55 protein-coding genes and 1 pseudogene (2 of these 56 only partly in view) are annotated in these 56,577 nt (G+C 66.6%); 40 read left to right on the forward strand and 16 right to left on the reverse strand.

What is annotated here, in order from left to right; genetic code table 11:
• From AB3X94_RS11835 to AB3X94_RS11845, 3 genes are all read left to right on the forward strand, one after another.
• Positions 1-133: the end of a 2-dehydropantoate 2-reductase gene (locus tag AB3X94_RS11835; RefSeq protein WP_368611608.1), read on the forward strand. Its footprint begins 851 nt before the window's first position; only the last 133 of its 984 coding nucleotides appear in the window; its start codon lies off the left edge, out of view; it ends in the stop codon at positions 131-133.
• Positions 134-336: 203 nt separating this feature from the next.
• Complete coding sequence (locus AB3X94_RS11840; RefSeq protein ID WP_176106015.1) at positions 337-618, forward strand: hypothetical protein; 282 nt, start codon at positions 337-339, stop codon at positions 616-618.
• Positions 619-671: 53 nt separating this feature from the next.
• Positions 672-899, forward strand: a complete 228-nt coding sequence (locus AB3X94_RS11845; RefSeq protein ID WP_176110381.1) for a hypothetical protein — start codon at positions 672-674, stop codon at positions 897-899.
• Positions 900-943: 44 nt separating this feature from the next.
• Here AB3X94_RS11845 and AB3X94_RS11850 read toward each other — a convergent pair whose 3' ends face one another.
• From AB3X94_RS11850 to AB3X94_RS11865, 4 genes are all read right to left on the reverse strand, one after another.
• Positions 944-1,129: a hypothetical protein gene (locus tag AB3X94_RS11850; protein ID WP_013091772.1), complete on the reverse strand. Its 186-nt coding sequence runs from the start codon at positions 1,127-1,129 to the stop codon at positions 944-946.
• 21 nt (positions 1,130-1,150) lie between these two features.
• Positions 1,151-2,887 carry an FAD-dependent oxidoreductase gene (locus tag AB3X94_RS11855; protein WP_368611609.1) on the reverse strand — a complete coding sequence of 579 codons (1,737 nt, stop codon included), beginning with the start codon at positions 2,885-2,887 and terminating at the stop codon, positions 1,151-1,153.
• Positions 2,888-3,286: 399 nt separating this feature from the next.
• Positions 3,287-5,260 carry an AI-2E family transporter gene (locus AB3X94_RS11860; protein ID WP_368589950.1) on the reverse strand — a complete coding sequence of 658 codons (1,974 nt, stop codon included), beginning with the start codon at positions 5,258-5,260 and terminating at the stop codon, positions 3,287-3,289.
• Between the two features lie 143 nt (positions 5,261-5,403).
• Positions 5,404-6,684 (reverse strand): DUF445 domain-containing protein, encoded by a 1,281-nt coding sequence (locus tag AB3X94_RS11865; protein ID WP_368611610.1) that lies wholly within the window; start codon positions 6,682-6,684, stop codon positions 5,404-5,406.
• 209 nt (positions 6,685-6,893) lie between these two features.
• Between AB3X94_RS11865 and AB3X94_RS11870 the strand changes: the two genes are divergently transcribed.
• Together AB3X94_RS11870 and AB3X94_RS11875 are read left to right on the forward strand one after the other, a co-directional pair.
• On the forward strand, positions 6,894-8,096 hold the full coding sequence (locus AB3X94_RS11870) for an exonuclease SbcCD subunit D (RefSeq protein WP_368611611.1): 1,203 nt from the start codon (positions 6,894-6,896) through the stop codon (positions 8,094-8,096).
• Complete coding sequence (locus AB3X94_RS11875; RefSeq protein WP_368611612.1) at positions 8,093-10,714, forward strand: AAA family ATPase; 2,622 nt, start codon at positions 8,093-8,095, stop codon at positions 10,712-10,714. Before AB3X94_RS11870 ends, AB3X94_RS11875 begins: the two co-directional genes overlap by 4 nt.
• Positions 10,715-10,748: 34 nt before the next feature.
• On the opposite strand, the gene cobJ is transcribed toward AB3X94_RS11875, so the two are convergent.
• The 4 genes from cobJ to cobG are packed head-to-tail and all read right to left on the reverse strand — an operon-like array spanning position 10,749 to position 15,332.
• Entirely contained in the window at positions 10,749-12,503 is a 1,755-nt protein-coding gene (cobJ, locus tag AB3X94_RS11880; RefSeq protein WP_368611708.1) for a precorrin-3B C(17)-methyltransferase, read from the reverse strand.
• The gene (locus AB3X94_RS11885) at positions 12,500-13,231 is read right to left on the reverse strand and encodes a precorrin-2 C(20)-methyltransferase (RefSeq protein WP_026229202.1); all 732 of its coding nucleotides are present in this window, start codon (positions 13,229-13,231) and stop codon (positions 12,500-12,502) included. The genes cobJ and AB3X94_RS11885 overlap by 4 nt, the downstream gene beginning before the upstream one ends.
• Positions 13,232-13,243: 12 nt before the next feature.
• Positions 13,244-13,870 carry a precorrin-8X methylmutase gene (locus AB3X94_RS11890; RefSeq protein ID WP_368611613.1) on the reverse strand — a complete coding sequence of 209 codons (627 nt, stop codon included), beginning with the start codon at positions 13,868-13,870 and terminating at the stop codon, positions 13,244-13,246.
• A complete protein-coding gene (cobG, locus tag AB3X94_RS11895) occupies positions 13,863-15,332 on the reverse strand; it encodes a precorrin-3B synthase (RefSeq protein ID WP_368611614.1) in 1,470 nt (489 codons plus the stop codon). Before cobG ends, AB3X94_RS11890 begins: the two co-directional genes overlap by 8 nt.
• 311 nt (positions 15,333-15,643) lie before the next feature.
• On the opposite strand from cobG, the gene cbiE reads away from it, so the two are divergent.
• The 10 genes and pseudogenes from cbiE (at position 15,644) to AB3X94_RS11945 (ending at position 24,998) form a co-directional block, all read left to right on the forward strand.
• Positions 15,644-16,867, forward strand: a complete 1,224-nt coding sequence (cbiE, locus tag AB3X94_RS11900) for a precorrin-6y C5,15-methyltransferase (decarboxylating) subunit CbiE (RefSeq protein WP_368611615.1) — start codon at positions 15,644-15,646, stop codon at positions 16,865-16,867.
• Positions 16,867-17,967, forward strand: coding sequence for a cobalt-precorrin-5B (C(1))-methyltransferase (locus tag AB3X94_RS11905; RefSeq protein WP_368611616.1), 1,101 nt, complete (start codon positions 16,867-16,869; stop codon positions 17,965-17,967). The genes cbiE and AB3X94_RS11905 overlap by 1 nt, the downstream gene beginning before the upstream one ends.
• Complete coding sequence (locus tag AB3X94_RS11910) at positions 17,964-18,710, forward strand: cobalt-precorrin-6A reductase (protein ID WP_368611617.1); 747 nt, start codon at positions 17,964-17,966, stop codon at positions 18,708-18,710. Before AB3X94_RS11905 ends, AB3X94_RS11910 begins: the two co-directional genes overlap by 4 nt.
• Positions 18,711-18,730: 20 nt before the next feature.
• Complete coding sequence (gene cobM / locus AB3X94_RS11915) at positions 18,731-19,459, forward strand: precorrin-4 C(11)-methyltransferase (RefSeq protein WP_368611618.1); 729 nt, start codon at positions 18,731-18,733, stop codon at positions 19,457-19,459.
• 172 nt (positions 19,460-19,631) lie between these two features.
• Entirely contained in the window at positions 19,632-20,648 is a 1,017-nt protein-coding gene (locus AB3X94_RS11920; protein ID WP_368611619.1) for a GyrI-like domain-containing protein, read from the forward strand.
• A 2-nt stretch (positions 20,649-20,650) separates the two neighbouring features.
• Positions 20,651-21,832 carry an alpha/beta hydrolase family protein gene (locus AB3X94_RS11925; RefSeq protein ID WP_368611620.1) on the forward strand — a complete coding sequence of 394 codons (1,182 nt, stop codon included), beginning with the start codon at positions 20,651-20,653 and terminating at the stop codon, positions 21,830-21,832.
• Between the two features lie 219 nt (positions 21,833-22,051).
• Positions 22,052-22,327, forward strand: coding sequence for a DUF1488 domain-containing protein (locus AB3X94_RS11930; RefSeq protein ID WP_013091756.1), 276 nt, complete (start codon positions 22,052-22,054; stop codon positions 22,325-22,327).
• A 321-nt stretch (positions 22,328-22,648) separates the two neighbouring features.
• Entirely contained in the window at positions 22,649-23,284 is a 636-nt protein-coding gene (locus AB3X94_RS11935; protein ID WP_176123793.1) for a carbonic anhydrase, read from the forward strand.
• A 129-nt stretch (positions 23,285-23,413) separates the two neighbouring features.
• Positions 23,414-24,055 (forward strand): annotated as a pseudogene (locus tag AB3X94_RS11940) (DMT family transporter); the annotation flags it as partial.
• A gap of 181 nt (positions 24,056-24,236) precedes the next feature.
• Complete coding sequence (locus AB3X94_RS11945) at positions 24,237-24,998, forward strand: DUF4148 domain-containing protein (RefSeq protein WP_368611621.1); 762 nt, start codon at positions 24,237-24,239, stop codon at positions 24,996-24,998.
• A gap of 31 nt (positions 24,999-25,029) precedes the next feature.
• On the opposite strand, the gene surE is transcribed toward AB3X94_RS11945, so the two are convergent.
• Positions 25,030-25,809: a 5'/3'-nucleotidase SurE gene (gene surE, locus AB3X94_RS11950; protein WP_176123794.1), complete on the reverse strand. Its 780-nt coding sequence runs from the start codon at positions 25,807-25,809 to the stop codon at positions 25,030-25,032.
• Positions 25,810-25,927: 118 nt separating this feature from the next.
• On the opposite strand from surE, the gene AB3X94_RS11955 reads away from it, so the two are divergent.
• The 5 genes from AB3X94_RS11955 (at position 25,928) to AB3X94_RS11975 (ending at position 30,343) form a co-directional block, all read left to right on the forward strand.
• Positions 25,928-27,103: an epoxide hydrolase family protein gene (locus tag AB3X94_RS11955; RefSeq protein WP_368611622.1), complete on the forward strand. Its 1,176-nt coding sequence runs from the start codon at positions 25,928-25,930 to the stop codon at positions 27,101-27,103.
• 66 nt (positions 27,104-27,169) lie between these two features.
• The gene (locus tag AB3X94_RS11960) at positions 27,170-27,784 is read left to right on the forward strand and encodes an HAD family hydrolase (RefSeq protein ID WP_368611623.1); all 615 of its coding nucleotides are present in this window, start codon (positions 27,170-27,172) and stop codon (positions 27,782-27,784) included.
• Between the two features lie 50 nt (positions 27,785-27,834).
• Positions 27,835-28,794, forward strand: coding sequence for an aldo/keto reductase (locus tag AB3X94_RS11965; protein ID WP_368611624.1), 960 nt, complete (start codon positions 27,835-27,837; stop codon positions 28,792-28,794).
• Between the two features lie 172 nt (positions 28,795-28,966).
• Complete coding sequence (locus AB3X94_RS11970) at positions 28,967-29,911, forward strand: metallophosphoesterase (RefSeq protein ID WP_176105995.1); 945 nt, start codon at positions 28,967-28,969, stop codon at positions 29,909-29,911.
• 36 nt (positions 29,912-29,947) lie between these two features.
• A complete protein-coding gene (locus AB3X94_RS11975) occupies positions 29,948-30,343 on the forward strand; it encodes a cupredoxin domain-containing protein (protein WP_368611709.1) in 396 nt (131 codons plus the stop codon).
• A 55-nt stretch (positions 30,344-30,398) separates the two neighbouring features.
• On the opposite strand, the gene AB3X94_RS11980 is transcribed toward AB3X94_RS11975, so the two are convergent.
• Positions 30,399-31,466, reverse strand: a complete 1,068-nt coding sequence (locus AB3X94_RS11980; protein ID WP_368611625.1) for an aromatic acid exporter family protein — start codon at positions 31,464-31,466, stop codon at positions 30,399-30,401.
• A gap of 578 nt (positions 31,467-32,044) precedes the next feature.
• On the opposite strand from AB3X94_RS11980, the gene AB3X94_RS11985 reads away from it, so the two are divergent.
• Together AB3X94_RS11985 and AB3X94_RS11990 are read left to right on the forward strand one after the other, a co-directional pair.
• A complete protein-coding gene (locus tag AB3X94_RS11985) occupies positions 32,045-32,800 on the forward strand; it encodes a hypothetical protein (RefSeq protein ID WP_368611626.1) in 756 nt (251 codons plus the stop codon).
• The gene (locus AB3X94_RS11990) at positions 32,757-33,953 is read left to right on the forward strand and encodes a diguanylate cyclase (protein WP_368611627.1); all 1,197 of its coding nucleotides are present in this window, start codon (positions 32,757-32,759) and stop codon (positions 33,951-33,953) included. The genes AB3X94_RS11985 and AB3X94_RS11990 overlap by 44 nt, the downstream gene beginning before the upstream one ends.
• Before the next feature lie 12 nt (positions 33,954-33,965).
• On the opposite strand, the gene AB3X94_RS11995 is transcribed toward AB3X94_RS11990, so the two are convergent.
• The 3 genes from AB3X94_RS11995 to AB3X94_RS12005 form a co-directional block, all read right to left on the reverse strand.
• Positions 33,966-34,616 (reverse strand): glutathione S-transferase family protein, encoded by a 651-nt coding sequence (locus AB3X94_RS11995; RefSeq protein WP_368611628.1) that lies wholly within the window; start codon positions 34,614-34,616, stop codon positions 33,966-33,968.
• Positions 34,617-34,725: 109 nt separating this feature from the next.
• Positions 34,726-36,201, reverse strand: coding sequence for a sodium:solute symporter (locus AB3X94_RS12000; RefSeq protein ID WP_176105991.1), 1,476 nt, complete (start codon positions 36,199-36,201; stop codon positions 34,726-34,728).
• A complete protein-coding gene (locus tag AB3X94_RS12005; RefSeq protein WP_176105990.1) occupies positions 36,198-36,413 on the reverse strand; it encodes a DUF3311 domain-containing protein in 216 nt (71 codons plus the stop codon). The genes AB3X94_RS12000 and AB3X94_RS12005 overlap by 4 nt, the downstream gene beginning before the upstream one ends.
• Positions 36,414-36,764: 351 nt before the next feature.
• Between AB3X94_RS12005 and AB3X94_RS12010 the strand changes: the two genes are divergently transcribed.
• On the forward strand, positions 36,765-37,439 hold the full coding sequence (locus AB3X94_RS12010) for a MarC family protein (protein WP_176105989.1): 675 nt from the start codon (positions 36,765-36,767) through the stop codon (positions 37,437-37,439).
• A gap of 131 nt (positions 37,440-37,570) precedes the next feature.
• On the opposite strand, the gene AB3X94_RS12015 is transcribed toward AB3X94_RS12010, so the two are convergent.
• Positions 37,571-37,870, reverse strand: coding sequence for a hypothetical protein (locus AB3X94_RS12015; RefSeq protein ID WP_368611629.1), 300 nt, complete (start codon positions 37,868-37,870; stop codon positions 37,571-37,573).
• Between the two features lie 173 nt (positions 37,871-38,043).
• On the opposite strand from AB3X94_RS12015, the gene AB3X94_RS12020 reads away from it, so the two are divergent.
• On the forward strand, positions 38,044-38,289 hold the full coding sequence (locus AB3X94_RS12020) for a DUF6723 family protein (protein WP_176105987.1): 246 nt from the start codon (positions 38,044-38,046) through the stop codon (positions 38,287-38,289).
• 46 nt (positions 38,290-38,335) lie between these two features.
• Here AB3X94_RS12020 and AB3X94_RS12025 read toward each other — a convergent pair whose 3' ends face one another.
• Positions 38,336-38,572, reverse strand: coding sequence for a hypothetical protein (locus AB3X94_RS12025; protein ID WP_368611630.1), 237 nt, complete (start codon positions 38,570-38,572; stop codon positions 38,336-38,338).
• Positions 38,573-38,754: 182 nt separating this feature from the next.
• Here AB3X94_RS12025 and AB3X94_RS12030 point away from each other — a divergent pair, with 182 nt between their 5' ends.
• The 6 genes from AB3X94_RS12030 (at position 38,755) to AB3X94_RS12055 (ending at position 43,883) form a co-directional block, all read left to right on the forward strand.
• Positions 38,755-39,087, forward strand: coding sequence for a hypothetical protein (locus AB3X94_RS12030; protein ID WP_176105985.1), 333 nt, complete (start codon positions 38,755-38,757; stop codon positions 39,085-39,087).
• Between the two features lie 61 nt (positions 39,088-39,148).
• Positions 39,149-39,325, forward strand: a complete 177-nt coding sequence (locus AB3X94_RS12035; RefSeq protein ID WP_176105984.1) for a hypothetical protein — start codon at positions 39,149-39,151, stop codon at positions 39,323-39,325.
• A 52-nt stretch (positions 39,326-39,377) separates the two neighbouring features.
• The gene (locus AB3X94_RS12040; RefSeq protein WP_176105983.1) at positions 39,378-39,923 is read left to right on the forward strand and encodes a cupin; all 546 of its coding nucleotides are present in this window, start codon (positions 39,378-39,380) and stop codon (positions 39,921-39,923) included.
• A 278-nt stretch (positions 39,924-40,201) separates the two neighbouring features.
• Positions 40,202-42,283, forward strand: coding sequence for a transketolase (gene tkt / locus AB3X94_RS12045; RefSeq protein ID WP_368611631.1), 2,082 nt, complete (start codon positions 40,202-40,204; stop codon positions 42,281-42,283).
• A 36-nt stretch (positions 42,284-42,319) separates the two neighbouring features.
• Complete coding sequence (locus tag AB3X94_RS12050; protein WP_013091733.1) at positions 42,320-42,793, forward strand: bacterioferritin; 474 nt, start codon at positions 42,320-42,322, stop codon at positions 42,791-42,793.
• Between the two features lie 127 nt (positions 42,794-42,920).
• Entirely contained in the window at positions 42,921-43,883 is a 963-nt protein-coding gene (locus AB3X94_RS12055; protein ID WP_368611632.1) for a universal stress protein, read from the forward strand.
• A gap of 25 nt (positions 43,884-43,908) precedes the next feature.
• Here AB3X94_RS12055 and AB3X94_RS12060 read toward each other — a convergent pair whose 3' ends face one another.
• Entirely contained in the window at positions 43,909-44,871 is a 963-nt protein-coding gene (locus tag AB3X94_RS12060; RefSeq protein WP_176105980.1) for a LysR family transcriptional regulator, read from the reverse strand.
• An 88-nt stretch (positions 44,872-44,959) separates the two neighbouring features.
• On the opposite strand from AB3X94_RS12060, the gene AB3X94_RS12065 reads away from it, so the two are divergent.
• The 10 genes from AB3X94_RS12065 to AB3X94_RS12110 form a co-directional block, all read left to right on the forward strand.
• Entirely contained in the window at positions 44,960-46,675 is a 1,716-nt protein-coding gene (locus AB3X94_RS12065; RefSeq protein WP_368611633.1) for a dihydroxy-acid dehydratase, read from the forward strand.
• Between the two features lies 1 nt (position 46,676).
• Positions 46,677-48,059: an MFS transporter gene (locus tag AB3X94_RS12070; protein ID WP_368611634.1), complete on the forward strand. Its 1,383-nt coding sequence runs from the start codon at positions 46,677-46,679 to the stop codon at positions 48,057-48,059.
• Positions 48,049-48,966, forward strand: coding sequence for a TauD/TfdA family dioxygenase (locus AB3X94_RS12075; RefSeq protein WP_176105977.1), 918 nt, complete (start codon positions 48,049-48,051; stop codon positions 48,964-48,966). Before AB3X94_RS12070 ends, AB3X94_RS12075 begins: the two co-directional genes overlap by 11 nt.
• Positions 48,967-50,253, forward strand: coding sequence for an aconitase X catalytic domain-containing protein (locus AB3X94_RS12080; RefSeq protein WP_176105976.1), 1,287 nt, complete (start codon positions 48,967-48,969; stop codon positions 50,251-50,253). It abuts the gene before it with no gap.
• Entirely contained in the window at positions 50,250-50,720 is a 471-nt protein-coding gene (locus AB3X94_RS12085) for a DUF126 domain-containing protein (RefSeq protein WP_368611635.1), read from the forward strand. Before AB3X94_RS12080 ends, AB3X94_RS12085 begins: the two co-directional genes overlap by 4 nt.
• 34 nt (positions 50,721-50,754) lie before the next feature.
• Positions 50,755-52,080 (forward strand): FAD-dependent oxidoreductase, encoded by a 1,326-nt coding sequence (locus tag AB3X94_RS12090; RefSeq protein ID WP_176105974.1) that lies wholly within the window; start codon positions 50,755-50,757, stop codon positions 52,078-52,080.
• A gap of 166 nt (positions 52,081-52,246) precedes the next feature.
• Positions 52,247-53,653, forward strand: coding sequence for an MFS transporter (locus AB3X94_RS12095; protein WP_368611636.1), 1,407 nt, complete (start codon positions 52,247-52,249; stop codon positions 53,651-53,653).
• A 111-nt stretch (positions 53,654-53,764) separates the two neighbouring features.
• A complete protein-coding gene (locus AB3X94_RS12100) occupies positions 53,765-54,955 on the forward strand; it encodes a porin (RefSeq protein WP_176105972.1) in 1,191 nt (396 codons plus the stop codon).
• A 408-nt stretch (positions 54,956-55,363) separates the two neighbouring features.
• Entirely contained in the window at positions 55,364-55,651 is a 288-nt protein-coding gene (locus AB3X94_RS12105) for a hypothetical protein (RefSeq protein ID WP_368611637.1), read from the forward strand.
• A protein-coding gene (locus tag AB3X94_RS12110; RefSeq protein ID WP_368611638.1) for a tetratricopeptide repeat protein crosses the window boundary here: on the forward strand, positions 55,648-56,577 show its beginning. The gene runs 2,874 nt beyond the window's last position; only the first 930 of its 3,804 coding nucleotides appear in the window; it begins with the start codon at positions 55,648-55,650; its stop codon lies beyond the right edge, outside the window. The genes AB3X94_RS12105 and AB3X94_RS12110 overlap by 4 nt, the downstream gene beginning before the upstream one ends.

Below are 56,577 nucleotides of genomic sequence, written 5' to 3' on the forward strand. Positions count from 1 at the left end.
CGAACTCGATGCGCTGGTCGGCGCGGTGCGCGAACTCGGGCAGCTGACGCATGTGCCGACGCCTTATACGGATGCGTTGCTCGGGCTCGCGCGGCTGCATGCCAGTACGTTGGGCTTGTATCCGAAGCAGTGAGGTTGTTGTCGTAACGCCTTCGCTTCGAAGAAGGAAGAAATGCCGCGCGTTGATCGCGCGGCTTTTTTGTGGGCATTCGCAGAATAGCAGGGTGCCTTCAAAACGCATCGAACGTCGCCGTTCTTTAGTCAGCGGTGTAACGACCGCCACGGGCACACGGGCAATTACGCGTCGCTGTGGCCGTCTGCAACTGGGAGACAGCGATGGGTATCAATGTAAATGGCCAACTGCTCGGCAGCGGAGTCGATCTGAATGCGGGCGACTCCGCGTTCTGGTGGGTGGGTCCGATGAACTACGGCGAAATCCTGTGGGCGGCAGCGATCCCCCTGTCGGGACCGCCGTGGGACAAGAACGTCGAAGTCCGCAACCTTTCCAACGATTGCGACGCCGAAGGCAATCGCGTGGTGCTGCTGGAAGTGCATAACAAGAGCGCAACCGACTATGCTTCCTACGGACTCTTCATTGCATGGACCGACGCAATATGAACCTGGCCGCTGTGCATCCGCTCAATTCCATCGAACATGACGAGGAGTCCTCCATGAAGGTCCATATCGAATACGATCAGCAAGGCAATATCAAAGCGATCGCCGTGCTGGCCAGCGGCGGCCAAAAGCGCGGGATGCTCAAGGCGAGCGCTGGCCACAGCATCGCCGAAGTCGATTTTCCCGACGGCAAGCATCCCGGCGATCTCGATCATTTGAAGGAGATTCGCCAGCGCTATCGCGTCGAGCCGCATGCCGGCGGTCATCGGCTCGCGGAAAAATAGTCGGCTCGTTACCGCCTCCAGGGAGGCGGTTTTTTTTGCCTGCGCTAGGCCGCGACGGCAGCTGGCAGCTTCGCCGCTTCGATCAACGACAACGCGCGCCGCGGGTCGTCGAGTTCGGTCAGGCACAACAGCGCGAGGCGCGCCAGATACAGCGACGCCTGCGCTTCGCCTTCGTGGGTCAGCGTGTTGCACAGCGTCGTATAGACGAGGTCGAGATCGGAATCGGTCATGGTGTCGAGGGTCCTTGCGCGTTAGTTCTGCGGCGTCAGCGTGGCATCGAGCGCGTGCCGCACGGCGGCCGCGCTGCCGTTGCGCCAGCGCGCCAGCACGTGGCCGTCGGGGCGGATCAGATAGACGGTGCCGGGCTGTGCGTCGAGCATGTCGTGCAGGCGGCCGGTTGGATCGATCGCTGAAGGACCGTTCGCCGATTGCGCATCGGCCGTGACGATATTGATCAGGTTGAACGGAATGCCCTGGCTGGCTAGCATGCTTTGCAGTTGCTGCCACGACTCAGCGTCGTTCGCGTGGTCTGCGTCGAAGCACAGCGCCGTGAAGCACGGTCCGAGCAGGTCGGTTAGGTGAATGCCGAGCCGTGCGCCATCCTGCGATTGTTTCAGCAGCCTGCACTCGGGCAGCACGGTGCCCGGCGCGGGGCCGCGATCGAATGCATCGGCCTTGTCGCCCACGAAGTTCAGCGGCGATTGCCGATACGCGATCGCATGCGTCTGGCGCGGATTGATCAGCGGCCGCACCGCCGCATGCCGTTCGGCGAGTCCGAGCACGGCCGTGCGCAGCAGATCGAACGCGAAGGTCGGCGGCGCCATGAATTCGGTGCTTTTCATGCCGTAGCTCAGATTCTCGCGCGCCGCGTACACACGTTCGTCGCTATAGCTATCGAGCAGCGCTGGCGACGCGCTCCCGTTGATCACGCAGCCGAGCTTCCAGCCGAGATTGTCGGCGTCGTCGATGCCGGAGTTCGCGCCGCGCACGCCGAAGATCGGCACCAGATGCGCGGCGTCGCCCGCGAACAGCACGTTGCCGTGCCGATAGCGTTCGAGCGTCAGCGCATTGGCCTTGTAGATCGTGATCCAGATCGGCGACCACGCGCCGGTTTCGCCCATCGAGTCGAGCAGGTTTTGCACGCGCGGCATCACGTTCTCGGGCAGCACGGCGGCGTCGGGGTCTTCGTCGTCGCGCAACTGATAGTCGATACGCCACACGTTGTCGGGCTGCTTGTGCACCAGCACCGTCGAACCAGGATTCGACGGCGGATCGAAATAAGCGAGCCGTTCTGTCGCGCGCGTGCTGTCGAGTTCGATATCGACGATCACGTAGCGGCCTTCGTAGGTCGTGCCGGTAAGCTTAAGCCCGAGCAGGTCGCGGATCGTGCTGCGTCCGCCGTCGCAGGCGACGACCCACGCGGCGTCCATCTGCCAGCTCGCGCGTTGCGAATCGGCAGATTCGGCGCTGCGCAGCGTCAAGGTCGCGCCGCCTTGCGGCCGTTGCGCGAGGCCCGTCACACGCGTTTGCCAACGCACGTCGATCAGATCGGCGTGCCGTTCGATCTCGTCGAGCAGCAGTTGCTCGATCTGATACTGCGCGATATTGATCATCGGCGGCAGCGACTGCTCGTCGTCCTGATGCATCGCGAAGCGGAACACCTCGGTGTCGCGATAGAAGCTGCGCCCGCCGGTCCACGCCAGCCCCTTTTGCAGAAACCCCTCGACGACGCCGAGCCGCTTGAAGATTTCGAGGCTGCGTCGCGAGATGCAGATCGCGCGGCTGCCGGTGCAGACGCTGTCGTCGGCCTCGATCAGCACCGAGCGCACCCCCTGGCGCGCGAGCGCAATCGCGAGCGTCATGCCGACCGGACCGCCGCCGACGATCGCGACGGCGCGCGTTTGTGGATCGCGTCCGTCGACGAGCGGCGGCAGCGCGGCCGGATAACGGCGCGGCGCGAACGGATAGGGTTTGAACGGACGGGTCATGCGTGTCTCCGGTTTGCTTGCGTTATCGGCGCAGTATGCGGCAGCGTGCGTGCGCGGCTGTCCGCATTTTGGGTACGACGCCGCGACGCGAGTTGACCCCGTCCAGGCTTGTGTCAGTGGGCCTCCAGGAATTCGACGATCAGGCCTGCGATTTCCTGCGGTCGTATCGTTGATGCGCGTATGGTTTTCGAAGCCGTTGAGCTTCAACGTACTCAGGATATTGAAGCCGAGTTCTCCCAGCACGGATTCAAGGCAAGCCTCGACGGACCATGAGAATGGGATTCGAGCGAGGCTTAACGTAAGCCCTGAGCGGGGCGGTGCGCGCTAGCCACAGCCGCAGATGGATGCTTGAAGCAAAAATCCTGGTTTTTCGACCTGGCCTGCTTCGGGCCAGCAGCCTCAGCCCGCGCTGGCCGCCTGCGATTGCTGCCGCATGGGCTGCCCGCTCGTCGCCGCGTGACAAGCCTGGATCATCGCGCGGAACGTCGGCGACGCATGCAGCTCGCCGCCCGCATCGAGTTCGGCGCTGTCGTCCGGCGCGTCGCCGACGCCGACCACCAGCGTCGCGCGTGGCCGCCATTCGCGCGTGCGCCGCAGCATATTGCGCAGATACGGCGGCGACTCGGGCGCGTCGAGCGACACGATGCAGATGATCGAGGTGTCCTTGAAGCTCGGCTCATCGGCGCGCGCGCTGCGATAGCCGGAGTGCGTCGCCATCAGCGGCGCGAAGCCCTGGCGGTTCAGCAGTTGCACGGCGATGGCCGTCGTCACTTCGTCGAATGCGCCGCGGCCGGGCACGCACAACACCGCCGCCTTGCCCGCTTCGTCCGCCTGTGGCGAGCGCGACAGCGGATCGCTGCCGTAGCGCTCCGAAGCACCCGCGCCCGGCGACGCCAGCTCCGGCGCCCCCGCGAGCAGCGCGTTACCCGCATCAGCCGATTCGGCAGGCGACAGCGTATCGCGCAGCCCGTCGGCGATTTCGAGGTTCTCGACGATATCGGCGAGCGCGTCGTTGATCCGTTGCAACTGCCCGGGCATCAGCACGCCGCGCTGCGCGTCGTTGCGCGCGAGCCGCAGGCCTTCGAGCGCGACCTTGTCGTAGTAGTCGATCAGCGACATCTCGCGCAGCAGCCGTTCGGCCTGCACGATCGCCTCGTGCGGATCGTCGGCGAGCAGGCGCTGATAGAAGTTCTGCGCGGGCGTCAGCGCGGGCTGATCGCCGAGCAGCACGGTCAGGAAGTTCAAGCGGTCCGCGTAGCGCCCGAGCGTGACGACGCACAGCGTGAGCGGCGTCGACAGCACGAGGCCGATCGGCCCCCACAGCCAGCTCCAGAAAATCGCCGCGACCACCACCGCGAGCGGCGACAGGCCCGAGCGATGACCGTACAGCAGCGGCTCGGCGATCTGCCCGGCGACCACGTCGACGACGATGAACAGGATCAGCGTGAGGACCGCCATCGTCCATTGCGGCTGGATCGCGGCCGCGAGAAATACCGCGAGGATCGCGGCGATCCAGATGCCGATGTACGGTACGAAGCGCAGCAAAGCGGCGATCACGCCGAACAGCAGCGCGCCCGGTACGCCGATGATCGCGAGCCCGATCGCGATGATGCCGCCCGCGCTCAGATTCACGCCGAGCTGCGCGACGAAATAGCGTGACAGGCGCCCGGCGGCGTCGTTGATCGCGGTAGTCGTGCGGTGCAGGTCGCGCGAGCCGAACAGGCTGATCAAACGGTCGCGCAAATCCTCGCGTTGCAGCAGGATGAAGATCGTCACGACGAGCACGATGAAGGTCGTCTCGATCGGCGCGATGGCCGGCGTCAGCGCGCGCTGCGCGAGCTGCACCGGCGTCGGCGCGGGCTCGTGCACCTCGACCTGTTGCGGCACCTGCGGCGCGTTGCGCGCGGCGCGGCCGGTCGGGCGCGGCGGCGCGGGACGCGACGGCGCCATGCGCTGCAACGCGCTGGCAGCGCTGCTCATCAGCGAATCGGCGCGGCCCACGGTCTTTTCCTGCACGGTTTCGATCTTCTGCTCGATCGCTTCCTGGTACTGCGGCAGGGCGTTCGCGAGCTGCACGAGCTGCGCGCCGATCAGCGCGCCTATCGCGAGCAGCGACGCGAGAGCGAACAGCACCGCGATGAAGATGGACGGCAATTGGCCCATGTGCAGACGCCGCAGCATCTGCACGAGCGGCGCGAGCAGGAAGCTCAGCAGCACCGACAACGTGATCGGAATCAGCACCTCCCGCCCGAAGTACAGCGCGCACACGACCACCACGCCGGTGATTAGCGACACGAGGCCATGCAGGCCCGGCGTGCCCGGCGGATAAACGCGGTTGGGGCGCCCATGCGGCGGCGGTAGCGATATTTTCATGTAAACACAATTCCGGTTGGGACGCGTTGACGACCGAGCGGAGCACTGGTCGTCCGCAAGACATATGCCCGAATTGTAGGCGGTTTGGTGGGAGCAGGGCTCGGGCGCGGCTGCGCGGCGGGTCGCTCGATGAGCTCGAATCGTCAGCCTACATGCACCCGCAATATCTCCAGCAACTGCGAACTCACATACAGCAGCAAGCCGATAAATCCGCCGACGATCGTCCCATTGATGCGGATGTACTGCAGATCTTTGCCGATATTCATCTCGACCTGCCGTGACATCTCATGCGCGTCCCAGTTCTTCACGGTATCGCTGATATGGCGCGTCAGGAACTGCGCAAAGTCCGGCGCCATCGCGCGCGCGGCTTCTTCGAGGTGATCGTTCAGCGATTGCCGCAGCGCTGGATCGCGCGCGAGTTCGCGGCCGACCCACGCGCCCATCGCGGCGACACGCGCATGCAGTGCCGAGTCGGTGCTTTGCAGATCGCGCTTGAGCCACGCGCGCAGTTCGCCCCACATGTCCTTCACGTAGCTGCTGAAAGCCTCGCCTTCGACCAGATAGCGCTTCAGCGCTTCGCCCTGTTGCAGAAAAACCGGATCGGTCTTCAGCCGCACGATCAGCTTCTGCACCACCCGGTCGAACCTGTCGCGCAGCTCGTGCGTGGGGTTCTCGGCGATCTGTTCGAGCATACGGTTCGCGGCGCTCGCGATCGCTTCGGCGCCCTTGTCGCCGATCCACGCCGACGGCAGAAACTTCTCCATCGTCGGATACTCGCTTTTCACCCAATCGACGATGCGCGCGGCAATGAACTCGCGCGCCGGCGCTTCGCGCAGCACCGCGATCACCTGATCGATCGCGGTGTCGAGCAGTTCCTGATGACGGCCGTCGCGCGTCAGCGTGTCGAGGATCGCGCCGAGCGATTGCGACAGATCGACCTTCGCGAGCACGTCGCGCAAGCCGTCCTTGATGAAGTTCTGGATGCGCGCGTCGTCGGCCACCTCGAGGATGCCGCCGGTGAGGCGCACCACGTAGTCGCCGAGGCGCTCGGTGTTGGCCGATTCGCTGAGCCACGCGGTGATGGTCTGCGCCGGATCGTGCCGGCGGATCAGACCGACCAGCGACGGCACGTCGAGAAACTTGTCCTGCACGAAGTGCGCGAGGTTGTCGGCGATCTTGTGCTTGTTGCGCGGGATGATCGCGGTGTGCGCGGACACGACCGGAATCGGTACGCGGCGAAACAGCGCCGCGACCGCGAACCAGTCGGCGAGCGCGCCGATCATCGCGGCCTCGGCGACGGCCTTGAGGCCGTCGACCCACAGGCCGCGCGGCAGGAACGCGGTGACGACGAAAACGCAGGCGGCCGCAAGCAGCAGCAGTAAAGGCGTGCGCTTGGCCTTCTTCAGTTCGGTGGTCTTGTCCATCGGGCGCGGTTGATCGTGTCGGGCGGCGGGCGGCTGAAAGGTGGCGCGGCAGCCGGTTCGGTTGCAATGATGCGGTACGGCCCGCGCACGCGTCCAGCCTGGATGCGCGCGCGCAATACGCGCCGGGGCTTCGGCAAGGTAACATTCGCGGTTGGGCTCGTCGTCGTGCCGTACGCAAGACGACGCAACGCAATCGCAATGGAGGCACAGTGATCAGGTTTCTGCACACCGCGGATTGGCAGATCGGCACGCAGTTCGGTCAGTTCGAAGCGGACGAGGCCGCGCATCTCGCTCAAGCGCGCTTCGACACGGTGCGCCGCATCGCCGAAGAAGCGGCCGCGCGCAACGTCGACGCGGTGCTCGTCGCGGGCGACGTGTTCGATCTGCAGACGGTGTCGGACACCGTGATCCGGCGTTTGTTCGCCGCGCTGCAAGCGTTTTCCGGAACGTGGATCATGCTGCCGGGCAATCACGATGCGGCGCTGGTCGAAAGCGTGTGGACTCGCGCGCAGCGGCTCAATTGCGTGCCGCCGAACGTGCGCGTCGTGCTCGAAACCGGCGTCGTGCTGCTCGACGCGTGCCGTTGCGCGCTGCTGTGCGCGCCGCTCACGCAGCGCATCACCTACGACGACACCACCGCATTCTTCGATTCCACCGGGACGCCGCCCGGCTATCACCGCGTGGGGCTCGCGCATGGCAGCGTCGGCGGCATCCTGCAGGAGGGCATCGATTCGTCGAACCCGATCGCGCCGACGCGCGCCGTGAGCGCGCGGCTCGACTATCTGGCGCTCGGCGACTGGCACGGCCATCTGCGTGTCGACGAACGCACGTGGTACGCGGGCACACACGAACAGGACCGCTTCCGCGCGAACGAGCCGGGCTTCGTGCTCGACGTCACGATTAGCGAGCCGGGCGCGATGCCGCAGGTCGACGCGGTGCGAGTCGGGCAATACCGCTGGCATCGCTGGGACGAGACGATTTCGGTGCCGACCGACATCGATGCACTGAAAGCCCGCCTCGCCGAACTCGGCGCGAATGACGTGCTGCGCATCGAGGTCGGCGGCACCGCGGCGCTCGCCGATGCCGAGGCGCTGCATGTCGCGGTCGAAGAGGCTCGCGCGTGCGTGCGCGCGTTGCGGGCCGATCTGAGCAGCCTGCACGTGCTGCCCACCGCCGACGATCTCGCCGAACTCGGCGCGCAAAGCGGCTATCTCGCGAAGGTGGTCGCGCGGCTGCGCGGCTTGCAGGAAGACGCGCAGGCCGATCCGCAACAGGCGCGGCGCGCGGCCGAAGCGTTGCTGCTGCTGGCGCGCTTTCAGCGCGAACAGTGGCACCGCGATTCCCATGCCGCACCACCCGCGCAGGCGCGCGATCGGCAACCCGAAGCGCCGCGTGAAGGAGCCTGCGCATGAAGCTGCAACGTATCGCGATTCAGGAATTCAGGCAGTTCGGCGGGCAGATCGTGATCGACGATCTGCAGCCCGGTCTCAACCTGTTCGTCGGCCCGAACGAGGCCGGCAAAAGCACGATTGCCGAAGCGGTGCGCACGGTGTTCCTCGAACGCTACAAGGCCTCGCATCTGAAGGACTTGTTGCCGTGGGGGCTCGCGAACGGGCAGCCGTCGGTCGAGGTCAGCTTCGAACTCGATGGTGTCGCGTGCCGTCTGTCGAAACAGTTCGTGTCGCGTCAGCGCTGCGAGCTGAGAATCGGCCAGGCCGTGTATAGCGAGGACGAAGCCGAAGACAAGCTCGCCGCGCTGCTCGGCTTCTCGCGCGCGGCGCGCGGTCCGATGAAAGCCGAGAACGCCGGCGTGCCGGGTCTGTTGTGGGTGCAGCAAGGCGGCACGCAGGAGATGCGCGATTCGACCGGGCACGCGGCGCAGTATCTGCGCGACGCGCTCACGCAACTTTCGGGCGGCCGCGAAGCGGGCGGCGAGGACGCGCTGATCGCGGCCGTGCAGCGCGAGCTGCGGCAACTGCTGACCGCGCGCACGCAGAAATCGACCGGGCCGCTTGCCGAGGCGGAGCAGAAGCTCGCCACGCTGATCGCGAGCCGCGACGAGCTGCGACAGCAGCGCCAGCAGTTCGACGACAACATCGCGCGCCTCGCCTCGCAACAGCAGGCATTCGACGACGCCGAGCGCCGGCGTCCGTGGGAGCTTCACGAGCAGAAGGCCGCGCTCGCGCAGCAACGTGCCGCGGCGGTCGAACAACTCGAACGCGGTCTCGAAGGGCTCGCGCAGTCGCTGAAGATCGGCGAGGCGGAACTCGCGTTGTCAGTGCAGCAGGAGCAGGGTGCGCTCGAACTGGAGGCGGCCATCGCGCGCGAACGCGAGCAGCTCGACGCGGCGCGCGCCGAAGTCGCGGCTGCGCAAACCGCGCATGCGCAGGCGCAAAGCCGCGTGGCGCAATTCGAGCAGGCAGCCGCCGAGGCGAACCGCGCGCTCGAACTCGCGAACGCGGCCGTGACCGCCGCCGACCTGCGCAGCCAGGTCGATTTCTATCGGGCCGAGAGCCAGCGGCTCGAAGCGTCGATCGGTGAGGCGGACAAGGCGAACGCGGCGGTGCTGCAGGCCGCGCGCGACGCGGCGGCGCTCGAACTCGACGACGCGCAGTTCAAGCGCCTCGTCACGCTCGACAGCGAATTGACCGTGCTGCGCGCGCGGACCGAAGCGGCGATGACGCGCATCGAGTACAGCTTGAACGGCGAGTTACGCGTCGGCGCTGAGACGATCAGCGGCACAGGCGTGCTGCGTGTCGACGAAGAAAAACGCATCGGCCTCGGCGAGCTCGGCGAATTGCGCGTGATTCCGGGCGTGTCCGATCTGTCCGCGCGGTTGTCGGAGTTGGCGTCGCTCGAGGCGAAACACGCGCAGTTGCTGCTGACGCTCGGCGTCGCGTCGGTGGGCGATGCGCAGGCGCGTCACGAGCAATGGAAAACGCTGGTCGCGCAACAGAAGAGCCAGACCGGGATACTCGCGGTCCATGCGCCGCAAGGCATCGATGCGTTGCGCGCGGCGCTGGCATCGACGGCTGCGCGCTTGCAGGCGTCGCGCGAGCGCCTTGCCGGTCTGCCCGACGTGTCGGCGGCGCCGCCGCTCGACGACGCGCGCCGCAATGCCAACATCGCGCGCGACGCGTTGGAGGCCGCGCGCAAGGTGCTCGCGCAGGCGGCGGGCGCGCAATCCACCGGCGTCGCGAAGGCCGATTCGCTCACGGCGCAGCTGCAGCGTAAAGAAGCGCAGCTGAACGACGAAGCGTTCCGACGCAACCGCGCACAGTGGCAGGCGCATATCGTCGAGCAGCGCGTGAAGGTCGATGTGCTGAAGAACCAGCGCGGCGAGCGCGAGCGCGAACTCGATGCGGCGCGTCTGGACGATCCCGTGGCGGAGGCGAAGCGCTACCGCGCATCGGCGGAACTCGCGCGCAATGAGCAGCACGAGCGTCAACTGCGGATCGCGGAGCTGCGTAGCCAGCTCGAAACGATGGGCGCATCGGGTCTCGGCGAACGGCTTGCCGTGCTCGAAGCGCAGGTCGAGCAGGCCACGCGCCGCAAGGACGAACTGAGCCTGCGCGCGAGCGCGCTGAGTCTGCTCGACGAAGTGCTGGTCGACGAACGCGACGCCGCGCTCGCGCAACTGCGCGCGCCGTTGACCGAGCGGCTCGGTCATTACCTGAAGCGGATTTTTCCGCAGTCGAGCCTCGCGCTCGGCGACGATCTGATTCCGGCGATGCTCGATCGCGACGGCCGCGCGGAACTGCTCGACGCGCTGAGCTTCGGTACGCGCGAACAGCTCGGCATCCTGACGCGACTCGCGTACGCGGACCTGTTGCAGGCCTCAGGCCGGCCGACGCTGCTGATGCTCGACGATGCCGCGGTCCACACCGATGCCGCGCGCCGCGACGCACTCAAACGCGTATTGATCGACGCGGCGACGCGGCATCAGATTCTGGTGTTCACGTGTCATCCGGAGTTGTGGGACGACCTGGGCGTCAGGCAGCGGGCGGTGCAGGATCTGAAGGTGGCATGAGCGGAGCGGGCTGGCACCACCCGGTACGGCCCGCTTACTCGTACCACCGCGGCGTGTACACCCACTGCGCGCCGTTGTCGCCGCAAGCGAATTTTCTCGTCAGCGACGACCCGACGATCACCATCGTACGCATATCCACGTCGGCCGAGCGCAGCTCGCCGAGCGGCAGCGTGCGCAGCGTGCCACCGGGCCGGCCGATGTCGCGCCCGAGCACCACCTGGGTCGATGGCGCGCGATATTCCCGCACGATATCGAGCGCCTTGTCGAGCTGCCACGGACGCGCGCGCGAAATCGGGTTATAGAAGGCCATCACCAGATCGGCTTGCGCCGCATGGCGCAGGCGGGTTTCGATGATCGTCCACGGCTTCAGGTTGTCCGACAGCGACAGCATGCAGAAGTCGTGGCCGAGCGGGGCGCCGGCCTGCGCGGCGGTCGCGAGCGCGGCCGACACGCCCGGCACGACCGATAGTTCGACGGCGGCCCATGCGTCGTTGCGCGAAGCTTCGAGCGCTTCGAGCACGGCGGCCGCCATCGCGAACACGCCGGGGTCGCCCGAGGACACCATCACGACCGAGCGGCCTTCGCTCGCCAGCTCGAACGCGTGCCGCGCGCGCTGCAATTCCTCGCGATTGTCGGTGCCGTGCACACGCTGATCGGCGCGCAGCGGGCCAGCCATTTTCACGTAGGTGTCGTAGCCGAGGATGTCGGTCGCTTCGTTCAACGCGGTGCGCGCGGCCGGGACCATCAGTTCGGCACAACCGGGGCCGAGGCCGATCACGGTCAGACGGCCGCGCGGGCGGCCGAGCGTCGCCGGGTCGATGGCGAGTGAGGAGAGGGCGAGCGCGACGTTCGGGTATGCGTCGTCGTGCAGCGTTTCGTGGGGGACGCGTAGCGCGGTATGCAGCAAGCGTGCGGCGCTCGATTCGCCCGGTTCGACGCTGGCATCGGCGAAACGTAGCGGCACATCGAGAAGCCGGGCCGCTTGCGCGAGCGCCGGGTCGGCCATGCTCGGCGACGGCGCGAGCAAGGCCGCGAGCGAAAGCATCGCGAGACCGTGCGCGCTCAGTGCCGCGCGCACGCGTGCGACGATCGCATCGGCGCAGCCGGCATCGTCGCTGACGACAGCCGCCACTACGCTGCGCGGATGAATCACGAGCTCGTCTTCGCGCCCATCCCACGCGCGCGGCGTCACGCGAATCGCGAGACGCGCCGAGTCCGAGCGCGGCAGTTGCGCGTCGTCGAGCCACGGGGCGTCGCCTTCGATGCGCGTGCTTTCGCCCGCCAGCAGATCCGACACGAAGCGCTTGCCCTGGCCGAGATCGGCGAGCGCATAGCCATCGGGTGGATTGAGCACGCAGGTGCCGAAGCGTAGTTCGCCACTCGTCGTGATCGCGGGCTGCACGGCCAGCGCGGCAGCGATGTCGCGCGCCATCAGGTTGACGCCCGCGAGGCCGCCGAGCAGCGGCACGACCGCGCTGCCGTCCTCGGCAACCGCGAGCACCGGCGGCTCGGCGCCTTTGTTCGACAGCAGCGGCGCGAGGCAGCGAATCACGATGCCGGCCGCGCACAGCGCGACGATCGGCGTGCCGCGCGCATACAGCTCGCGCAGATGCGCGCCGAGTTCGCTGTACGACACGTCGGCCTCGACGCGGCCTTGCAGCGCGTGGACCTGACATGCCGCAGCAACGCCGGCCGCGGCATGCGCGCCACGTTCGACATACAGCGCCTGAATCCGCCGCGCCGTCGCGAGTGCGCCCGTGCCGAGAATCACGATCGCGGGCGCGTTCATCCTTGCCATTTCTGCCCCGGCACAACCAGCAGCGAGAAATATGGCGATGCCATCGGATCGACTTCGGCGAGCGGCACGATGCGCTGATTGCGCATCGTCGCGCGTTCGACGTACAGCGCGCGCTGCGCGAGTCCAAGTTCGTCGAGCACGCGCCGCACCTTGTCGAAATTGCGGCCGAGTTTCATGATGACCGCCGCGTCGGCATCGGCCAGACGGCGGCGCAATTCGTCTTCGGGCAACACCCCCGACAGCACCGACAAGCTCTGGTTGCGATACACGAGCGGCGCGCCGAGCACCGCCGCGCCGCCGAGCATCGAGCACACGCCGGGCACTACCTCGCTGTCGTAGCGCGCCGCGAGCCGGTCGTGCAAATACATGTACGAGCCGTAGAAAAACGGATCGCCTTCGCAGACCACGGCGACGTCGCGGCCCGCGTCGAGATGGCCGGCGACGACTTCGGCGGCGGTGTCGTAGAAGTCCGCGATGATCGCTTCGTACGACAGCGGCGGTTCGAGCGCTTCGGTCGTGACCGGATAGACGAGCGGCAGATGCTGCTGCGCGTCGTGCAAATGCGCCTCGATGATGCCGAACGCGTTGCCCTTCTTGCCCTTCGCGACGAAATATGCGACCACGGGCGCCGCTTTCAGCAGCCGCAGCGCTTTCAACGTCAGCAACTCCGGGTCGCCGGGACCGACACCGATGCCGTATAGCCGTCCGCGGCTCGTTATCTGGCTCGTCATTTATTCGACCTCCGTCGCAAGCGCGTTGACCGCGGCGGCGGCCATCGCGCTGCCGCCGCGCCGTCCGTGCACGACCACGTACGGCACGCCGCGGCTGTTCTCCGCGAGTGCCGCTTTCGATTCCGCCGCGCCGACGAAGCCGACCGGAAAGCCGAGGATCAGCGCGGGCTTCGGCGCGCCGGCATCGAGCATGTCGAGCAGATGAAACAGCGCGGTCGGCGCATTGCCGATCACGACGACGCTGCCTGCAAGATGCGGGCGCCACAATTCGAGCGCGGCGGCCGAGCGCGTATTGCCGATCTCGCGCGCCATCGCTGGCACGTTCGGGTGCGTCAGCGTGCAGATCACTTCGTTGTTCGCGGCGAGCCGCGCGCGCGTAATGCCTTGCGCGACCATGCCCGCGTCGCACAGGATCGGCGCGCCTTGCGCGAGCGCGCGGCGGCCCGCGCTGCCGGCGCCGGCGGAGAACGCGAGGTCGTCGATCAGGTCGACCATGCCGCACGCGTGGATCACGCGCACCGCGAGTTTTTCGAGGTCGGCGGGGATGCGCGCGAGGTCGGCTTCGGCGCGGATCGTCGCGAACGATTGGCGATAGATCTCCTGACCGTCGCGAATGTAATCAAGCATGTGGAGTACTCCGGGCGAGGCGCGCGAGCAGCGCGGCGGCCTCGTCGATCGTCAGTTGGGGCGCGACGCATTGGCCGAAACCGGGGCGGTCGTCGCGTCGATAAAGGTCGTAGCGGCCGGGCGCGGCGGCGAGCAGCGTGTACGGCGCGCGATGCGCGGCCGCGCACGAGCGCGGGCAGCCGGTCAGATGCACGTCGACGCCTGCGGGTAAGCGTTCGGCGAGTTGCAGCGCGTCGGTCTTGGTGTCGGCGAGGCCCTTCGCGCAGCCGGCCGAACCGGCGCAGGCGATCACATGCGTGATGGCCTGCGCGGGATCGCAGGCGAGGCCGAGTGCGCTCAGCTTCGCGAGCACGGCGGGCACGGCGTTCGTCGCGATGTCCGGCAGCAGCACGCTTTGCCACGGCGTTGCGTGCAGCATGCCGTTGCCGTGTCGTTGCGCGAGCGCGGCAAGGCCGCGCAGCGTGGCCGCGTCGATTCGGCCGAGCGGTGGCTGGCCGCCGACGTGCCACATGCCGTCGCCGCGCTGTGCGTGCGCGCCAAGCCGCAGCGATGCGTCGGCGGGAATGTGGCGTTGCCAGCGGCGCAGCGATGCGTCGCGCGCGAGCGGGAAATCGACGTAACGTTGCGCGTGTCGCAGCAGCGCATCGGCGGAGTGCGTGGCGAGCAGGTCGCGCATGCGGGTCGCGTCGGCGGCGGCGAGGTCGAGGAACGTGTGCAGCAACGCGCGCACGAGCGCGGGCACGCGCGACGGCGGGACGGCCGCGAGGGCGCCCGTGCCGTCGGCATCGGGATGGCCGCCGGCGTTCGCGTTATTGCCTGTCGAGCCGGGGCACCCCGCGAGGCCGAACACGAAGCGCACGCCTTGGTCCTCAGCCGAGGCGGCGAGCCACACGTCATGCGGATGATCGACTCGCGCGAGTCGTTCGCCGCCGTCGAGCAGCAGCGCGAATTTCGGCGACAACGCGGCGAAACGCGCATCGCTTTGCAGCAGCGTGAGCAGCTCCGCGCACAGCGGCGTCGTGTCGATCAGCGCGTGCGGATCGCGGCCGGCGGCGGGGCTGATCATCACGTTGCGGACGTCGTCGGCGTAACTGAGCGCGGTGGGGACGGTGGTGTGAGGGTCGTTCGCGGTGGACGGTCCAAGCCCCGCGCCAATCAGCGCCGCGCTCAAGGCAGCTTCGTGTCCGCTACGCACGCCGCGCAGTTGCAGATTCGCGCGATTGGTCAACTCGGCGACGCCGTTCGCGTGCCGTGTGCTCGCATCGGCGATCGCGTGTGCCTGCGCCGCGCTCAGCACGCCGCCGGGCAGTTTGATGCGGCAGATGCCGCCGTCGCGCGCGGGGACGATGCGCAATAACCCCGGACATGCCGAGGACCGCGGTGGCGTGACCGCGTGGGACGAAACGGTGGGAGGCGAAGCTCGATTCAATGGGGCACCGGGTTTAGCGTCGCGCGACGGCATGGTGGCGGCCTCGCTGCATGCTGCCCGATGAGGGCCGGCGTGAACCATGCGGCCGAAAAGCGCTTCGGGCTGACCGTGGGCAATGAAAGCGGCCATTATATCTTTACGCAATGGCCGCAGCGCCTGTTTGCCGGCCATCGCACGATGCCGCCGATCGCGGCGCACGGCGCCGTGCCGCGGACCCGCGGGCCACATGGCGGCGGTATCATGCGGACTTTCGCAACCCGCGGTCCGAGCCTGCGCGCAGCCGCATGCATGACGCGGCGCGGTGCAATCGCTCAAAAATCGACGCAACTGATGAGGATGGATGCATGCCGGCATGGCTGACCGTAGTGGGCATTGGCGACGACGGCTTCGCCGGTTTGGGGCGGCCCGCGCGGCGTGCGTTGCTGGGCGCGTCGGTCGTGTACGGCGGCAAGCGCCATCTGGCGATGCTGCCCGCGCGGCTCGCCGCGCGCCGTGCCGCATGGCCGCGTCCGTTCGACCTCGCGCCGTTGCTCGCCGAGCGTCCGCATGCGGTGTGCGTGCTCGCGAGCGGCGACCCGATGCTGTTCGGCGTCGGCGCGACGCTCGCGCGGCAGTTGCCGGCCGGCGAATTGCGCGTGCTGCCCGCGCCGTCGTCGCTGTCGCTCGCGGCCGCGCGGCTCGGCTGGCCGTTGCAGGATGTCGCGACCGTGTCGCTGGTGGGCCGGCCGCTTGCCGCGCTGAATGTGCATCTGCATGACGGCGCGCGTCTGTTCGTGCTGAGCGCGGACGGGCGCACGCCTGCGGCGCTGGCGGCCTCGCTCGATGCGCGCGGCTTCGGTGCGACTCACATGACGGTACTCGAACATCTGGGCGGCGAACGCGAACGGCGCGTCGATAGCCGCGCCGATCAATGGCCGGGCGGCGAGATGGCCGCGCTCAATCTGATCGCGCTCGACTGCCGCGCGTCCGCGCAAGCGCGGCGTCTGCCGCTGACCTGCGGCCTGCCCGACGACGCCTTTATCCACGACGGCCAGTTGTCCAAGCGCGACGTGCGCGCCATCACGCTCGCGCGCCTCGCGCCCGCGCCCGGTGAGTTGCTGTGGGACGTCGGCGCGGGCAGCGGTTCGATCGGTATCGAATGGATGCGCGCGCATCCCACCTGTCGTGCGATCGCGATCGAAGCGAATGACGCGCGGCAGCGCTTCATCGAACAGAATCGCGATGCTCTGGGCGTGCCCGGTCTGCAACTCGTGGCCGGCCGCGCGCCGGACGCGTTGCGCGGGCTGCCCGCGCCGCATGCGGTGTTCATCGGCGGTGGGGTGACGGTGCCGGACATGCTCGACACCTGCTGGGCGCAATTGCGCGATGGCGGCCGGCTCGTCGCGAACGCGGTCACCCTGCAAGGCGAGGCGGTGCTCGCCGCGTGGCGCGAGCAGCATGGCGGCACGCTGACACGCATCGCGCTCGCGCACGCGCAACCGCTGGGCGGCTTCGATACATGGCGCCAGGCGTTGCCGATCACGCTGCTCGACGTGACCAAACCCGCCAAACCGTCAGCCGATTCGTGATGCGCGACGAAACCCCCGAACAGCCGGCGCCGCTGCGCAGCGGCTATACGACCGGCAGCTGCGCGACCGCAACGTCGCTGGCGGCCGCGCGTCTGCTGCTGGCGGGCGAGGTCAGCGAGGTCGCCGAGATCGTGTTGCCGAAGGGCCAGCATGTGCCGATGCGGCTCACGTTCTGCCGTCTCGCGGAGCTGGACGGCGAGCGGATCGCCGAAGCCGGCACGATCAAGGATGCCGGCGACGATCCCGACGTGACGCATGGCGCGCTCTTGTTCGCGCGCGTTCGCCTCGTGCCCGAGCCCGGTGTGATTTTTCGCGCGGGGCCGGGCGTCGGCACGGTCACGCGCGCGGGGCTCACGCTGGCGGTCGGCGAACCGGCGATCAATCCGGTCCCGCGCCAGATGATCACGCAGCACCTCGACGAACTCGCCGCGCACCACGCGTATCACGGCGGCTTCGAAGTGACGATCTGCGTGGAAAACGGCGAGGCGCTCGCGCTCAAAACGATGAACCCGCGGCTCGGCATCGTCGGCGGACTGTCGATACTCGGCACGACCGGCATCGTGCGGCCGTTTTCGTGTTCCGCGTATATCGCGTCGATTCATCAGGGCATCGACGTTGCGCGCGCGAACGGCTACATGCACGTGGCCGCTTGCACCGGCAACGCGAGCGAGGACGCGATGCGCGCGCACTACGGCCTGCCCGATATCGCGCTGATCGAAATGGGCGACTTCGTCGGCGCGGTGCTCAAGCATGTGAAGCGCGCGCCGGTCGAGCGTCTGAGCATTTGCGGCGGCTTCGGCAAGCTCAGCAAGCTCGCGGCCGGCCATCTCGATCTGCATAGCCGCAACTCCAGCATCGATCTCGAACAACTCGCCGGCTGGGCCGCCGAGCATGGCGCCGACGCCGAGCTGCAAGCGGCGATGCGCGCGGCCAACACGAGCCAGCAGGCGCTCGCGCTCGCGCACGCGCAACAGGTGCCGCTCGGCGATATCGTTTGTCAGCACGCGTTGGCCGTTGCACGCGGTATCGTGCCGCCGCAGGTCAGCGTCGAAATCTTCGCGATCGACCGGCAGGGCAAGTTCGTCGGAGTCGCCCGATGACCCGCATCCTGCTGCTCGGCGGCACCGGCGATGCGCTGAAGATTGCGCGCCAACTCAGTCGCGCGCATGTGTACAGTCTCGCGGGGCTCGGCAAGGTGCCCGACGACCTGAAGTGCGCGGTGCGCGTCGGCGGCTTCGGCGGCAGTGAGGGGCTGGCGCGTTACCTCGCAAGCGAAGCGATCGGCCTCGTGATCGACGCGACGCATCCGTACGCGGCGCGGATCAGCGCGAATGCCGTAGAGGCGTGTCGTATCGCGAAGGTGCCGTGCTGGGCGCTGAGGCGTCCGGCGTGGCAGCCGCAAGCCGGCGACGACTGGCGCATGGTCGATGACTGGAACGAACTGATCGACGCGCTCGCGCCTTTCAGACGGCCGCTTTTCACGCTCGGACGCGAACCGCTCGCGCATCTCGACGAGATTCCGCCGTATCAATTCTGGACCGTGCGCGTGCTCGATTCGCATCCGGACACCGCGCGCTCGCGCATCCTCGCGGCGCGCGGACCGTTCACGCTCGACGGCGAACGCGCGCTGTTCGCGCTGCAGGCGTTCGACGTCGTCGTCAGCAAGAACAGCGGCGGCGGCGCGACCGAGGCCAAGCTCGACGTTGCGCGCGAACGCGGCTTGCCGGTGATCATGCTCCGACGGCCGGTGTTGCCCGACGTCGATCGCGAGTTTGGCAGCGTTGCCGATCTTCTCGATGCGTTGCCCGCGCAGGTGGATTCGGCTTCGGCTTCGGATCAGTGAGCAAATAACTGGAGTACTGAATGACAGTGTTTTTTATCGGCGCGGGTCCGGGCGACCCGGAACTGATCACGGTGAAAGGGCAGCGTCTCGTGCGCAGTTGTCCGGTGATCCTGTATGCGGGGTCGCTGGTGCCGGCGGCGGTGCTCGAAGGTCATAGCGCCGAACAGGTCGTCAACACCGCGGAACTCGATCTCGACCAGATCGTCGCGCTGCTCGCGGCGGCACACGCGAAGGGCCAGCATGTCGCGCGCGTGCATTCGGGCGATCCGTCGCTGTACGGTGCGATCGGCGAGCAGATCCGCCGCTTGCGCGAGTTGGACATTCCTTACGAAATCGTACCCGGCGTGACCGCGACGGCCGCATGCGCGGCGGCGCTCGGCTGCGAGCTGACGCTGCCCGGCGTGTCGCAAACGCTGATCCTCACGCGCTACGCGAGCAAAACGTCGATGCCCGAAGGCGAGCAGTTGGCCGATATCGCGCGGCATCGCGCGACGCTGGCGATTCACCTCGGCGTGCGGCATCTCGCGCGCATCGTCGATGAATTGCGGCCGCATTACGGCGGCGCGTGTCCGATCGCGGTGATCTATCGTGCGAGCTGGCCCGACGAGGAAAAGATCATCGGCACGCTCGATGATATCGTCGCGAAAGTGCAGGGCAGCGCGATCGAGCGCACCGCGCTGATTCTGGTCGGGCAGGTGCTGGCCGCCGAAGGTTTCGCCGATTCGACGCTGTATGGGAGCGGCAGTTGACGGTGCCGTGACAGCCTCTTGGGTGCCGGAAAGCGGCGTGGCTTGTCGATCATAATGTGACGCAGCGCGCGAGCGTGGCCTTCCGTTTCCTGGCAAAACGCGAAAACGCGAAAGCGCGAAAATCCGCAAGTTCTGCACCGCCACGCGGCGTGCAGACCGCTATCGTGGCGCCATGATGAAGCCCAACACCGAACGTGATTACCGTCGACGGATCGCTCGCGTGGTCGAGGCCATCCTGGTCGAGCCCGGCGCGCGACACACGCTCGACAGCCTCGCGGCCGTCGCGCATATGTCGCCATACCACTTCCACCGGATTTATCGCGCGTTGATGGGCGAGAGCGTCGTCGATACCGTCAAGCGTCTGCGGCTCGCCGAGGCGGCGCAGCGGCTGACCGACGCCGCGCAAGTCACGGCGGTCGCGCACGACGCTGGCTACGACAGCCCCCAGGCGTTCGCGCGTGCGTTTCGCGATTTCGCCGGTGTATCGCCGAGCGAGTTCAGGACCCGGCAGCGGCATCTGGTGGGGAATCCGGCGGCTTCGGCGGCTTTGGCGGCTTTGGCGCGGACGCGGCGAACGGCGCATGCGCGCATCGCGCGGCATGGCGAAGGCGATCGCATAGGCGTTGACGGCTGCAGCGACGAATACGCTGAAAACCAAAGCACGCCCGCATTACCATCCGTCGAAGTCATCGAGATCGCGCCGCTCGACGTGCTACGCCTTCGCCATGACGGCCCGGTCGCGACGATCGGCCAGACCTTCCAGACGCTGATGACGACGTTGCGCTGCGACGAGAACCCGGTGTTGCAACAGCGCGTCGGCATCTGCGCGCGCGATGCGTCGATGGCTGGCGGGCTTTGCTACCACGCGGGAGTCGTCGCGGGGTCGCCGGCGGCGTTCAGCGATGCGATGCGGCGGCTCGACGATGCCGCGCAACGCTCGCGTGTTGCGGGGCCGCCACCGGGCATCGAGCCGCTGCGGCTCGAAGGCGGGCTGTACGCGGTGCACCGCCTCGTCGGTCCTTATGCGCTGATCTCGCCGACTTTCAGGGCACTGTACAGCGGCTGGCTGCCCCGCAGCGGCTACCGGCGCGATCAGCGGCCGGGGCTCGAACTGTATCGAAGCGCGCCCGATCGCGGCGCGCTGGACCCCTGCATTACCGATCTGCTGATCCCCATTCGCGAGGACTAACCATGATGCGTCGAAGCTGTGCCGCGCTGTCGAGCGCGGTGGTGGTGTCGTTGAGCGTGGCATTGTCGGGGGCGCTGGGCGGCGCGATGTGGGCTGCGTCGCCGGCGCATGCCGACGCGCGAACCGCATCCGCCGACTGGCATGTCGGCGAGACGAGCCGCGTGTTTCATCCCGACGTGGCCCGCAACTGGCGCGGCGCGCAAACGCAGGCGCTGATCACGCGCATCTGGTATCCGGCCGATGCGACGCAGGCCGAGACGCCCCACGATATCGGCGCGCCCGGCCATCCGATGTTCGTCGGCCACGCCGCCGCCGACGATGCGCCGCTGTCCACCGCGCAACGCAAATACCCGTTGCTGCTGCTGTCGCATGGCACCGGCGGCAGCGCGGACAGTCTCGACTGGCTCGCGGCATCGCTGGCCGCGCAGGGCTATATCGTCGCGGGCGTCAATCATCCGGGCAACAACGCGCTGGAGCCGCGCACGCGCGACGGGTTCATCCTCTGGTGGGAGCGCGCGACCGACTTGAGCGAAGTGCTCGACGGCGTGCTCGCGGACCCGCGTTTCGGTCCGCGCATCGACACGACGCGGATCGGCGCGCTCGGCTTTTCGCTCGGCGGCTACACGGTGCTCGAAGTCGCGGGCGCACGTACCGATCGCGCGGCGTTCGAGCGTTTTTGCACGTCGCCCGAAGCCGATGCGATCTGCTCGCCGCCCGAAGCCGCGAGTCTCGCGCACGCGCCGGACGCGCCGGTGTTGACGGTCGACGGGCTATCGGCCGAAACGAATGCATCGCGCGCGCGTTCGGGCGACTCGTATCGTGATCCGCGCGTCAAGGCGGCGTTCGCGATCGCGCCCGCGCTCGGCGAGGCGTTCAACGGTTCGTCGTTCAAGGAAGTGACGATTCCGGTCGCGCTGCTCGCGGGCGAGGCGGACACGACGGCGCCCGTCAACACCAATATTCACCGCATCGCGGGCTTCATGCCGCAAGCGACGGTGACGATGGTGCCGGGCGCCTCGCACTACACCTTCATGGATGTGTGCGAGCCCGAGCTGATGGAGCGTCTGGCGCCGATCTGCAAGGACGGGCCGGGCGTCGATCGCGCCGCGATTCATGCGCGAACCGCGGCACAGGTACGTGATTTCTTCGCGGCGACGCTGCCGGCGCGCGGGCGTGAAGATTGAGTATTGCGGGACATGAAGGGCGTAGTATCGGTATGTTGAGTGCGTCGACGGCCCGGAGGAGGCCTTACTGCGGCGCATCGGCGCGGCCGCGCATGACGGCCGCTCAGGTGTATGCACCTTGCGCAGAATGCGTGCTCGCGCCAGGGCAGCCGGCCAGCCGGCCGGTTTGGGCATGAGCGTTGCGTATTCGGATTTCCCTTTGACACACGGAGGACAATCATGAGGATCGAATTCACCGGACGGCGGGAAGTGGTGGCTGCTGCGCGCGTCGCCTACGAGGCCAATGTGGACGGGAAGGACGTATGGTGCAGCGTGTCGCTCGACGCGCTCAATGACCATTTCGGCAACGGCAGCCTCGGCAACGGCGCCCCGTCGGCTCACGATCTGGTGGGAACGTTCGAGGCGAACCGCGCCCGCATTGAAAATGCTACGCGGCGGGTGCTCGAACGCAACGGGGGACGGTCCGTGGAACTCGAAACGCGCGACTTCGATTGAGCGGCCCGCTTGCGCGTATCGGGTCAACTGATTCGCGCCGCGGTGGAAAGGACTCTTCCACCGCGGCGACTATATCCGCGACGCCGGCGCGGCTACAGTATCGACGCACACATTGCTTCATGCGTGTGAGCGAGAGAGTTGGACCCGGCTGCCGGCAGCCGGGTCTTTTTTTATGGGCGCGTCCAGGCACACCATTATTTCGCTGGCAATTCGACGCTGGAGCGTCCGACGATTAGCACGGTGATTCGCGCGACGAGTGAAAGGCTGCGGTATAGTCGCGGCAAACTTTAAATCCGTCTCTTCGATTCTCTGGAGAAAATCGTGCAGGAAATCATCGAAGGTCTGATCCGCTTTCAACGCGAGGTCTTTCCACAGCAAAGCGCGCTCTTCAAGCGTTTATCGACCGCGCAGAATCCCAGCACGCTCTTCGTGACCTGTTCGGACAGCCGCGTGGTGCCGGAACTGCTGACGCAGACCGAGCCGGGGTCGCTGTTCGTGATCCGCAACGCGGGCAACATCGTGCCGTCGTACGGCCCGGAGCCAGGCGGCGTGTCGGCAACCGTCGAATATGCGATCGCCGTGCTCGGCGTGACCGACATCGTGATCTGCGGCCATTCGAACTGCGGCGCGATGACGGCGATCTCGTCCTGCACGAACCTGGAGCACATGCCGGCGGTCGCGAGCTGGCTGCGTCACGCGGATGCGGCGAAAGCGATCAACGCGTCGCGTCACTATTGCTCGGATGCGGAGCGTCTCGCGGCGCTGGTCAAGGACAACGTGATCGCGCAGCTGGCCAATATCCGTACGCATCCGTCGGTGGCGGTCGGACTCGTGAACAAGACGCTGCGGCTGCATGGCTGGATCTTCGATATCGAAAGCGGCGAAATGCTCGCGCTCGATGGGAATACCGGTAACTTTTTGTCGCTTACAGAAAATCCGGAAATTTATGCGGGTTGACGCGGCATTTAAAACGGGTTTTTGCTTTGAGAAATCAACAGCCCGAGCTTGCTGAAAGCCTTGCCTAAAAAGAACGCGGCGCAGCGGATTTTCCGGTGCGCCGCGTTGTTTTTTGAGGGTTGACCGGCGCTGCTCGGCTCATCGGGCCTGTTCTTTGCCGGGTTGCCGTATATGCCGCTCGGTGAGGCGGTCGCGATCGTCTATTCGGAGACCTTGCTCGTGATCGTGCTGGCGCCGCTGCTGTTGCATGAAACGCTGAAGCCGCGCGACGCGCTGGCCGCGGCGGTCGGTTTCGCCGGCATGCTGCTGGTGGTGCGTCCCGACGGCTCGCATTCGAGCTGGCTCGGCCCGGCGCTGCTGATTGCGAGTGCGTCGTGCGGTGCGCTGTCGATCATCCAGATCAAACGCATCAAGGCGAGCGACGCTTCGGGCACCACCGTGCTGTACTTCACGCTGGTTGGCACCGCGGTGATGGGTGTATCGCTGATCTTCGCGTGGCGCACCCCGTCGTTCGATGCGCTCGCGATCATGGCGCTGCTCGGCGCGCTCGCGACGGCGGGACAGTTGCTGATGACGATGGCGTTCCGCGATGCCGACGCCGGCGCGCTCGCGCCGTACAACTACACGAGCATCGTGTGAGCCGCGCTATTCGGCTACCTGGTGTGGGGCGAGACGATTGGCGGGATATCGATGCTGGGTATCGCGTTGATCGTTGGCAGTTCGGTTGCTGTCGCGATGCGCCGCAAGACCGAGGAAGGGCCGCTCGTTTAAGCCCTCTTGGGACTCCGATCAAAGGGCTCGTTTGCACAGAAGAATACCCGTCGGTTTCGGACACACCCACGACCAGATCCGCCGATTCGTCAGTTGTTGGGTCTAAAAAGGAAAACACTGTCCTTCGGATCGCCGACACTTTGACCAATGGGTCGTCGATCTGTCGAATGGGGAGCGTGCCTTGTACAGCGAACCGAGAATGATCGTGTTGACGGGCCTCGTCTTCGGCGCGGTGACGATTGGGGCCTACGTGTCGCAGTTGGACAACGACTGGTCGTCCGGCCGGGACGTGAGCCTCGTCGCCGATGGCGAACGGGGTGTCGGCGCGACGGGCGCGGCGGCGACGCGGCACCATGCGCTGCGCGACGACGTGACTGCGCTGCGGTCTCAGCCGGCCGCGTCGATCGGAGCGCAGGCGGGCGACGCACTGGCCATCGCGGCGCTACAGTACGCGCGGGAGTCGAACAAGCCGCAACCGCAGGTGCAACCGCAGCCGCAGCCGACGAATCTGCCGCCACAGCCCGCGGCCACTTCGAACCGGACCCAGGCGCCGCCCGCGGCAAAGACCGTGCGCGCACACCATAGCCGGATTGCATCGGGCACCACCACGAAACCGCATTCAGCGCAAAGCGCTGTGACGACATCGGGTACTCATGCACGGGGCAGCAGCTACCGAAAAAGTTCTACTGCCGAGCGCTCCGGCAAGAAAGCGGCTGGCGTGATGCTAGACGCACGGCCGTCGCCGCCACATGCAACGCAAGGCGTCGAATCGGCGTGGTCGATGCCGCGCGCGGGGCAGAGCAGCGAGGCCGCGACTCAAGCGGTTGCCAACAGCGGCCCCAAAACCCGCGCCGAGGTAGAGGCCGAACTCGTGCGCGCGAGAGAGAACGGCACGATGCCCGCGTTCGGCAGACCCGCACCGTCGGGACCTGGAGCGCACTGAAGCAGGGCGCCGCGCCGCGTCCCATCAACCTTTAGATCAACGACGCGGCGAGCCGCGCGAAGGTGGTCTCGTCGGTGCGATCGAACGCGAGTGGCGTGACCGATACGCGGCCCGCCGCGACCGTCGCCGTTTCGCTGTCGGCATCGTTCTCGCGCGGGCCACGATCGAAGCGCAGCCAGTGATACGCGATGCCGCGCGGATCGACTTCCGGCAGCACCTCGATGTCCCTGACGAGCCCGACGCCCTGGCGCGTCGGCGTCAGCGGACCGGCATCGGCGGCATCGACGTCCGGGAAGTTGATGTTCAGGCAGGTCGGCGCCGCATGCTCGATCGCGAGCAACTGACGGATCACGCCGGGCGCGAGCGTGCGCGCGGTTTCCCAGCGCACGCGCTCGCGATCGGTGAATACCTGGCTCAGCGCGAACGACGGCAGCCCGAGCAGCAGCCCCGTCATCGCCGCGCCGACCGTGCCCGAAAACATCGTTTCGATGCCGAGATTGCCGCCGCGATTGACGCCGGACAGCACCAGCGTCGGTGGCGCCTCGCGCATCAGATGACGCACGCCCATCACGACGCAATCGCCGGGCGTACCGGTCACGCCGAAACGGCGTTCGCCCTGGCGGCTCACGCGCAGCGGCGAATGCAGGCTGATCGAATGCGACGTACCGCTCTGGTCGTGCTCGGGCGCGACCACCCAGACTTCGTGCGCGAGCTCGGCGGCAACCGCTTCGAGCACGGCGAGGCCGGGCGCGTCGATACCGTCGTCGTTCGTCAGCAGCACTCGCGGCACCTTGGATTCGTAAGCGGACATCGATTCAATCTCCTGTGGGTCGGTCAATGGATCGTAGGGAAGGGACGCCCATTATCCGGCTTTCATTCGACGCGCGTACGATGACGTTGAGCCGCTAACCGACCCAGGACGACCCGCCATGCAGATCGACCCGTTTGAGATTGCGATCGCCGATCAGGACATCGACGATTTGCGCCACCGCATCCGTGCGACCCGCTGGGCGCCCGCGACGCCCGCGCCCGCGTGGCAGCAGGGCGCCGACCCGGCCTGGCTGCGCGAACTCGCGACCTATTGGGCTGGGCAATTCGACTGGCGCGCGGCCGAACGCAAGTTGAACCAGCTGCCGCAATTTCTCGCCGACGTGAACGGCCAGACCGTGCACTTCGCGCATCGGCGGGCCGCGAGTGTCACACCGGGATTCCAGGCTTATCCGCTCGTGATCACGCACGGCTGGCCCGGTTCGTTCTTCGAGTTTCACGCGCTGCTCGATCAGTTGTGCGATCCGGCCGCGTTCGGCGCCGATCCCGCCGACGCCTTCGACGTCGTCACGCCGTCGCTGCCGGGCTTCGCGTTTTCGCCTGCGCCCGCGCAGGCCGGCATGTCCGCGTTCCAGGTCGCGGACCTATGGGTGTCGCTGATGCGCGGGCTCGGCTACGAGCGCTTCGGCGCGCAGGGCGGCGATCTTGGCGCGGGCGTGTCGATCGCGTTGGCCGCGCATCATCCGCGGGTGGTCGACGGCATCCACCTGAACTTCCTGCCGAGTTCCTACGAGCCGGCGATCGGCGCGGCGCAGCGGGAGCTGACCCCGGCCGAGCGGGACTATCTGCGCGAGAAGAACGACTGGGCCGCACTCGAAGGCGGCTACGCGCATCAGCACAGCACCAAACCGCTGACCGTCGCCGCGTCGCTGAACGATTCGCCCGTGGGACTCGCCGCATGGATCGGCGAGAAGTTTCGCGCGTGGAGCGATTGCGACGGCGACGTCGAAAGCGTGTTCTCGATCGACGAGCTGCTGACCAATATCTCGCTGTACTGGTTCACGCAGTGCATCGGCCCGGCGATGCAGATGTATTGGGAAAACCGCCTGCAGCCGATGCGTTTCACCGACGGCGAGCGCATCGACACGCCAGTCGGCTTCGCGCTGTTTCCGAAAGAGATCCATCATCCGCCGCGCAGCTGGCTCGAACGAACCTTCAACGTCGTGCAGTGGAGCGAAATGCCGGCCGGCGGGCACTTCGCGGCGATGGAAAAGCCCGAGTTGCTGGCGGCCGAGATTCGCAAGTTCTTCAGGCCGTTGCGGCAGAAAACACGTTAGGCCGCAGCGTAGCGCGCAAAAAGCGCATCGCACACGGCGCAAACTTCAACCCGGGAGACCCACGGCATGAGCGCACCCGTCACGCTGCTTCTGTTCGACCTGGAAGGTGTGCTGTCGCACTACGACCGCGCCGCGCGTGTCGAGCGTCTCGCGGCGATCGCGGGCTGCACGGAAGAGACCGTGCGTCATGCGATCTGGGGCTCGGGACTCGAGGCGCGCGCCGACGGCGGCGAAATCAGCGACGACGAATATCTGCGCGAACTCGGCGCGCTGCTCGGTTATCCGGTGAGCCGCGCCGAATGGCTCGACGCGCGGCTCGCGTCGATCATGCCAAACGAAGCGGCGCTCGCGCTGGCGTCGCGCGCGGCGCAGCGTTGCCGCATCGCGATACTGACCAACAACTGCCGCCTGCTGACCGACCACATCGCTTATCTGAATCCGCCCGTGGCGCGGCTGTTCGGGCCGCACGTCTATTCGTCGGCGGTGTTCGGCGCGGCGAAGCCCGCCGCGCAAACCTATCTGCGCTGCGTCGAACGGCTCGGCGCGGCCCCAACGGAGACGCTGTTCATCGACGACAGCGAGGCCAACGTGGACGGCGCGCTCGCGGCTGGGTTGCAGGCCTACCGGTTCGTCGACGCGGATGGCCTGGCGGTCGAATTCGCGCGGCGGGGTGTGCTTTAGCCGCTGCGATGACGGTCGAACTTCCACGCACGAGGGCACCTCTACCCGCTATGGCACTTGCGTCGAACCACGATCACCGCCGCCGCTTTCTGCGCGCGGCGCTCGGATTACCGGCAACACTCGCGTGGTCGCGCGTCACGTCCGCGCAGACCAAACCACCCAGGCAATCCGGTACCTCCTTACCCCGCATGAACCGCCGCGCGATCCCGTCCACCGGCGAAGCGCTGCCCGTGATCGGCTGCGGCACGTGGCGCACCTTCGACGTCGGCGACGATGCCGCCGCGCGCGCTCAGCTCGCCGACGTACTGCGCATCCTGTTCGAAGCGGGCGGCTCGGTGATCGATTCTTCGCCGATGTACGGTTCGTCGGAAGCGGTCGCGGGCGCGCTGCTCACCCAGCTCGACGCGCATCGCAAGGCCTTCGTCGCCACCAAGGTCTGGACCGAGGGACGCGCAGCCGGCATCGCGCAGATGGAGGAATCGCTGCGGCGTTTTCAGCAGCCGCATGTCGATCTGATGCAGATCCACAATCTGCTCGACTGGCGCACGCAGCTCGCGACGTTACGCGACTGGAAAGCGCGCGGCCGGATTCGCTATCTCGGCATCACGCATTACACGTCGAGCGCGTTTGACGAGGTCGCGGCGGTGATGCGCAGCGGGAAGCCCGACTTCGTGCAGATCAACTACGCCGCCGACGACCGCGCGGCCGAGCAACGCATCCTGCCGCTCGCGGCCGATCTCGGCATCGGCGTCGTGATCAATCAGCCGTTCGGCGGCGGTGGTTTGCTCGCGCGCGTGATGAAAACGCCGCTGCCCGCATGGGCCGCGGAAATCGGCTGCACGAGCTGGGCGCAGATTCTGTTGAAATTCGTGCTCGCGCAGCCTGCGGTAACGGTTGTGATTCCCGGCACCGGCCGGCCGCAATACATGGCGGACAACGTGCGCGCGGGATCGGGACCGCTGCCCGACGCCGCGATGCGCGCGCGGATCGTCGCGGCGGTCGGCGGCTGACGTGATGCGCAATCCATTTCGCAATCCGTCACTGCGTTTACGGGCCGCTTTCCATTTGCATACACGCGCCGCGTCCCGCAAACGCCGCACGATCCGGGAATAAAACCCGCCACACGACAGTCATGCCTCACGAACCGGGTTCGGTTCGGCGAATCCCTATCGTGAGGTCATCATGTCGTCACAACATTCATTCGATCCGGCGCGTCGCGGCGCGCTGAAGTGTCTTGCGTTCGGTGGCCTGGGCACCGTGTTCATGCTGTCGGGCGGCGTGCTGACGCCGGTCGAACTCGCGCTCGCGGCCGACGCGAACACCGCGACGCCAGTGGCGGGCACGCCGCTTTTCCTGCAGATCAGCGACACGCATATCGGCTTCAACAAGGAAGCGAATCCCGACGTCGCGGGCACGCTGAAACAGACGATCGATTACGTCAACGCGATGCCGTCGCGGCCGCCGCTCGCGATTCACACCGGCGACATCACGCATCTGTCGAAGCCCTCTGAATTCGATCTGGCCGCGCAGCTGATGTCGGGATTGAAGATCACCGAGCTGCACACGGTCCCCGGCGAGCATGACGTCACCGACGGCCCCGGCACCGAGTACTTCAACCGTTTCGGCAAGGCGTCGGATAACCGCGGCTATTACAGCTTCGATCATCAGGGCGTGCATTTCGTCGGCCTCGTCAACGTGATGCATTTCAAGCCGAATGGCCTCGGCGGTCTCGGCAGCGAGCAGCTCGAATGGCTCGAAAACGATCTGAAAGGCCGCACGTCGAGCACCCCGGTCGTCGTGTTCGCGCACATGCCGATGTGGACGATCTACGAGCCGTGGGGCTGGGGCACGGGTGACGCGGGACAGGCGATGGACTATCTGAAGCGCTTCGGTTCGGTGACGGTGCTGAACGGTCACATTCACCAGATCGTGACGAAGGTCGAAGGCAACGTGACGTTCCATACCGCGCGCTCGACCGCCTATCCGCAACCGACCGCCGGCCAGGGCGAAGGCCCGGGGCCGCTGAAGGTCGCGAGCGACCAGTTGCCGAAGATGCTCGGCGTGACGAGCGTCAGCATCGCGCGTCATCCGCTGAAGGCGACGCTCGACGACACGACGCTCGCCTGACCGCACGCGCTACTTTTACGCTCGAGGAGATCAATGATGCCAACCAACCTGATGGGCCGAGTACTCGCAGTTGCGCTCGGCGGTGCCGCGATTCTGGCGGTGTCGGCGGGGCTCGGCTTCGCGCAAACCACCATGCCGATGCAGATGCCGATGAAGCCGGCGCAGCAGCAGACCGTCGCGGCGACGCCTAACGCGATGTTCATGAAAAACTTTAATTTCACGCCGACGGATTTGACCATCAAGGCGGGCACGACGGTCACATGGAAAAATCTCGACGGCGAGCCGCACACCGTGGTCAACGACGCGGGGCTGTTCCGCTCGGCCGCGCTCGATCAGAACGACACCTATCAATTCAAATTCGATAAACCGGGCGTGTACAAGATCTTCTGCGGCATTCATCCGAACATGAGGGCGACCATTACCGTGCAATGAGCGGTGCCATGAGCGGTGCCATGAGCGGCGAGGCGAACCAGGCAACCCGCGCCGCTCACGCGGTATGCAGCTCGCTCAACCGGCACAGCAGAATCCCGTAGCCGGTCAGATGCCCGAGGTACACGCTCGTAAACACGTTCGACGCGGGCAGGTCCTCGGTCAGTTGACGCAGGTCCTCGATATGCAGAGGCGGGGCGTCGAGCGGCGCACACTCGACGCGCAGGTCCGCCGCCTCGGCCAGTTGCCGGTGAGCGCTGACGAGCCGCGCGAGCCGCGCGAGAAACATTTCGCGCCACGCGGCATCGAGCGCGGCGAACTGATCGTGAAACGTGTCCATCGTTTCCAGAAAATTGACCAGCGAATCGAAAGTCTCCTGATAGCACGCGAACACCGGCAGCCTTGCCGCGTTGCGCTTCAGATGCGGCGACACCCACGCCTGCTCGAGATCGGTCTTCAGCAGCAGGTGAGCCTGCTTCAGGTTCGTGCTCAGCGTGCGCAGCTTCGAGGCCGCCGGCTTGATCTGCGCTTTGTCGAGCTGAGCCGCGGCTAGTTGCGCGACGACATCGGTGGCCTGTTCGTTGCCGTCGTTGACGAGCGTGTTCGCCCAGTAGCCGTGATCGGGCGGAAACGCGATCTGCTGGATCACGAAGCCGAGGAACATACCGAGTACCACGCCGATCAGACGCTGCTCGAGCAGAGGGAGATGTTCGCCCGTATAGAGCACGAGCGTGATCGGCACCGTGATGCTGGTCATCTGGAACAGCGACGGCCGCAGCGCGACGATGCTGAAGATCACGAGCGGCAGCAGTGCCGCGCCCATCCACAGGTGCGGTGCGGTCAGCCAGATCAGCAGCGTGCCGATCGGCATCGCCACCACGTTGGAAAACACCCGCTTGTAGAAGTAGCTTCGCGCCGCCGAAATCGAGCTACCGAGCGCCAGCGTCAGCATCGTCGAACCGGCGAGCGGCACGGCCGCGTCGGGAAAACCGAGCAGGTACGGGATGCCGAAACCGATCCACAGGCCGAGCGTCAGCTTCGTGTACCTGGCGGTTTCCGAAAGAGAAAAGCGCGCGAGCGCGCGGCGCAGCGGCGTGAGGGGTTGGTGCTGATACCTGTTCGACATGATTCTCATGCTGACCGATGAGGTGGGGCCGGGCCGCGTCACGCCGGCCCGCGTCAGGCACGGCGCGCGTTCGCGACATGCGCGCAGGTGACCTTACCACCGGGCGCGAACGGTTTCGGGAATTCGCACGCTATCAGGTTCGCGAGATGCTGCTTAAGGGCGCGCGGCGCTCAGTCCCACGAGGGTTTCAAACGGCGCTGTGGGGGTGCGCGTGAGTGCACCTTCAGGCGCGGTTGTTGCATGCGAAACGGCCACCGCTATGGCGCGTTTCGCTGAACCCGCGTCGCATCGGGCGTCGCGGTGTCGGCAGGCGCGCGGCTGGCTGTCGAGCGATTAGGGAGTTGGAGTTTTTACCAGCTTTGCGCACTTTTTTGCCAACTCACGCGGTATCCGGCGGCGTCGTTCGAAGCACCTGGAAGCGACGCGGAAACGCAACGCTGCTGTGTTGTCGGCGGTTCGCGACAGGATTACATTCATTGAGCATTGCGTGCGGCGGCAGCCCGCGAGCGCGGCTTACGCGGCGGCTCGTCAGTGCGCCAGCTGGTCAGCAGGAAGTGGCATACCCGGAGCGTATTGCGATGGCTACCGATCCCGACGATACCGACTTGCGTCATTCCACAACGGACGGCCGTTCCTCCTTCGAACCCGACGGCACGGACGAATCGGGCGTCCCGCCGCCGCGCTTCGGCCGCCTCGCGCTGTGCCTCGCGGCGGCCGGCGCGCTGACCTTTGGCGTGATGGGCACCGTCGCCTACGGCGTCTGGTTCAACCAGGATCAGCAGACCTACGCGGATGCCATTGCGGGCGCACGCCAGGCGCTCGGTTCATCGGCGCCCGCGGTGCCGACGGTAGCCGTCGCGCACGCGCCGCAGGAGGCCGCCGCGCCCGCCATCGCGCAGTCAGCCACCCAGCCCACCGCGTCAGACGTCGCGCTCGCAACGGCCGGCTCGAACGGCGGCTTCGAGGACACCAACCCGGCCGTGTGGTCCGGGCAGGTCCACCCGAGTACGCCCGAGTCGAATCTCACCGCCGCGCTGGCCGATACACCGGTGGATCCCTCGGGGGATCTGTCGGCGGGTTTGTCGGACCACCCACCCACCGCCCCGATTGTTCCGACGCCACCGCCGCGCTCCATGCGGCACGTCGCGAATTCGACCGCGAAGCCCGCGGGCGGTCAACATGCGAAAGAAACGCGCGTCGCGCAGCAGGAGCGGCGCGCGTCGTCGCAGCACAACGGCGGTCTGTTTGCGCGGATCGGACAGTTCTTTCGACGCGTGAGCTATCGTCAACATGACAACGGCCGACAGCAACCAGATCCGTACTCCCATCCCTGAGCACGGGGTCGCCGGGTCAGCGGGGCAAGCGGGGCTGCGCGGCACCGCACGCGCGCGCGGGCCAGTGTGGCGCTTCCGGCCGGGGCCCGCGAGCGTCGCCGTGGCCGCGCTGTTGTGTCTGCTGTTCGGCCTGCTGTATGTGGCGATGCAGATCCGCACGGTGTTTTCCGATCAGCTGAAGCAGGAGTACGCGGGCCTCGTGCTCGAAGCCGCCGGGCGCGTCGACAGCGCGCGCGAACAGTTGGCCGCGTGGCAGCACATGGCCAACACACCGGCGAGCCACGACGGGTCGTTCGTGCCGGCCTATGATGCGGCGCGCGCGGAACTCGCGCGGCGTTTCGCGTCGCTCGCGGCGCTCGTCAACGCGAGTCCGTCGCCGGCGCCGCCCATTCCGTCGATGTCACCGGCCCAGGCGACGCCCGAAGCCGTCGCGGCGGTGCTCGGCAGCGTCTCGGCCTACTGGCGCGCGCAACGCGACGCGGCGAGCGCCGACGTGCGGCTGCGCGTCACGCACGTCGCGCGCACGCTGATCGCGCTCGCCGCGCTGCTGTTCTGCATGCTGATCACGGCGCTCGGCATGTACGCGAAGCGCAACCGCCAGCTCGCGGGGCAGTCGCACGAGTTCGAACTGGCGTCGCTGCACGATTCGCTGACCGGCCTGTCGAACCGACGCAAGCTGCTCGGCGCGCTCGACGCCGCCGCCAGAAGCGCGCGGACCGCGGCCGTCGAGCCGCGCCTCGCCGTGCTGTATATCGACCTCGACGGGTTCAAGCAGGTCAACGATTCGTTCGGGCATCGCACCGGCGACGAATTCCTCGCCGCGGTGTCCGCGCGGTTTCGCGCGTCGGTGCGCAAAGGCGATCTGGTCGCGCGCATCGGCGGCGACGAATTCGCGGTGCTGGTGCGCACCTTCGCCGGCGATGACGAGCTCGCCGAGATCGCGCGCCGGCTGATGGCCTGCGTGGTCGAGACCGACGAGCAGATGGGAATCGGCCGCGTGCGCGCGAGCGTGGGCATCGCGAGCTATCCCGACGACGTCGACGATCACCGCCGTCTGATCGCCGCCGCCGATGCCGCGATGTATCGGGTCAAGCGCGACGGCAAGAACGGCTTCGCGTTCGCGGCGCAGACGGGCAGGGAAGCGACGATGTGAACCTGTCGAGCGTCACTGAGCCTCGTTGCGCCACTCCGTCAGCTTCTCGCGCTCATTGAGTTCGATGAACGCCGGCCGCGCGCGCAGCATGCGGATATAGCCCGCGAGATGCGGCCAGCCCACCGTCGCCGGGTGCGGCATGTTGCGGGTCCAGCGCATCAGCACGAGCGCGAGCAGATCGGCGGTGCTGAGCTGCTCGCCCGCGAGGTACGCGTGGCCGCCGGCGAAATGCGCGTCGAGCCGCTCGCACGCCGCTTCGATGCGGCGTTGCGCGAGCGCGCGCACCGCGTCGGCGCCGGCCGGGTCGCCGTCGCTGCCGGCGTAGAACCAGTCGCGCATCGCGGGCAGCAGCGTGTTCGCAAGGTAGATCATCCATTCGAACCATTCGCCGCGCGCGGCCGACCCCGGCGCGGGCGCGAGCCCGGCGTCGGCGTGGCGCTCGGCGAGCAGCATCAGCAGCGCGGCCGATTCATGCCGGGGCACGCCATCGACGACCAGCGTCGGCACGCGTCCGGCCGGATTCAAACGCAGATACTCGGGATCGTGCTGCTGGCCCGCGTCGATATCGACGAGGCGCGCTTCGAACGCCACGCCCATTTCCAGCAGCATCCAGTGCACGGGCATGCTGGCCGCGCCGGGCGAGTAGTAGAGAACGTAGGACATGTCGGGCTCCGTGGGTCGAGGGATGAGCGGTCGAACCGTGAACCGGAAGAATAAGGGGCTGTCGCCGAAGCGAACAGCCCCTTCAGATGCATCAGGCGCTAGCTGTCTTTCAATGCGCCGACGCGTGCTTCTCCTGCTCGGCCGCGCTCGGCTGCGTCACCGCGCTGACGATCACGAACACGATCACGTTCACCGCGAGCGCGAGGAAGCCGATGTTGACGTCCTTCAGCGCCTCGGGCAGGAACGGCATCAGTTGACCGACGCTCCAGTGCAGCGTCGTGGTCAGCGTGACCACCGCGACGCCGGCGACGATCCCGCAGAACGCGCCTTGCCTCGTCGCGCGGTTGCGCGGGAACAGGCTGCAGATCACGGCCGGGAATAGTTGCGTGACGAAGCTGTAGCCCATCAGCAGTAGCGCGACGATGGTTTCGCCGCCGTTCAGCGTGAAGAAGACCGCGACCAGCGCGACGATAGGCACGAGGACGCGTGCGATCATCGCGACCGACGCATCCGACGCGTTGCGGTTCACCATGCCGCGATAGACGTCGTTGGCGAGCAGCGTCGAGGCCGAGGTCAGGATCATCGAGCCCGGCACCAGCGCGGTCAGGATGCCGGCCGCGCCGATCACGCCGACGAACCACGGATCGAACGTCTGCAGCGACAGGCGGAACAGCGACAGGTCGATGTCGGCGCCCTTCAGACCCGGCACGCGCAGCGTCGCCGCGAAGCCGACGAAGAACACGAACAGCAGGATCAGCTGGTAGAGCGGCAGGATCGCGGCATTGCGGCGGAAGATGCGCTCGTCCTTCGCCGTGAAGATCGAACCGAACGTATGCGGCCACATGAAGAAGCCGAGCGCGGTCAGCAGCACGGTCGACTGGAACCATACGACGCTCGAGCCGTGCGCCGGGAAGGTCAGGAAGCCGGGCCGGGCGGCGTCGATGGTGCGGAACATCGCGGCGAAGCCGCCGTAGTAATGCAGCGGCAGATAGATGCCGAGGAACAGCACGATCGCGAGGATCAGCAGGTCCTTGACCACCGAGTTCCATGCGGAGCCGCGCACGCCAGACACGATCACGTAGGAGGTCACGACGATCGCGCCGATCCAGATCGCCGCCGTCGACGAGATCACGCCATAAGACGCGGTCGCGACGATGATGCCGAGGCCCTTCAATTGCAGCACCAGATACGGAATCAGCGCGGCCACGCCGACCAGCGCGACCAGCGTGCCGAGCGCCGGGCTTTCGTATTTGCGCGTGAAGAAGTGCGGCTGCGAGACGAGGCGGTGCGCTTTCGCGTAGCGCCAGATCGGCGGCAGCATCCAGTACGACAGGATGTACGCGAGCGTGCCGTACGCGAGGATGTAGTAGACCGGTGCGCCCTTGCCGTACGCAAAGCCGCTGCCGCCGAGGAACGTGAAGGTCGTATAGATTTCGCCTGCCATCAGCAGGAACACGAACGCGGTGCCGAAGCTGCGGCCGCCCACGCTCCATTGCTCGAGGCTCATGTCGTGGCCGCGCCTCGCGCGCACGCCGAGGAACAGCGCGAACAGCGTAACGGCAGCGATGATGACGAGTGCGCTCATGGACGAACCTCCTCGCCATTGGCGGCGACGCGCCGGTTGGACGGATCGAGGTTGTAGACGATCGCCATGATGATCGCGCTCAACACCACCCACATGACGATCCAGGCCAGCACGAACGGCATGCCGAACACGATGGGCTCGACCCGATTGACAAACGTAACGCCGACCAGAATGCCGATGAACGGCAACGCGGCAAGTATACGAAGAAGCATGCGGGCAACTCCTCGAACGGGTAGTTATGTGTCGTTGAAATTCCGGCTTCGCTGATGACTGTATGCCGGATACTTCGCTCCCGTAAAGCAGGTCAAAATAAATGCGAGGATTTCGACCGTTGCAATTGCATCTTTCCTGCACGGATTGCTGCGGTGCAAAGCGGGACGCGACGTGACGCGCCATGTATCGCGCGGCTTTTTTACTGGGCGACTGGCGCGCCGCGATATGATCTGCGAGCATTCCAGCATTTTCCGGTCCGCGCGATGCGTGCCGGATTCATGACCGGCACCGCGCCCAGGCGCGACCCCCCGCGAGCACATGCAGGCACACGCAGACACACGGACACGCACATGGTCGAAAGTCTGATCTCGGACATTATGTTCGGCTTCATCGGCATGATCAGCATCATCAATCCGTTCGGCGGCGCGTTCGTGTTTCTGGATCGGACCGCATCGTTGACGCTCGACGAGCGCGACGCGCTTGCCCGCAAGGTCGCGATCAATGCCGCCTGCGTGCTGCTGGTGGCGTTCTTCATCGGCACGCCGATCCTGCATTTCTTCGGTATCTCGATGGAAGCGTTGCGCATCGGCGGGGGGCTCGCGCTCGCCGTCGGCGGCTGGCAGATGCTCAATGCGCCCGACACGCCGGCCGAGCAGACGGACGTCAAGCGCGTCGATGCCGAGACCGCGAAGGCCCGTGCATTCTTTCCGCTCACCGTGCCGCTGACCACCGGGCCCGGCTCGATCGCGACCGCGATCGCGCTGTCCGCGAATCGTACGCACAAGCTGTCGGCGTTCGTGATGTCGAGCATCGCTTCGGTCGCGATCACGTTCGCGGTGGCCGTCTGCGTATATCTGATCTATAGCCGCGCCACGGTGTTGGCGCGCTATCTCGGCGTCGAGGGCACCAAGGTCGCATTGCGGGTGTCGGCGTTCCTGCTGCTGTGCATCGGCGTGCAGATCATCCTGACCGGCGTGTCGGAATTCCTGACTCCGATCGCGACGATGCGGGCGACTACCCCGTAGCGACGCGTCGCGCGCCGATGAAGACCGAGGTCGTCGTCCTTGTTGCCGTCTTCGTGTTCGATAAGGTCGGGCGCGCTCATGGCAATGAGGATAACTGTCGATCCTCCCATATTCGCCGTCCCGACATGGGCTCAATCCGCGATGCACGGCAACCGTCGGCGCCATGCGTGCAACGGCGGCGGCGCCGCGGGCGGGTCGCCTTCCGGTGGTCCGTTGGGGTCGTCGAGCGGATCGTCCGGGATCGGATCGGGGTCGATGTTCGGCGGCGGCGTCTTAGGCGGGATCTCAGGGTCGACCTCGGGCGGCGTCGGCACATGCAGATGCAGCGTCAGCGGCAGCGTCTGCGTCGAAATCCGCGCCAGGGTGGGTGCGTCCAGGTCGAATGTGCCGATTGCACGGGGCGCTTGCCGGCTCGTGTCAGGTAAATCCATCAGGGTCTCCACAAAGTCTTCGTTCAGACGCGCAATGCTCGTGCCGCATGACGACGGATGTCGTTGCGTGGAACGTGACTTGCTGAAAACCCGCACACGCCGCATCGCGATGCCCGCGCGCGCCCGGCTCGCATTGGACATCACCCACGCAAAGCACAGGAAGAGGAACGCATATGGCGCGACACAAGGCCGACGTTGCTGACGACGAGTTCGAGATTTTCGCCAGCTATCACGGAACAGGCGACGGCCGATACATAGGTGGACTGAAGGTCGTGAGAAAAGCGGACAGGCGGATTCTGTTTCCGTTCGACGGCGCACCGCAGATCGGCCCCTATGCGACCGCCGACGAAGCTCGCCGCGCCGCGATCGCGTATGGCCGCGAGATCGTCGCGGCCGATCGCGCCGCACCCGAAGGCTGAGCGCGCGGCCGGTGCGGTGCCTGTTCCGCGACACGTGCGGACGCGATCAAGGCATACCGCCGAGCGACGGCGAAATCGTGCTGCCACGCGCGGGATCGTCAGGATGTTCGTCGGGCTCGATGGGGCGCGTCGCCAGCGGCGGGTGATCGCGATAGCAGGTGTCGACCGAACCATCGACGAGGCAGTTCTGGAACGCATCGGCGTCGCTCTTTTGCGCGAACGTGTACAGCGTGCGCTCGACCTGGACCTCGGTGCCGGATACGCGAATAGTCGTGATGCTCATAGGGTTCTCCTTTTTACAAAGCGAACGTGCGGCGCTACTGCCATCGAGATTGCAATGGTCGTGCCTGTCGCGCTGCGCTTGACTTCATCGGCAAGGCTCGAATGTTGCTGCATGAACCGGGTGGCTGTTCGACATGCCGCGTCACGACGCGAATCGACGGCCGAACACACGAGGAGGGCGTGATGCCAGATCCCCAATCGACCAACGCCGACACCCAGCAGCAGGCCGCCACCCCAGGCGGCGAGCAGTCCACGAGGCCGGATGAACGCGCCGCCCCCGCGATATCCGACGAAGTCAAAGCCCGCAACAGGCCGAGTGGCACGCACTACGTCGAGCCGAGCCCGCTCGGCATCGAACCGGTCGTGCAGACCGGCGTGGATAAAGCGACCAATCCGCCACGTTCGAGCGAGAGCCCGCGGCACGGCGCCGAGGTGCCGCTCGGCACCGGCGAGCACGCCGAACCGCCAGGGGGCGGCGGGCGCGAATCGCATCGCAAGCAGCCGGGCGAGCAATGACGCGGCGCGTTGTGAGCCAGCCCGTGCATCCAGTCCGTCAACCTTCAACCGGAGAAAGCGCATGCAACCGGACAACTCAACCGAATCGATGAACCCCGGCGACGAAGCGCCGCCCAACACACCAGGCGCGGGCGAAGACATTTGCCGCGCCTGCCACGGCACCGGCACGGTAGACGGTGCTCGCTGCACCGTGTGCGGCGGCACGGGCAAGGTGCTGCAGGGCATCGGCGGAGGCTAGCCGGTGCTGGAGCGCCGGTTCGCGGCAACCGCATCACAAGCCAGGAGCAATCATGTTCAACGAGTCAAAGCACGGCTTCGACGCCGCGCAGACCGAATACGAAGCTTTCATGCTGGAACCGCACGGCTGGGTGCCGAACAACAGCAAGCTGCCGGTCGTGCTGTACCGGCGCGCGCTGTCGCCCGGCAGCGGCAATCTGCCCGCCGCGTTCGAAATCCTGTTCGAGCGCAATGCATGGCCCGCGCAGTGGCGCAACAGCATCTTCGACTTCCATCACTTTCACGCGACCGCGCACGAGGTGCTCGGCGTGACCGACGCGAGCGCCGAAGTGATCGTCGGCGGACCCGGCGGACGGGTGGTGAGGCTTCATACGGGCGACGTGCTGCTGCTGCCGGCCGGCACCGGCCATTGTCTGCAATCGTTCGAGCCGCATTTTCAGGTGGTGGCGGGCTATCCGTTGGGGCAGCAGTGGGACATTCGCCGCGAAGCGCTGACGCCGCAGGAACTCACCGAGATGCTGGCGCTGCCGTTTCCGCCGCTCGATCCGATCGACGGCAAGCATGGTCCGGTGGTCGAGCTTTGGCTGCAGGCGGCGTGAACTTCGTGGTTCGCGAAGCAGCCGGTCTGCTGCGGGGTGGCGTGCAGAGTTGCGCGGTTAGGCGCATCATCTGTGGGCTTCGCCGCGATTTTCCCGCGCGCTTTCGGCAGTAACGTCGGCACGTGTGCGGTTCCACGTGCGGCTTTGCGTCCCGCTTCGTGTCCTCGTGGATACGCCCGGACGCGCGCGTTTTCCATGACGACACGATGCGCCGATCCGTCCGCGCGCTCAGCGGTGTGCGTCGGCCGTCTCCCGAAATGCCGAACAAGGAGCGTCCCATGCAAAACGATCCCTCCCTCGATCAGCTGTGCATCAACACGATCCGCACGCTGTCGATGGACGCCGTGCAGAAGGCCAATTCCGGCCACCCCGGCACGCCGATGGCGCTCGCGCCGATCGCCTATCACCTGTGGCAACACCATCTGCGTTACGACCCTGACGAGCCGCTGTGGCCGAATCGCGACCGCTTCGTGCTATCGGTCGGGCATGCATCGATGCTGTTGTATTCGCTGCTGCATCTGGCCAACGTGAAAGCCGTCGACGAACACGGCAAGCCGACCGGCGCGCCGGCCGTGTCGCTCGACGACATCCAGCATTTCCGCCAGATCGACAGCAATACGCCGGGCCACCCCGAGTACCGGATGACGACCGGCGTCGAGACCACCACGGGACCGCTTGGCCAGGGGCTCGGCAATAGCGTCGGCATGGCGATGGCCGCGCGCTGGCACGAGAACCACTTCAACCGCGCGGACGCGCCGCTGTTCGATTACCGCGTGTACGCGATGTGCGGCGACGGCGACATGATGGAAGGCATCTCGCACGAGGCGGCCTCGCTCGCGGGGCATCTGAAGCTGTCGAACCTGATCTGGATTTACGACAGCAACCGCGTGACGATCGAAGGCCATACCGACCTCGCGTACAGCGACGATGTGGCAAGCCGCTTTCACGGCTACAACTGGCACACGCTGAACGTCGGCGATGCGAACGACACCGCCGCGTTCGAAAAGGCGCTGGTCGAAGCGAAGAGGGTGACCGACCGGCCGACGCTGATCGTGGTCCACAGCATCATCGGCTGGGGCGCGCCGCACAAGCAGGACACCGCGTCCGCGCACGGCGAAGCGCTCGGCGTCGACGAAGTCGCGCTGGCCAAGAAGTTCTACGGCTGGCCCGAGGACAAGTTCTTCTACGTGCCCGAGGGCGTGCACGAACGTTTCGCGCAAGGCATCGGCGCGCGCGGCAAGGCGGCGCGCGAACAATGGCAGGCGAAGTTCGACAGCTACAAAAAGCAGTACGCGGAGCTCGCGCGCGAATTCGCGCAGATGCAGGCGCACGAATTGCCGCAGGGCTGGGACAGCGACATCCCGAGCTTCGACGCCGATCCTAAGGGGATCGCGACACGCGAATCATCGGGCAAGGTGCTCAATGCGATTGCCGCGCGCGTGCCGTGGATGATCGGCGGCGCGGCCGACCTGTCGCCGTCGACGAAGACCAACCTGAAGTTCGAAGGTGCCGGCAGCTTCCAGGCGGATAGCTATGGCGGCCGCAATCTGCACTTCGGCATTCGTGAACATGTGATGGGCGCGGTAGTCAACGGGCTCGCGCTATCGAATCTGCGCGCGTACGGCTCGACGTTCCTGATCTTCAGCGACTACATGAAGCCGCCGATCCGCCTGTCCGCGATCATGGAAGTGCCGGCCATCTATGTGTTCACGCACGATTCGATCGGCGTCGGCGAAGACGGTCCGACGCATCAGCCGATCGAGCAGCTCGCATCGTTGCGCGGCGTGCCCGGCCTCACGGTGCTGCGTCCCGGCGACGCGAACGAAGCGGCCGAGGCGTGGCGGGTCGCGCTGACGCAGCCGCATCGGCCGGCGTGCATCGTCGTGTCGCGCCAGCCGCTGCCGACGCTCGACCGCAGCCGCTATGCGTCCGCGAGCGGCGTGAAGCGCGGCGCGTATGTGCTCGCCGATGCGCCCGATGGCAAGAAGCCCGAGGTGATCCTGATGGCGACCGGCAGCGAGCTGTCGATCTGCGCCGACGTGTACGAGAAGCTGAAGAGCGAGGGCATCGCGGCGCGCGTCGTGTCGATGCCGTCGTGGGACATCTTCGAGCGCCAGGACGGCGCGTATCAGGAGTCGGTGCTGCCGGCGGACGTGGAAGCTCGCGTCGCGGTCGAGCAGGCCGCGTCGCTCGGTTGGGATCGGTATACGGGGCGGCTCGGCGCGCAGGTCGTCATGCATACGTTCGGCGCGTCGGCGCCGATTGCGGATCTGAAGAAAAAGTTCGGTTTCACGCCGGAAGCGGTGTATCAGGCGGCGAAGCAGCAGATCGAGCGGGTGAAGAAGGGGAGGGGCGCTTGAGCGTGGGGCGACGGTTTGAGTGAAAGGAGAGTTCAAATGGCCGAGATCAATAAGGAGGACGTGGTTGCGGTGCTGAACCGGATTCTCGAATCCGAGTTGGCCGGCGTCGTCCGATATACGCACTATTCGTTGCTTGTTTTCGGATTCGGACGCATCCCGATCCGGGAGTGGTTGCGCGCTCAGGCGGATGAATCGTTGTTGCACGCACAGCAGGCGGGCGAATGGATTACCACGCTGGGCGCCTATCCGTCGCTGGCGATCGGTCCTCTGCTCGACTCGCATACCTTCGATATCGCTTCGATCCTCCGCGAGTCGTTGCAAGCCGAGAATGTCGCGTTGCAGTTGTATCGCGATCTGCTGGCGCTGGTGGAAGACCGCTCGGTTGCACTCGAGGAATTCGCCCGTCAGATGATCCACGTCGAAGAGATGCACGCGGGCGAGGTCGACAAGATGTTGCGCCGCCCTGGGGAAATGACGACGTCGGAGGAACGGCAGGCACCCCGGGCTTGATCGTAGACGGCCCTCTGTGATGAGCGGGGCATCGCAGAGGGGCCGGTCAGGCGTCGCGTTTCGCGTAGATCTCGTAGTCGACGCCATTCGTCACCACGCCGCCAAACCTGCGAGTACGGAGCCAACCATGAATTCCCCCCATTCAGGCGACGCCATCTCGACGCTGCCGCGCAGAGTGCTGATCGCAATCGATTCATCGGAAGCATCCCGACAGGCGCTCGACTACGCGCGAAACCTCCTTCCCGCCGGATGCGACGTCCGCCTCGTGAGCGTGGCCGAGAATCCCCATAAGCTATTTCCGACCGGCCGGCGCGTCGGCCACATGCTGGATCTGGCGCGCGATGAATTGCTCCGCGATGCGCTCGAGGCGCTCGATCGGGCGACGCAATCGCTAGCCGCGTGTGATGCACGTATCGACTCGGAAGTCATCGACCTCGCGAAGCGCGGTAACGACGTCGTGGATGCCCTGATCGATGCGGCCGACACATGGAGAGCCGACCTGATGGTGATAGGCTCGCGTCAACACCAGGGGTTGCAGCGTTGGGCCGAGGGTACGGTGTCCGAACGGCTGACGAGACGTCTGCGCTGCCCGATGCTGGTCGTCCCGCAGAGCTACAGCACGACGCAAAGCGAGTTGCCCGAGCGCATCCTGTTCGCGGTCGATGGAAGTTCTCTGTCGATGTCCGCGGTGCGGTACGGAATACGGTTCGCTACGTCCGACACCGAATTGCGAGCGGTCTATGTGATCGATCGCGCCGTGCGGCTCTCCGATTGGATCCCGATCGATTCGCTCGAGGACTCGTTCGTCGGCGAAGGCAAGGAGGCAATAGCCGCTGCCGAGCCGGTTCTGGCGCGCGTGTCGGCGCGGGTCTCGACAGCGCTCGTCAGGACGAACCGAACCGACGATGATGTTGCTCATGCGATCGTGCGCGAGGCGGCCGGCTGGGAGGCGCAACTGATCGTGATGGGTACGCATGGCAGGCGCGGCATCACACGCTGGATACTCGGCAGCGTCGCTGGGCGGGTCTTGCAAATCACGCAAACGCCAATTCTGCTGATCCACGCTAGCGACGCCACTTCCGCATCGTGAGCGAGTAGCGCTGATACAGCCCGGACTATGGCGCTGCGTTCAAGCGCGTCCGTTTCGTATTCGGCAGCGGCTCGTGCTGCATCGGCCCCTTGATGAGCTCGCTCATCGCGTCGCGAATCCAGCGGTTGGCCGGCTCGTGATGAAAGCGCGGATGCCAGTGCAGATAAAAGTCGTACTTGGGCGCGGGGAAGGGTAAAGGCAGCAGCTTGACGTTCACGAACTCCGCGAAGCGCCGCCCGACCGCCTGAGGCACCGCTGCAATCATGTCCGAGCCGGCGACGACGAACGGTACGCCGATAAAACGCGGCACGCTGAAGCGCACGTTGATGCGAATCCCGAGGCGTTCGTGCGTGCGAGCGAGCACGTCCTGCTCGCGGCCTTCCGGATGCACCATCACGTGCGCGGCCGCGCGGTACTGATCGAGCGACAGCGTGTCGCCGATTTCCGGATGATCTTCGCGCGCAATACACACATACGAATGCCGGTACAGCGCTTTGCGCTTCAGCGATTCGCTGTTCAAACCCGGAAAGTAGCCGATCGCGAGATCGACGTCGCCGCTCGCCAGACCTTCCTCCAGCTCCGGCATGCTGAGCGCGACCGTTTTGATGGTCACGTGCGGCGCGGTCTTGTCGAGAAAGTTCTGCAAGCGGGGCAGGAACACCATTTCGCCGATGTCCGACATACACAGCACGAAGCTGCGCGACGACGCGGCCGGACGGAATTCGGGCATCGGCAGGATTTCGGTCTGCACGAGATCCAGCAGCCGCGCAACTGGATCGCCGAGCGCCTGCGCGCGCGGCGTCGGCTCCATGCCGCGGCCGGTGCGCACGAACAGCGGGTCCTCGAACAGCTCACGCAGCTTCGATAACGCATAGCTCATTGCCGGCTGGCTGAGCCCGATGCTCACGCCCGCCTGTGTCACATGCCGCTTTTTCAGCAACGCATCGAACACTTTCAGCAGATTCAGGTCGACCTGACGAATATCCATGGTTTGGATGATGCCTATCGATGTCACATAATTGACGGATTTTATCGCGCTTCCTAACATCGTTCCCACAACAAAGGAGTGAGACGTCATGTCCGATGGACGCAAGCCGCAACGCCCGTTGCGCAGCAATTTCCCGCGCGGTTCGTATCTCGGCGCGGTGCGCGCCGCCCAATGGCGCAATCTCGGCATCAGCGAGGAAGACCTCGACAAGCCCAAGATCGCCATCGTCAATTCCTCGTCGGAACTCGCTACCTGCTTCAGCCATCTCGACGGCATCGCCGCACAACTGAAACAGGCGATCCGCGCGGCGGGCGCGCTGCCGTTCGAAATCCGCACCGCGGCGCCGAGCGACTTCATCACCGGCGCGGGCGCGCGCGGCGCGTACATGCTGGCCGCACGCGACCTCGTCACCAACGACATCGAAGTGGCCGTCGAAGGCGCGCAACTCGACGGCATGGTGTGCCTCGCTTCGTGCGACAAGACCGTGCCGGGCCAATTGATGGCCGCCGCGCGGCTGAACATCCCGAGCATCGTCGTCGCATGCGGCTATCAGCCGAGCGGCGAATTCCGCGGCGAGCATGTGGACATCGAGGACGTGTTCGTCGGCGCGATGCATACGCTGACCGGCACTCTGCCGGTCGAGGACCTGATCGGCATGAGCCAGAACGCGATTCGCGGGCCGGGCGTCTGCTCGGGTCTCGGCACCGCGAACTCGATGCACATGGTCAGCGAGGCGCTCGGCATGTCGTTGCCCGGCAGCACGCCGGTCGCCGCCAACAGCGACAGGATGTTCGGGTTCGTGCACGAAGCGGGCGCGCGCATCGTCGAGATGGTGCGCGACGACCTGAAGCCGCGCGACATCCTGACGCCCGGCGCGTTCGCGAATGCGGTGAAGACGGTGCTCGCGGTCGGCGGCTCAATCAACACGGTCAAGCACTTGCAGGCGGTCGCGGCCGAGGGCCAGCTCGACGTCGACGTGTACGCGCTGTTCGAGGCATTCGCCGCGCAGATTCCGGTGCTGACCGGCGTGCGTCCGGTCGGCTCGCACACGATCGAGCAACTGGAGGCGGCGGGCGGCGGGCGCGGCGTGATGAAGCGGCTCGAAGCGTGGCTCGACACCGGCGCGCTGACGGTGACCGGCCGCACGGTGAAGGACAACCTGGCCGAGGTCCGGATCGCCGACGACGACGTGATCCGCCCGCCGGAGCGCGCGTTCGCGAACCATCCGGCGATCGTGCTGGTGCGCGGCAACCTGGCCCCGCAGGCCGGCATCGTGAAGTTCGGCATCTCGCCGACCAAGCAGCGCGCGTTCACCGGCGAAGCGATCTGCTTCTCCACCTCCGACGATGCGATCGCGGCGATCAAGGACGGCCGCGTGCAACCGGGCAAAGTCGTCGTGATGCGCGGCGCGGGCGTGTGCGGCGGCCCGGCGATGGGCGGCGGCGCGTCACGCGTGGTGTTCGCGATCGACGGCGCGGGCCTGTCCGAGCAGGTCGCGATGCTGACCGACGGGCATCTGTCGGGCCTCGTCTGCAAGGGGCTGGTGGTCGCGGAAGTGTCGCCGGAGGCGGCGACCGGCGGACCGCTCGCGTACGTCGAGGACGGCGACACGATCGAGATCGACCTCGAGCGGCGCGTCTGCGATCTGAAGGTGGACCAAGCCGAGCTGGCGCGGCGGCGCGCCGCGTGGCAGCGTCCCGCGCCGGTCAACGACACCGGCTGGCTGAAAATCTATCGCGCGACGGTCGGCACGATGCCGCAAGGCGCGGTGCTCGGCGCGGACCGCCCGGCGCGGGAGCGCTGAGATGGGCGACCAAACCGTAATCGACATCGGCACGGTGATCGAGCGGCAGCAGACGAACCGCTTCGGTGTGCTGCTGATCGTCGCGATGGGCGTGATGATGATGACCGAGGGCTACGACCTCGCCGCGATGGCCTTCGCGGCCCCGGCGCTGAGCCGCGCGTGGCATCTCGAGCACGGCGTGCTTGGCCCGGTGTTCGGCGCATTCGTGTTCGGCACGATGATCGGCGCGTTCGTGCTCGGCTACCTCGGCGACGTGATCGGCCGCAAGCGCATGATCGTGATCGGCAGCGTCGTGCTTGCGGGGTTCACGCTCGCGGCGTCGCGCGCAACCGCGCTCGACCAGATGCTCGTGCTGCGGTTCCTGGCGGGCATCGGCATCGGCGGCGTGGTGCCGAACGCGATCGCGTACACGACGGAGTTCGCGCCGAAGCGCTGGCGCGCGACGTGGGTCACGCTGATGTACACCGGCTACACGATCGGCAGCAGCGTCGGCGGGCTCGTGTCCGCGTGGCTCGTGCCGAAGTTCGGCTGGCAGGTAGTGTTCGTGATCGGCGGCATCGCGCCGCTGGTGTCGAGCGCGATGTTGTGGTTCGCGGTGCCCGAGTCGATCCGCTTCCTGACGCTCAAGGGCCGTCACGCCGAAGTCGCGCGAATCGTCGCACGTATCGCACCGGGTTTCCACGTCGCGCCGGGGGCGCGCTTCGTGACCGGCGGCGCTTCGGGTGGTGACGCACATGGCGACGGCCGCGACGGCTCGCTGCGGCTGCTGTTCGCGGGCCGGCTGCGCGCGCTGACGCCGGTGCTGTGGGCCGTGTACATCGCGAACTCGATGGCGCTGTTTTTCCTCAGCAGCTGGCTGCCGGTGCTGATCGAAAGCGTGGGCCTTGCGCCGCGCGAGGCGGCGCTCGTATCGACGATGTTCCAGCTTGGCGGCACGCTCGGCGGCCTCGCGCTGATGCGCTTCGTCGACACGCGCGGCGCCATCATCATCACCGCGCTGCCGCTTGTCGGCACGCCCCTCGTCGCGCTGCTCGGCACCGGACTGCCCGGCCCGATGCTGGTGGCAGCCGTGTTCCTGACCGGCTTCACGGTGGTCGGCACGCAGTTCGGCCTGAACGCGGTCGCGGCGCTCGTCTATCCGACCGCGCTGCGCGCGAAAGGCACAGGCGCGGCGGTCGGCATCCAGAAGATCGGCGCGATCGCCGGGCCGGTGATCGGCGGGATGCTGATGTCCGCGCATCTGCCGGTCGAGCAGCTGTTCTTCCTCGGCGCGGTGCCGGTCGCGTTCGTCGCGGTGCTCGCGTTCGCTCTCGGCCGTCTGCATCGTCGCCGCGACGATGCAGCGCCGGACAACCCTCAAACAGGAGCAGCCCATGCCGCTTGAAGTCGTTCCCATTGACGCCGCGCGTCCGGACTTCGTTGGCCTCGCCAGAGGCATCGATCTGACGGCGCCCGTTTCCGAACAGCTCGCGTGCGCGATCGATGCCGCGATGAACCGCTACGCGGTGCTGGTGTTCCGCGGACAGCCGCTCACGCAGGACCAGCAGCTCGCGTTCGCGCGCTCGCTCGGGCCGCTCGATCTCGGCTTCAAGCGCGTCGCGCGTCCGCATGCGCGGCTCGCGTATCAGGAGCTCGCGGACATTTCGAATGTCGACGAATCCGGACAGATCGCGGACCGCGCGCACCGGCGCATCGTCGGCAATCTGGCGAACCAGTTGTGGCATAGCGACAGTTCGTTTCAGCAGCCGGCCGCGCGCTATTCGATGCTGCATGCGGTCGTCGTGCCGGAGTCGGGCGGCGAGACCGAGTACGCGGACATGCGCGCCGCGTGGGATGCGCTCGAGCCGCGCGAGCAGCGCGAACTCGAAGGGCTCGAAGCGGAGCACTACGCGCTGCACTCGCGCTTCCTGCTCGGCGACACCGACTACAGCGACGAGCAGCGCAACGCGCTGCCGCCGGTGCGCTGGCCGCTCGTGCGCGAGCACGCCGGTTCGGGACGCCGGCATCTGTTCATCGGCGCGCACGCGACGCATATCGCCGATCGCACGCTTGCCGAAGGACGCGTGCTGCTGATGGACCTCCTCGAACACGCGACCGCGCGCCGCTTCGTGTATTCGCATCGCTGGCAGCCCGGCGATCTCGTGATCTGGGACAACCGCTGCACGTTGCACCGGGGCCGCCGTCACGATCTGTCGGTCCGCCGCGAGCTGCGGCGCGCGACGACGGTCGACATCGACCGGCACGCGGCGCCGCAAGCGGAGCTACTCGAACCTGTCCACGGAGTGCGCTAAATGCAGCTGAACGACGACGAACGGGCGATGCTCGACGGCCGCGACGGTGCGGCCGTGCAGCGCGCGATGGATCTGCTGGTGCGCTACGGCGAAGCACTCGGCGCGCCGAGGCTGGTGGACACGAACAACGTATGCGGCACGGTCGGCGCGACGATGCCGTTCCTGCGCGATTACGCGGCGAAGCACGGCGGCCTCGACGCGGTGTTTTCCGAATTCAACCTCGATAGCCCTGAGGTAGTCGAGGTGCCGAAGGCCAAGGTGTTCAGCAGCCATCTGCAGCAGGGCCTCGACCCGCAGCATGCGCAGCGTCAGGGCATCGACGGCGAGGTTGTGAAGCTGTACCGCCAGGGCGAGGCATTCACGGGACGGCTCGGCATCCAGCCACTGAACACCTGCGCGCCATATTTGACCGGCAACGTGCCGGTGCGCGGCGAGCATTGCGCATGGATGGAGTCGTCGGCGGTGATATACATCAACGCGGTGCTCGGCGCGCGCACCAACGCGGAAGGGCGCGAGAGCACCGGCGCCGCGATGCTGACCGGCAAGATTCCGTACTGGGGTCTGCACCTCGACGAAAACCGTAGCGGCACGCATCTGATCGAGCTCGGCATCGACGTCAAGACGGTGCAGGACTGGGGGCTGCTCGGCTACTACGTCGGCGAACTCGTGCAGGACCGCATTCCGGTGATCGACGGGCTGCGCGACGTGCCGAACCTGCCGAAGCTCAAGCACTTCGGCGCGGCCGCGGCGTCCTCGGGCGGTGTCGAGATGTATCACATCGTCGGCCAGACGCCGGAGGCGCGCACGCGCGACGAAGCGTTCCGCGGCCGCAAGCCGCTCGAGGTCATTCGCTACGGTGCGGCCGAGCGGCGCCTCGCGTACGAGCGCGTGAACACCACCGCGAAAGACGCGCAGGTCGACTTCGTGATGCTCGGTTGTCCGCACTATTCGATCGAGCAGATCTGGGAGGTCTGCCAGCTACTCGAAGGCCGCCGCATCGGCGCGAATACCGAACTGTGGATCTTCACCGCGCGCGCGACGCGTCAGCTCGCGGACCAGGCCGGCTATACGAAGCTGATCGAGGACGCGGGCGGTGTATTGATGACCGACACGTGCTCGGCGATCGGCCGCGTGATGCCGAAGGGCACGCGCGTGGTCGCACTCGACTCGGCGAAGCAGGCGCACTACCTGCCCGCGATCATGGGCGTGCAGGCCTGGTTCGGCACCACGGCCGATTGCATCGAGGCCGCGGTGAGCGGCCGCTGGACAGGAGGGCTGGCCGCATGAGCACGAACCAGGAGACGACAGACACGTTAGGCACACCTGAGCCGGCCGCACCGATCGTACTGCGCGGGCGCAAGGTGGTCGGCGGCTATGTCGAGGGCGAGGCGCTCGTCACGCGCGATCGCATCTCGGGCTGGGGCGGCATCGATCCGCGCACCGGCACGATCATCGAAACCCGTCACGAACTGCGCGGCCAGAGCTTCGCGAACACGGTGCTGGTGTTTCCCGGCGCGAAGGGTTCGTCGGGCTGGTCGAGCCAGTTCCATATCGCGCGGATCGCCGGCACGGCGCCGGCCGCGATGCTGTTCAACGAGATGACCACGAAGATTGCGCTCGGCGCGGTGGTGAGCCATGCGCCGTCGCTGACCGACTTCGACATCGATCCACTCGACGTGATCGAAACCGGCGACTGGGTGCGCGTCGATGCCGAGCGTGGCGTCGTCGAAGTGCTCAAACGCGGCCGCGCCTGATCTTGCTGCGCGGGACGGTTCGCGCGCAACCGCGATGGTTTTTCAAGGAGGAAATGTTTTGAAGACTGGTACTCGTATCGTCCGCCGCGGCGGCCAACCGACGGGCTGGAAACTCGACGCCGACGTGTGCATCGTCGGCGCGGGCATCGCCGGCACGTCGGCTGCGCTCGAAGCGGCCGCGCTTGGCCGCAAGGTCGTGCTGGTGGACAGCCTGCCCGCGCTCGGCGGCCAGGCGGTCAACTCGATCATCGGCACGTTCTGCGGGCTGTTCTCGAACGGGCCGCAGCGTTTCCAGGTGACGCACGGCATCGCGGACGGCATCCTGCGCGATCTCGGCGAGAAGGGCGCGCTGCACTACAAGGAAGGGCCGCTGACGACCGTCGTGCTGTACGACGAAGTTGCGCTCGCGCGCTGGATCGAGCAGAAGATTCTCGACGCCGGCATCACCGTCGTGCTCGGCGCGGTGCTGCGCAACGTCGTACGCGAAGAGCGGCGGGTGCGCGAGCTGGAAGTCGCGACGCGTTACGGCGACGTGCGCATCGCGGCGAACGGCTTCGTCGATGCGAGCGGCGATGCGGCGCTCACGTGGCTCGCAGGCTTCGACTGCCAGGAGCCGGAAACGCCGATTCGCGGCACGCAGATGATCGTGCTCGAAAACCTCGACGAAACCGATCTGCCGACGCCGCCCGCGTTTCGCGAGCGCGTCGAGGAAAAGGCGCACGCCTATGGGCTCGAGCGCAAGGACGGGCTCGTGTTCTACTTCCGTGGCCGCAATATCGGCATCGCGAACATGACGCACATCGAGACGCCGCTCGAACCGATGGCGGCGTCGCACACGGCGCTCGTCGGCCGCGACCAGGCGGACCGCGCGTTCGAGTTCCTGCGCGGCGAGTATCCGCACATCTATCGCAACGCGCACATCCGCAGCTATGGTCTGCCTGGCATCCGGCAGACGCGCTGGATCGTCGGCGCGCAGCAGTTGAGTTCGGAAGACGTGATCGCCGCCCGGCAGTTTCCCGACGCGGTCGCGCGCACGTCGTGGCCGATCGAATTGCACGATCGCGCCGAAGGCTATGAATGGAAGCCGTTCGGCGACGACCATCTGCATACCGTGCCGTTCGGCAGCCTCGTCGTGAAGGACGCGGACAACCTGATCGCGGCCGGCCGCTGCATCGACGCGGATGCGACCGCACTGTCGAGCGTGCGGGTGATGGGGCCGTGCATCGCGATGGGCGCGGCGGCCGCGCACGCATTCGATCTCGCCGACGGCGGCAGTGTTCACGACATCGATCGCGGCATGCTGCGCGAGCGGCTCGCCGACAACGTCGATCGCATCGATCCGCCGCATCTGAAGAACTGACCTATAACCCGCCGGCGGCGCGGCAATACCAAAGAGGTGCAGCGCGAGCTCCGCGAGGAGGCTCCCGGCGAGCACCCACTGCCGCGCCGGCCAGAGACGATATGACGGAATCGCGCGACGCGCCGGGATCTGCCCGGCCGCCGACGCGGCACCTCTGGAGGAGACGATGATTCAAACCCTGTCCGATGCGCGCACGGTGGACGTGTCGCGCCTGATCGACGAACAGAAGATCGGCCGCTTCGCGATCCTGCTGATCGCGTCCACATGGCTCGTGATGCTGACCGACGGCTACGAGCTCAGTGCGCTGGCGTTCGCCGCGCCTTCGCTGATTCGCGCGTGGCACATCGAGCGCAGCGTGCTCGGTCCGGTGTTCGGCGCCAACATCTTCGGCATCATGGTCGGCTCGATCCTGTTCGGCTATATCGGCGACCGGATCGGGCGCAAGCGCGCGATCCTGCTCGGTGCGTGCTGGTACGGGCTCATCACGCTCGCGACCGCATGGGCGGCGAGTGTCGACCAGCTGCTGTGGCTGCGCTTCGCCGCGGGCATCGGCATCGGCGGCGCGGTGCCGAATGCGTTCGTGCTGGTGTCGGAATTCGCCCCGAAGCGGCTGCGCGCCACCTGGGTCACGCTGATGTTCACCGGCTACACGCTCGGCGCGGGCTTCGGCGGCGGCGTCGCCGTGTGGCTCGTGCCGCACTTTGGCTGGCCCGCGGTATTCGTGGTCGGTGGGCTCGCGCCGCTCGTGGTGGCGGCCGGGCTGTCGTTCGTGATGCCGGAGTCGCTGCGCTATCAGGTGCTGAAAGGCTGGCCCCGCGACGGCATCGCGGCGACCGCCGCGCGCGTGCGGCCCGAACTCGCGTTGGTGCCCGGCGCGCAGTTCGTCGTGACCGACGAGCGCCGCGTCGCCAGGTTCTCGCCACGAATGCTGTTCGCCGGCCGCCTGCGCTACGTGACGACCGCGTTGTGGCTCGCGTACATCGCCAATTCGATGGCGCTGTTCTTCCTGCAGAACTGGCTACCCGTGCTGATCGAGGCGACCGGCGTCGCCGCGCATCGCGCCGCGCTGATGACGACGCTGTTCTCGGTCGGCGGCACGCTCGGCGGCCTCGTGCTGATGCGCTTCATCGATCGCCACGGCGTGAGGCTCGTCACCTGTCTGCCGCTCGTCGGCTTTCCGCTCGTCGCGGCGCTCGGCATGGACCTGAATACGGCTTTGCTGACCGCCGCCGTGTTCGGCGTCGGCTTCTGCGTAGCCGGCACCCAGGCGGGTCTCAATGCGGTCGCATCGATCGTCTATCCGACCAGCTTCCGCTCGAAAGGCACCGGCACCGCGATCGGCGTCGCGAAGATCGGCTCGATCTCGGGCCCGATGATCGGCGGGATGCTGCTCGCCGGACATCTGCCGGTGCGCGAGCTGTTCCAGGTCGCGGCGCTGCCGGTCGTCAGCGTCGCGGCGCTGATGTTCGTGCTGGGTCGCATGTACCGGCCGGGCGATGCGCACGACGACGGCCTCGCCGACCACGATCTCGCGCACGGCGCCGAGCCGCCGCTGTCCGCGGCCGAGCGGTAGGACCAGCAGCAGCGGCAGGGCCGGCTGTGCGCGGCGCACCGCCGCGCACGAGGTCCGCTGCCGCGGCTTTTCATCCGCATCACCCAATTACATCGAAACCGGAGAAGCACAATGAAAACAGCAGTCTGCACTGCTGCGGTGGTTTGCGCCTTCGCGGCGCCGCTCACGGCCGACGCGCAAAGCTCGGTCACGCTGTACGGCATCATCGATACGGGCATTGCCTGGACGAATACGGTCGCGTCGTCGATCAAGGCGCAAGGGGCCTCGCGCTGGTCGATGGCGACCGGCTGGGGCAGCGGCGACCGCTTCGGCTTCCTCGGACGCGAGGACCTCGGCGGTGGCCTGTCCGCCGTGTTCCAGCTCGAAGCGGGCTTCAGCGGACTGAACGGCACGTCGTCGCAGGGTGGCCGGCTGTTCGGGCGACAGGCGTACGTAGGGTTGGCGAGCAAGCAGTACGGCAAGCTGACGCTCGGCCGCCAGTACGACTACACGTTCGACTACGTCGCGCCGCTGATGTCCTGGCTGATGTTCGGTAGCATCTACGGCGCGCACATCGGCGACGTCGACGACAGTTTCCAGACGTTTCGCCTGAACAACAGCGTCAAGTACGAGGTGAGTCCGCTCGCGGGTCTGAAGCTCGGCGCGCTCTACGCGTTCAGCAACCAGGCGGGCGGCGACGCCGGCCAGGGCTTCGCCAACAACCGCGCGTACGGCTTCGGGGTCGACTACCTGCGCGGGCCGTTGCATGTGGTCGCGAGCTACCTGCAGCTGAACAATCCGTCGGCGGGGCTCGCGTCGGGGAACAATCCGAACGGCGCGATCGGCGACGAGTACAGCGGCTCGACCAGCATCTTCTATAACGCGGGCTTCGTCGAGCGTCAGCGGATCTCGGCGCTGGGCGCCGGCTATACGTTCGGCGCTGCAAACGTGAACTTCATCTTCACCAACACGCTGCTCGACTATCGTGGCGGCCACAGCCTGCGTGTCAATAACTACGAGATCAACGGGCGCTACTACTTCACGCCGGCGCTGATGGCGGGGCTCGGCTACATCTTCACCGATGGCGATGGCTATACCGGCAGCGGCGCGACGTCGTTTGCAACCGGCGAGCGGCCAAAATGGCATCAGGTGGACGCGGGCATCAGTTACCTGCTGTCGAAGCGCACCGATCTGCATATGTCGATGGTCTATCAGCGTCTGGCCGGCGATGCGAGCACCGTCGCAATCAACTTCTTCGGACCGGCTGGGGCGGGGCGGAATAGTCAGATTGCGGTGCTGGCGGGGTTGCGGCATCGGTTTTGAGCGAGGCGGCAGCGGTAACGCTGAACCCGCAAGTTCACAGCGACCCGCCCGACTCAACCGACGAACTTCCTTAGCCGACCCAACTCAACCACAAGACCCCGCGCCACCTTTACGACCGCTTCCAGGGTCAAACGGTCCTTTCATAGAGGCGGCAAAAGGGTTCACCTGGTGGGCTCCGCCAATGGCTCTTCCACGTAGCGCAAGATGGTCTCCACGAGGTCTTCGCGGGGGTACGTATTCTGTGTCACGATCAGCGCGCTGGTGGTCGAATGCGTCCGGTTGCCGTGCAACTCCCAGCCAACTGTCGGAATAGGTCGCATTGTCGAGGGCGAGGCAAACTCTGGGCGGACGCTGGCATTACACCCAGCCATCGACTATTCTCGACAAGACGCACGTTTGGAGCGGCCAATGGCTATCGAACGATTCCTTGTCTACGGCCTGGCAGTGATTTTCTTTGTCGTCGCAATTGCAAGACTGAGGCGATCGAACGTCCTGAAGGCAAGTAAGGTCCAGGGAAACATCGTTGTCGGGAACCAATCAGGCCACCTGACGCAAACCTATTCGGAAATGGCCGCGCCATCGGGTAAAGAAGGTCCAAGCCGGACTGCCCCGCACGGTGACCGCGTTGCGTGGGTGATCGGAATCGTGGGCGCATTGATCGCGGCGGCTCAACTGGTTCACGATATTCGCAAATGAAATTCCCCCGCCTTTTTCGTTGGGGCAGCTATGCGGTGTCCTCCGAAAAGATCGTTGGGAACGTCTTCGTCGGCTCGAATTCCGGTCTTGTTTATCAGGTGTACGACGGCCGGCAGCCATCACCACCGCCTATTGTGGACTGGGCCTCGGGCTTGCCGAACCAGGGCGACCCTTTTGAAGTTTTCAATCTACTCTCCTGGCGGTGCAGGCTTGCGGACGACCTGATCGGCCGGGGTTCCGAACTCGACGAACTCCTCAGTTGGGCTCGATCGGGACAACCTTTGCGCATCAGGTTTCTTGTGGGTGCCGGAGGCAGTGGCAAGTCTCGCCTGGCCGCCGAACTTGCCGAACGACTGAAAGCGGAGGGCTGGTATGCCGGCTTTTCTGCGCTTGAGCAAGGCGCGTCCCTTCCTGTTTCTGACAAGGGGCTATTGGTCATATTGGATTATCCCGAAGCATGGCGCGAGCAGGTGAGGAGTCTGCTTCGTGAAGCAGGTCGGGAAGACCGGCAAAAGCCGTCCGCGCCGGTTCGGATTCTGTTGTTGAGCCGTCGCCCTTTCGACGAGTGGAGACAAGACGTCCTCGATGCCCGTGCTTCACACATCTGTGACGCGCATGAGGTGGCAATCCGCGCGCTTCCCACAGTCTCAGCGACGGTTTTGTTCAAGCGTGTCGCCTCTCGACTCGCCCAGCATCGTGGCTACAGCAAGCCACAGTTCGATGGTGCTGCAATCGACAATTGGCTCTCCCAAAGCCCGGAGCTTTTTGCATTACCCCTGCTGATCACGGCCGCGGCCGTCCACTTCGTGGACTCACCTGACGAGACGCTCGACCTGACAGCGCCAGACATCGTCGCCGCTCTGATCGATCGTGAGCGCACCCAGCTAGATCGAGTCGGACGCAATACAGGGTGGGGAGAGCATGCC

The sequence above is a fragment of the Paraburkholderia sp. BR10923 genome (assembly GCF_040948765.1).
Taxonomy (GTDB): domain Bacteria; phylum Pseudomonadota; class Gammaproteobacteria; order Burkholderiales; family Burkholderiaceae; genus Paraburkholderia; species Paraburkholderia youngii.

Coding starts and splice junctions, on each gene's coding strand:
- AB3X94_RS11860 (WP_368589950.1), bottom strand. CDS start 5,260: ATGAAAATATCGCTACCGCCGCCGCATGGGCGCCCCAACCGCGTTTAT.
- AB3X94_RS11980 (WP_368611625.1), bottom strand. CDS start 31,466: ATGTCGAACAGGTATCAGCACCAACCCCTCACGCCGCTGCGCCGCGCG.
- AB3X94_RS12070 (WP_368611634.1), top strand. CDS start 46,677: ATGGGCGACCAAACCGTAATCGACATCGGCACGGTGATCGAGCGGCAG.
- AB3X94_RS11840 (WP_176106015.1), top strand. CDS start 337: ATGGGTATCAATGTAAATGGCCAACTGCTCGGCAGCGGAGTCGATCTG.
- AB3X94_RS12105 (WP_368611637.1), top strand. CDS start 55,364: ATGGCTATCGAACGATTCCTTGTCTACGGCCTGGCAGTGATTTTCTTT.
- AB3X94_RS11875 (WP_368611612.1), top strand. CDS start 8,093: ATGAAGCTGCAACGTATCGCGATTCAGGAATTCAGGCAGTTCGGCGGG.
- AB3X94_RS11930 (WP_013091756.1), top strand. CDS start 22,052: ATGAGGATCGAATTCACCGGACGGCGGGAAGTGGTGGCTGCTGCGCGC.
- AB3X94_RS12085 (WP_368611635.1), top strand. CDS start 50,250: ATGAGCACGAACCAGGAGACGACAGACACGTTAGGCACACCTGAGCCG.
- AB3X94_RS12040 (WP_176105983.1), top strand. CDS start 39,378: ATGTTCAACGAGTCAAAGCACGGCTTCGACGCCGCGCAGACCGAATAC.
- AB3X94_RS12005 (WP_176105990.1), bottom strand. CDS start 36,413: ATGCTTCTTCGTATACTTGCCGCGTTGCCGTTCATCGGCATTCTGGTC.
- cobM (WP_368611618.1), top strand. CDS start 18,731: ATGACAGTGTTTTTTATCGGCGCGGGTCCGGGCGACCCGGAACTGATC.
- surE (WP_176123794.1), bottom strand. CDS start 25,809: ATGTCCGCTTACGAATCCAAGGTGCCGCGAGTGCTGCTGACGAACGAC.
- AB3X94_RS12000 (WP_176105991.1), bottom strand. CDS start 36,201: ATGAGCGCACTCGTCATCATCGCTGCCGTTACGCTGTTCGCGCTGTTC.
- AB3X94_RS11845 (WP_176110381.1), top strand. CDS start 672: ATGAAGGTCCATATCGAATACGATCAGCAAGGCAATATCAAAGCGATC.
- AB3X94_RS12025 (WP_368611630.1), bottom strand. CDS start 38,572: ATGAGCATCACGACTATTCGCGTATCCGGCACCGAGGTCCAGGTCGAG.
- AB3X94_RS11910 (WP_368611617.1), top strand. CDS start 17,964: ATGACCCGCATCCTGCTGCTCGGCGGCACCGGCGATGCGCTGAAGATT.
- AB3X94_RS12055 (WP_368611632.1), top strand. CDS start 42,921: ATGAATTCCCCCCATTCAGGCGACGCCATCTCGACGCTGCCGCGCAGA.
- AB3X94_RS11855 (WP_368611609.1), bottom strand. CDS start 2,887: ATGACCCGTCCGTTCAAACCCTATCCGTTCGCGCCGCGCCGTTATCCG.
- AB3X94_RS11925 (WP_368611620.1), top strand. CDS start 20,651: ATGATGCGTCGAAGCTGTGCCGCGCTGTCGAGCGCGGTGGTGGTGTCG.
- AB3X94_RS12015 (WP_368611629.1), bottom strand. CDS start 37,870: ATGGATTTACCTGACACGAGCCGGCAAGCGCCCCGTGCAATCGGCACA.
- AB3X94_RS12010 (WP_176105989.1), top strand. CDS start 36,765: ATGGTCGAAAGTCTGATCTCGGACATTATGTTCGGCTTCATCGGCATG.
- AB3X94_RS11890 (WP_368611613.1), bottom strand. CDS start 13,870: ATGCTTGATTACATTCGCGACGGTCAGGAGATCTATCGCCAATCGTTC.
- AB3X94_RS12065 (WP_368611633.1), top strand. CDS start 44,960: ATGTCCGATGGACGCAAGCCGCAACGCCCGTTGCGCAGCAATTTCCCG.
- AB3X94_RS12075 (WP_176105977.1), top strand. CDS start 48,049: ATGCCGCTTGAAGTCGTTCCCATTGACGCCGCGCGTCCGGACTTCGTT.
- AB3X94_RS12030 (WP_176105985.1), top strand. CDS start 38,755: ATGCCAGATCCCCAATCGACCAACGCCGACACCCAGCAGCAGGCCGCC.
- AB3X94_RS12100 (WP_176105972.1), top strand. CDS start 53,765: ATGAAAACAGCAGTCTGCACTGCTGCGGTGGTTTGCGCCTTCGCGGCG.
- AB3X94_RS11970 (WP_176105995.1), top strand. CDS start 28,967: ATGTCGTCACAACATTCATTCGATCCGGCGCGTCGCGGCGCGCTGAAG.
- AB3X94_RS12095 (WP_368611636.1), top strand. CDS start 52,247: ATGATTCAAACCCTGTCCGATGCGCGCACGGTGGACGTGTCGCGCCTG.
- AB3X94_RS11955 (WP_368611622.1), top strand. CDS start 25,928: ATGCAGATCGACCCGTTTGAGATTGCGATCGCCGATCAGGACATCGAC.
- AB3X94_RS11850 (WP_013091772.1), bottom strand. CDS start 1,129: ATGACCGATTCCGATCTCGACCTCGTCTATACGACGCTGTGCAACACG.
- AB3X94_RS11905 (WP_368611616.1), top strand. CDS start 16,867: ATGCGCGACGAAACCCCCGAACAGCCGGCGCCGCTGCGCAGCGGCTAT.
- AB3X94_RS12020 (WP_176105987.1), top strand. CDS start 38,044: ATGGCGCGACACAAGGCCGACGTTGCTGACGACGAGTTCGAGATTTTC.
- cobG (WP_368611614.1), bottom strand. CDS start 15,332: ATGCCGTCGCGCGACGCTAAACCCGGTGCCCCATTGAATCGAGCTTCG.
- AB3X94_RS12080 (WP_176105976.1), top strand. CDS start 48,967: ATGCAGCTGAACGACGACGAACGGGCGATGCTCGACGGCCGCGACGGT.
- AB3X94_RS11975 (WP_368611709.1), top strand. CDS start 29,948: ATGCCAACCAACCTGATGGGCCGAGTACTCGCAGTTGCGCTCGGCGGT.
- AB3X94_RS12035 (WP_176105984.1), top strand. CDS start 39,149: ATGCAACCGGACAACTCAACCGAATCGATGAACCCCGGCGACGAAGCG.
- cbiE (WP_368611615.1), top strand. CDS start 15,644: ATGCCGGCATGGCTGACCGTAGTGGGCATTGGCGACGACGGCTTCGCC.
- AB3X94_RS11985 (WP_368611626.1), top strand. CDS start 32,045: ATGGCTACCGATCCCGACGATACCGACTTGCGTCATTCCACAACGGAC.
- AB3X94_RS11990 (WP_368611627.1), top strand. CDS start 32,757: ATGACAACGGCCGACAGCAACCAGATCCGTACTCCCATCCCTGAGCAC.
- AB3X94_RS11865 (WP_368611610.1), bottom strand. CDS start 6,684: ATGGACAAGACCACCGAACTGAAGAAGGCCAAGCGCACGCCTTTACTG.
- AB3X94_RS12050 (WP_013091733.1), top strand. CDS start 42,320: ATGGCCGAGATCAATAAGGAGGACGTGGTTGCGGTGCTGAACCGGATT.
- tkt (WP_368611631.1), top strand. CDS start 40,202: ATGCAAAACGATCCCTCCCTCGATCAGCTGTGCATCAACACGATCCGC.
- AB3X94_RS12060 (WP_176105980.1), bottom strand. CDS start 44,871: ATGGATATTCGTCAGGTCGACCTGAATCTGCTGAAAGTGTTCGATGCG.
- AB3X94_RS11960 (WP_368611623.1), top strand. CDS start 27,170: ATGAGCGCACCCGTCACGCTGCTTCTGTTCGACCTGGAAGGTGTGCTG.
- AB3X94_RS11995 (WP_368611628.1), bottom strand. CDS start 34,616: ATGTCCTACGTTCTCTACTACTCGCCCGGCGCGGCCAGCATGCCCGTG.
- cobJ (WP_368611708.1), bottom strand. CDS start 12,503: ATGAACGCGCCCGCGATCGTGATTCTCGGCACGGGCGCACTCGCGACG.
- AB3X94_RS11920 (WP_368611619.1), top strand. CDS start 19,632: ATGATGAAGCCCAACACCGAACGTGATTACCGTCGACGGATCGCTCGC.
- AB3X94_RS12090 (WP_176105974.1), top strand. CDS start 50,755: ATGGTTTTTCAAGGAGGAAATGTTTTGAAGACTGGTACTCGTATCGTC.
- AB3X94_RS11965 (WP_368611624.1), top strand. CDS start 27,835: ATGGCACTTGCGTCGAACCACGATCACCGCCGCCGCTTTCTGCGCGCG.